This is a genomic window from Nocardia sp. NPDC004860 (genome assembly GCF_040609015.1).
GTDB lineage: Bacteria > Actinomycetota > Actinomycetes > Mycobacteriales > Mycobacteriaceae > Nocardia.
The window spans coordinates 1-42,499 of sequence record NZ_JBEXJI010000048.1 but is presented as its reverse complement, the minus strand read 5'-3'; the positions used below and the strand labels follow the sequence as shown (position 1 = coordinate 42,499).

At 67.4% G+C, this 42,499-nt stretch carries 41 protein-coding genes and 4 tRNA genes; 32 read left to right on the top strand and 13 right to left on the bottom strand.

From position 1 onward, the window contains the following. On the bottom strand, window positions 1-206 hold a 206-nt coding region (locus ABZV44_RS43940; RefSeq protein WP_354850820.1), incomplete at its 3' end, for an enoyl-CoA hydratase-related protein. A gap of 350 nt (window positions 207-556) precedes the next feature. Here ABZV44_RS43940 and ABZV44_RS43935 point away from each other — a divergent pair. Further along, entirely contained in the window at window positions 557-1,003 is a 447-nt protein-coding gene (locus ABZV44_RS43935) for a hypothetical protein (protein ID WP_354850817.1), read from the top strand. A 131-nt stretch (window positions 1,004-1,134) separates the two neighbouring features. Here ABZV44_RS43935 and ABZV44_RS43930 read toward each other — a convergent pair whose 3' ends face one another. Next, window positions 1,135-1,962, bottom strand: coding sequence for a siderophore-interacting protein (locus ABZV44_RS43930; protein ID WP_354850815.1), 828 nt, complete (start codon window positions 1,960-1,962; stop codon window positions 1,135-1,137). 88 nt (window positions 1,963-2,050) lie between these two features. Between ABZV44_RS43930 and menD the strand changes: the two genes are divergently transcribed. Beyond that, window positions 2,051-3,685, top strand: coding sequence for a 2-succinyl-5-enolpyruvyl-6-hydroxy-3-cyclohexene-1-carboxylic-acid synthase (menD, locus tag ABZV44_RS43925; RefSeq protein ID WP_354850813.1), 1,635 nt, complete (start codon window positions 2,051-2,053; stop codon window positions 3,683-3,685). A gap of 21 nt (window positions 3,686-3,706) precedes the next feature. Here the strand turns inward: menD and ABZV44_RS43920 are convergent, their stop codons facing one another. Together ABZV44_RS43920 and ABZV44_RS43915 are read right to left on the bottom strand one after the other, a co-directional pair. Further along, window positions 3,707-3,934 (bottom strand): hypothetical protein, encoded by a 228-nt coding sequence (locus tag ABZV44_RS43920; RefSeq protein ID WP_354850811.1) that lies wholly within the window; start codon window positions 3,932-3,934, stop codon window positions 3,707-3,709. Between the two features lie 114 nt (window positions 3,935-4,048). Next, window positions 4,049-4,282 carry a hypothetical protein gene (locus tag ABZV44_RS43915; protein ID WP_354850808.1) on the bottom strand — a complete coding sequence of 78 codons (234 nt, stop codon included), beginning with the start codon at window positions 4,280-4,282 and terminating at the stop codon, window positions 4,049-4,051. Window positions 4,283-4,477: 195 nt separating this feature from the next. On the opposite strand from ABZV44_RS43915, the gene ABZV44_RS43910 reads away from it, so the two are divergent. After that, window positions 4,478-5,056, top strand: coding sequence for a TIGR03086 family metal-binding protein (locus tag ABZV44_RS43910; RefSeq protein WP_354850806.1), 579 nt, complete (start codon window positions 4,478-4,480; stop codon window positions 5,054-5,056). Between the two features lie 62 nt (window positions 5,057-5,118). Here ABZV44_RS43910 and ABZV44_RS43905 read toward each other — a convergent pair whose 3' ends face one another. Further along, window positions 5,119-5,805 carry a TetR/AcrR family transcriptional regulator gene (locus ABZV44_RS43905; RefSeq protein ID WP_354850804.1) on the bottom strand — a complete coding sequence of 229 codons (687 nt, stop codon included), beginning with the start codon at window positions 5,803-5,805 and terminating at the stop codon, window positions 5,119-5,121. An 85-nt stretch (window positions 5,806-5,890) separates the two neighbouring features. Between ABZV44_RS43905 and ABZV44_RS43900 the strand changes: the two genes are divergently transcribed. Next, window positions 5,891-6,925 (top strand): aldo/keto reductase, encoded by a 1,035-nt coding sequence (locus tag ABZV44_RS43900; RefSeq protein WP_354850801.1) that lies wholly within the window; start codon window positions 5,891-5,893, stop codon window positions 6,923-6,925. Between the two features lie 4 nt (window positions 6,926-6,929). Here ABZV44_RS43900 and ABZV44_RS43895 read toward each other — a convergent pair whose 3' ends face one another. From ABZV44_RS43895 to ABZV44_RS43880, 4 genes are all read right to left on the bottom strand, one after another. Next, the gene (locus ABZV44_RS43895; protein ID WP_354850798.1) at window positions 6,930-7,952 is read right to left on the bottom strand and encodes an alpha/beta hydrolase family protein; all 1,023 of its coding nucleotides are present in this window, start codon (window positions 7,950-7,952) and stop codon (window positions 6,930-6,932) included. A gap of 184 nt (window positions 7,953-8,136) precedes the next feature. Next, window positions 8,137-12,627, bottom strand: a complete 4,491-nt coding sequence (locus tag ABZV44_RS43890; RefSeq protein WP_354850795.1) for a molybdopterin-dependent oxidoreductase — start codon at window positions 12,625-12,627, stop codon at window positions 8,137-8,139. 157 nt (window positions 12,628-12,784) lie between these two features. Beyond that, a complete protein-coding gene (locus ABZV44_RS43885; RefSeq protein WP_354850793.1) occupies window positions 12,785-13,498 on the bottom strand; it encodes a demethylmenaquinone methyltransferase in 714 nt (237 codons plus the stop codon). Between the two features lie 9 nt (window positions 13,499-13,507). Further along, window positions 13,508-13,951: a DUF3592 domain-containing protein gene (locus ABZV44_RS43880; RefSeq protein ID WP_354850790.1), complete on the bottom strand. Its 444-nt coding sequence runs from the start codon at window positions 13,949-13,951 to the stop codon at window positions 13,508-13,510. Between the two features lie 147 nt (window positions 13,952-14,098). Here ABZV44_RS43880 and ABZV44_RS43875 point away from each other — a divergent pair, with 147 nt between their 5' ends. Further along, window positions 14,099-14,602: a DUF2505 domain-containing protein gene (locus ABZV44_RS43875; RefSeq protein ID WP_354850787.1), complete on the top strand. Its 504-nt coding sequence runs from the start codon at window positions 14,099-14,101 to the stop codon at window positions 14,600-14,602. Window positions 14,603-14,654: 52 nt separating this feature from the next. Here the strand turns inward: ABZV44_RS43875 and ABZV44_RS43870 are convergent, their stop codons facing one another. Next, window positions 14,655-15,098: a VOC family protein gene (locus ABZV44_RS43870; RefSeq protein WP_354850830.1), complete on the bottom strand. Its 444-nt coding sequence runs from the start codon at window positions 15,096-15,098 to the stop codon at window positions 14,655-14,657. A gap of 222 nt (window positions 15,099-15,320) precedes the next feature. Between ABZV44_RS43870 and ABZV44_RS43865 the strand changes: the two genes are divergently transcribed. Then, window positions 15,321-16,964 (top strand): hypothetical protein, encoded by a 1,644-nt coding sequence (locus tag ABZV44_RS43865; protein WP_354850785.1) that lies wholly within the window; start codon window positions 15,321-15,323, stop codon window positions 16,962-16,964. Window positions 16,965-16,988: 24 nt separating this feature from the next. Here the strand turns inward: ABZV44_RS43865 and ABZV44_RS43860 are convergent, their stop codons facing one another. Then, window positions 16,989-17,408, bottom strand: coding sequence for an AraC family transcriptional regulator (locus ABZV44_RS43860; RefSeq protein ID WP_354850782.1), 420 nt, complete (start codon window positions 17,406-17,408; stop codon window positions 16,989-16,991). Then, complete coding sequence (locus tag ABZV44_RS43855; protein ID WP_354850779.1) at window positions 17,405-18,805, bottom strand: geranylgeranyl reductase family protein; 1,401 nt, start codon at window positions 18,803-18,805, stop codon at window positions 17,405-17,407. The genes ABZV44_RS43860 and ABZV44_RS43855 overlap by 4 nt, the downstream gene beginning before the upstream one ends. 178 nt (window positions 18,806-18,983) lie before the next feature. Here ABZV44_RS43855 and ABZV44_RS43850 point away from each other — a divergent pair, with 178 nt between their 5' ends. Beyond that, complete coding sequence (locus tag ABZV44_RS43850; RefSeq protein WP_354850777.1) at window positions 18,984-20,006, top strand: polyprenyl synthetase family protein; 1,023 nt, start codon at window positions 18,984-18,986, stop codon at window positions 20,004-20,006. A gap of 107 nt (window positions 20,007-20,113) precedes the next feature. Further along, window positions 20,114-20,995 carry a zinc metalloprotease HtpX gene (gene htpX / locus ABZV44_RS43845; protein WP_354850774.1) on the top strand — a complete coding sequence of 294 codons (882 nt, stop codon included), beginning with the start codon at window positions 20,114-20,116 and terminating at the stop codon, window positions 20,993-20,995. Here htpX and ABZV44_RS43840 read toward each other — a convergent pair. Next, window positions 20,992-21,483, bottom strand: coding sequence for a YajQ family cyclic di-GMP-binding protein (locus ABZV44_RS43840; RefSeq protein ID WP_354850771.1), 492 nt, complete (start codon window positions 21,481-21,483; stop codon window positions 20,992-20,994). The genes htpX and ABZV44_RS43840 overlap by 4 nt on opposite strands. A gap of 138 nt (window positions 21,484-21,621) precedes the next feature. Between ABZV44_RS43840 and ABZV44_RS43835 the strand changes: the two genes are divergently transcribed. From ABZV44_RS43835 to ABZV44_RS43720, 24 genes are all read left to right on the top strand, one after another. Then, window positions 21,622-21,706: transfer RNA gene (locus tag ABZV44_RS43835), tRNA-Tyr, on the top strand. A gap of 225 nt (window positions 21,707-21,931) precedes the next feature. Continuing rightward, window positions 21,932-22,004, top strand: a tRNA-Thr gene (locus ABZV44_RS43830). 81 nt (window positions 22,005-22,085) lie between these two features. Continuing rightward, window positions 22,086-22,158: transfer RNA gene (locus ABZV44_RS43825), tRNA-Met, on the top strand. Between the two features lie 42 nt (window positions 22,159-22,200). Next, window positions 22,201-22,371: a 50S ribosomal protein L33 gene (rpmG, locus tag ABZV44_RS43820; protein WP_029925945.1), complete on the top strand. Its 171-nt coding sequence runs from the start codon at window positions 22,201-22,203 to the stop codon at window positions 22,369-22,371. A gap of 199 nt (window positions 22,372-22,570) precedes the next feature. Then, complete coding sequence (locus tag ABZV44_RS43815) at window positions 22,571-23,623, top strand: fused (3R)-hydroxyacyl-ACP dehydratase subunits HadA/HadB (protein WP_354850828.1); 1,053 nt, start codon at window positions 22,571-22,573, stop codon at window positions 23,621-23,623. Between the two features lie 181 nt (window positions 23,624-23,804). Next, window positions 23,805-23,877 (top strand) — tRNA-Trp (locus ABZV44_RS43810). 29 nt (window positions 23,878-23,906) lie between these two features. After that, window positions 23,907-24,296 carry a preprotein translocase subunit SecE gene (gene secE / locus ABZV44_RS43805; protein ID WP_354850767.1) on the top strand — a complete coding sequence of 130 codons (390 nt, stop codon included), beginning with the start codon at window positions 23,907-23,909 and terminating at the stop codon, window positions 24,294-24,296. A gap of 135 nt (window positions 24,297-24,431) precedes the next feature. After that, on the top strand, window positions 24,432-25,265 hold the full coding sequence (gene nusG / locus ABZV44_RS43800) for a transcription termination/antitermination protein NusG (RefSeq protein WP_354850765.1): 834 nt from the start codon (window positions 24,432-24,434) through the stop codon (window positions 25,263-25,265). Between the two features lie 159 nt (window positions 25,266-25,424). Continuing rightward, entirely contained in the window at window positions 25,425-25,859 is a 435-nt protein-coding gene (rplK, locus tag ABZV44_RS43795) for a 50S ribosomal protein L11 (protein WP_354850762.1), read from the top strand. A 70-nt stretch (window positions 25,860-25,929) separates the two neighbouring features. Further along, window positions 25,930-26,640, top strand: coding sequence for a 50S ribosomal protein L1 (rplA, locus tag ABZV44_RS43790; RefSeq protein ID WP_040862030.1), 711 nt, complete (start codon window positions 25,930-25,932; stop codon window positions 26,638-26,640). Window positions 26,641-27,058: 418 nt separating this feature from the next. Continuing rightward, window positions 27,059-27,613, top strand: coding sequence for a 50S ribosomal protein L10 (gene rplJ / locus ABZV44_RS43785; protein ID WP_354850760.1), 555 nt, complete (start codon window positions 27,059-27,061; stop codon window positions 27,611-27,613). Window positions 27,614-27,677: 64 nt separating this feature from the next. Beyond that, window positions 27,678-28,058, top strand: a complete 381-nt coding sequence (gene rplL, locus ABZV44_RS43780; protein ID WP_354850757.1) for a 50S ribosomal protein L7/L12 — start codon at window positions 27,678-27,680, stop codon at window positions 28,056-28,058. Window positions 28,059-28,330: 272 nt separating this feature from the next. Next, window positions 28,331-29,392, top strand: a complete 1,062-nt coding sequence (locus ABZV44_RS43775) for an ATP-binding cassette domain-containing protein (RefSeq protein ID WP_354850755.1) — start codon at window positions 28,331-28,333, stop codon at window positions 29,390-29,392. A 10-nt stretch (window positions 29,393-29,402) separates the two neighbouring features. Next, window positions 29,403-30,197 (top strand): ABC transporter permease, encoded by a 795-nt coding sequence (locus ABZV44_RS43770; protein WP_354850753.1) that lies wholly within the window; start codon window positions 29,403-29,405, stop codon window positions 30,195-30,197. Window positions 30,198-30,263: 66 nt separating this feature from the next. Then, window positions 30,264-31,067, top strand: a complete 804-nt coding sequence (locus ABZV44_RS43765; RefSeq protein WP_354850825.1) for an ABC transporter permease — start codon at window positions 30,264-30,266, stop codon at window positions 31,065-31,067. Continuing rightward, window positions 31,064-32,416 (top strand): MCE family protein, encoded by a 1,353-nt coding sequence (locus ABZV44_RS43760; RefSeq protein WP_354850751.1) that lies wholly within the window; start codon window positions 31,064-31,066, stop codon window positions 32,414-32,416. Before ABZV44_RS43765 ends, ABZV44_RS43760 begins: the two co-directional genes overlap by 4 nt. Window positions 32,417-32,424: 8 nt before the next feature. Beyond that, on the top strand, window positions 32,425-33,501 hold the full coding sequence (locus ABZV44_RS43755) for an MlaD family protein (RefSeq protein ID WP_354850823.1): 1,077 nt from the start codon (window positions 32,425-32,427) through the stop codon (window positions 33,499-33,501). Continuing rightward, on the top strand, window positions 33,501-34,508 hold the full coding sequence (locus ABZV44_RS43750; protein WP_354850748.1) for an MCE family protein: 1,008 nt from the start codon (window positions 33,501-33,503) through the stop codon (window positions 34,506-34,508). The genes ABZV44_RS43755 and ABZV44_RS43750 overlap by 1 nt, the downstream gene beginning before the upstream one ends. 3 nt (window positions 34,509-34,511) lie before the next feature. After that, window positions 34,512-35,789, top strand: coding sequence for an MCE family protein (locus ABZV44_RS43745; RefSeq protein ID WP_354850745.1), 1,278 nt, complete (start codon window positions 34,512-34,514; stop codon window positions 35,787-35,789). Then, window positions 35,786-37,027 carry an MCE family protein gene (locus ABZV44_RS43740; RefSeq protein WP_354850742.1) on the top strand — a complete coding sequence of 414 codons (1,242 nt, stop codon included), beginning with the start codon at window positions 35,786-35,788 and terminating at the stop codon, window positions 37,025-37,027. The genes ABZV44_RS43745 and ABZV44_RS43740 overlap by 4 nt, the downstream gene beginning before the upstream one ends. After that, window positions 37,024-38,268, top strand: a complete 1,245-nt coding sequence (locus ABZV44_RS43735; RefSeq protein WP_354850740.1) for an MlaD family protein — start codon at window positions 37,024-37,026, stop codon at window positions 38,266-38,268. Before ABZV44_RS43740 ends, ABZV44_RS43735 begins: the two co-directional genes overlap by 4 nt. 82 nt (window positions 38,269-38,350) lie before the next feature. Then, a complete protein-coding gene (locus tag ABZV44_RS43730) occupies window positions 38,351-39,208 on the top strand; it encodes a hypothetical protein (protein ID WP_354850737.1) in 858 nt (285 codons plus the stop codon). A gap of 12 nt (window positions 39,209-39,220) precedes the next feature. Further along, window positions 39,221-39,973 (top strand): hypothetical protein, encoded by a 753-nt coding sequence (locus ABZV44_RS43725; RefSeq protein ID WP_354850734.1) that lies wholly within the window; start codon window positions 39,221-39,223, stop codon window positions 39,971-39,973. A 534-nt stretch (window positions 39,974-40,507) separates the two neighbouring features. Next, window positions 40,508-42,499, top strand: a 1,992-nt coding sequence (locus ABZV44_RS43720) for a DNA-directed RNA polymerase subunit beta (RefSeq protein ID WP_354850731.1), incomplete at its 3' end; no start/stop codon positions are given.

Sequence of the window (42,499 nt, the reverse complement as noted above, 5' to 3'; positions counted from 1 at the left end):
AGGACCGCGCCGACGTCGGGGCTCATGCGGGCGTGGTCGAGGGCACGGTAGAGCTCGTCGACGGTGTGCGGCCGGAACGCATTGCGTACCTCGGGGCGATCGAAGGCGATCCGCACCGTGCCCTGCTCGATGTGCCGGTGGTACGTGATGTCGGTGAGGTTCTCGAATCCCGGGACGGGCCGCCACAGCGTCGCATTGAAGGTCACGGGAGTGAACATACTGTTCCGGTTCCCGGCGGGGTCGGACCCACCGCAGTTCGGCGCCGTGTTCTGTGCGTCACCCCGGACTACCGGCGGCGGAATTCGGCCATCCGACAAGCGCGCTGATTGTTAGCGGGCGGGGTTGTCCGGGGCTCGATCGGACGCTTGCTACTGGCGCGGAGAGAACTCCGACCGATCGGTAACCGAAAGTGAAACGCTGCCAATCGATTGCGGAGGGCTTACAGTGCTGTTGCTGCTGAGGCAGTAGCAGCGCATTGGCATCGTGTGTGCGGGGACACCGATGCGTATAGTTGCGTGCGCTCGTTCATCGAAAAACTATCCGGAGGAACCTGAAAGTGGTTGCAGCACTGTCTGAATCCCTGCTCGATGACGCCAAGCGTCCGGCCTTCATCGCCGACGCGGAGAAGGTTCTGGACGAGGAGGTGTCGGACAAGGGCGGCGCGTCGGGCCTGGTCGTCAAGGGCGGCTACGCCGCGATCAAGAAGGTCAGCCCCTCGATCGTGGGTGACGCGCTGGAGTCCTTCGCGCCCAAGTTCGTCGAGCAGCTGGAGCCGTTCTGGGCGGAGTACAAGAACGGTGGCGCCGGGTCGTTCGCCGATCTGCTGGTCTCCAAGCAGGACGAGGTGGCCGACGCGCTGCTGTCGGTGACCGACGCGCGGGCCGAGGCGTCGTCGCGCCCGGCGCTGACCAAGGTCTACAACTCCATGCGTTCGTCGGCGAAGAAGCATGTCGCCGAGGCCCTTCCGCGCCTGGGTGACCTGGTGCAGAAGCACGCTGGTTAATTAGGCCGACCGGTTCGCGGCCCGGCGAGGGGCCGCGAACAGTCACGGTCCGCGGTGCTGCCGCCGTGGACAGCGAATGCCCGCCGAGGTGGTTCGGGGGCACTCGCCTTTTTCCGGCCCCGTGCGCCGGTTCAGCCCTGGGACTTGCCCACTCGCCAGTAGCCGGTGAAAGTGATGTCCGCCTTGGGGATTTCGCGCTCCTGCGCCAAGTGCCGCCGCACTCCCGCGGCCAGCTTCTGCTCACCCGCGACGAAGGCGTAGACGCCCGCGCCGGGCAGGTCCGCCCCGCGCACGGCCTCCGCCGCCAGTGCGCCGATCTCGCCGTGCGGATCCGTGCGGACCAGCCAGTTCACCTGCACGCCTTCGGGTTCGCCCAGTTCCTGGCGGTCCTCGGCGGACGGAAGCTCGAGATACGCCGCGCCCCTGGCGTCCCGCGGCAGCGACCGCAGCACGCCCGCGATGCCGGGCAACGCGCTCTCGTCACCCACCAGCAGTGTCCAATCACTGTGGCCGGGAGCCTGATAGGTGATGCCCTCGTCCAGCAGCCCGACCTGGCAGCCGGGTGTGGCGCTGTTGGCCCACGTGGAGGCGGGGCTGTCGTCACCGTGTGAGACGAAATCGATGTCGATCTCGGCCGTGCTGCCGAACTCCCCGAAACCGGCCGCTCGGTATTCCCGCACCGTGTAGTTGCGCGCCAGCGGACGGTGTTCCTTGCCCATCATCAGGTACTGCGCGAACCAGCCGAGGTTGCTCGCGGAGGTGGGCAGCCGCAGGTTGCCGTCGCGTCCGGGCATGAACAGCCGGAACCACTGGTCGTAGCCCATGGCGGTGAATCCGGCCAGGCCCGGGCCGCCGAGGGTGACGCGGACGAAATGGGGGCTGATCCGTTTGCTGGCCAGGACCTCCGCGGTGAGAATCTCGCGGTGCTCGGGCTTGACATGCTTGCTGCGCTTCGCCATTGGCTTAGGTTAGCAAACCCTAACTTAATAACACAGGTGTGAGCGGGCCGACGGAGCGGGACGGGCGGCTGTCTGAGAGGCTGGAGGTGTGAATCCTTCGACAGCCCAGGCGCACGTCGTCGTCGACGAGCTCGCGCGCGGCGGAGTGCGGGATGTCGTCCTGTGCCCCGGGTCGCGAAATGCGCCGCTGGCTTTCGCGTTGCAGGCGGCCGACCAGGCCGGGCGGATCCGGCTGCACATGCGCATCGACGAGCGTTCCGCGGGCTTCCTGGCCGTCGGCCTGGCCGCCGCCAGCGGTCGCCCGGTGCCCGTCGTCATGACCTCCGGCACCGCCGTGGCGAATCTGGGCCCGGCCGTCCTCGAAGCGAACTACGCCCGCATCCCGCTGATCGTGCTGAGCGCCAACCGCCCGTACGAGATGCTCGGCACCGGGGCGAACCAGACCGTCGAGCAGTTCGGTCTCTTCGGCAGCCAGGTGCGCGCCGCCATCAGCCTGGGGCTGGCCGAGTCCGAGCCCGGCGACGATCTGTACTCGAAGCAGAACAGCGTGTGGCGCTCCGCGGTCTGCCGCGTGCTGGCCGCCGCCCGCGGCACCCGCTCCGGCAATGCCGGGCCGGTGCAATTCGACATTCCGCTGCGTGAACCGCTGGTGCCGGACCTGGCCGCCGGTGACTCGCTGCCTCCGGGCCGCCAACACGAAGGGCCCTGGACCGCAACGCAATACGCGACCCTCGACGTCCCGCTGGACATCGACCTGACCCCGGACACCCTGGTCATCTCCGGTCACGGCGCGGGCCATCGCCCCGAACTCGCGGCCCTGCCCACGGTCGCCGAACCCACCGCGCCCATGCACGGCCCGGCGCTGCATCCGCTGGCGCTGCCGCTGCTGCAACCCCGGCAGGCGATCATCACCGGCCGGCCCACCCTGCACCGGCAGGTGTCGCGGGTGCTGTCGGACCCGGAGATCACGGTGTACGCGCTGACCACCGGCCCGCGCTGGCCCGATGTGTCCGGCAATGTGGTGGGCACCGGCACCCGCGCGGTCACCCACGGCGCGCCGCGGCCGGAGTGGCTGGAGCTGTGCCGGGATCTGAACGAGAAGGCCGTCACCGTGGTGCGCGCGGAGCTGGCCGGACACCCGAAGCCGACCGGTTTGCATGTTGCGGCCGTGGTGATGGACGCCCTGCGTGACGGCGACCAGCTGCTGCTCGGCGCCTCGAACCCGGTGCGTGACGCCGCGCTGGTCTCCGAGCCGCGGCCCGGCGTGCGGGTGCTGTCCAACCGCGGCGTGGCCGGCATCGACGGTACCGTCTCGGCGGCGGTCGGCGCAGCCCTCACCCATCCGGGCCGCACCGTCGCGCTCATGGGCGACCTGACCTTCCTGCACGACGCGTCCGGCCTGCTCATCGGCCCGGGTGAGCCGCGGCCGGAGGACCTCACCATCGTGGTCGCCAATGACGACGGCGGCGGCATCTTCGAGCTGCTCGAACAGGGCGATCCGCAGTACGCGGGCGTGTTCGAGCGGGTCTTCGGCACCCCCCACGGCATGAATCTGGCCGCGCTGTGTGCCGCCTACCGCATTCCGCACCGCCAGGTCGGCCCCGCGCAGCTGGCGATCGAGCTGACCGGCAACGCGCACGGCATTCGGGTCCTGGAGGTCGCGACCGAGCGGTCGGGCCTGCGGGAGCTGCACGCCACCGTGCGGGCGGGCGTGTCGAATTAGCTTGGGCGCGAACGCCGCCGATCAGTACTCGCTGCCGGCGTCCGATTCGTAGTCGTCGTCGATGGGAACGGGGATCGCCTGCTCGACCAGATCCCCCTCGGAGGCGGTCCAGCCGCTGTCTCCGGCGGGCGGCGATGTGATCTCGGAGTCCGATTCGAGCGCCTCGGTATTCACCTCGTCCAGCGGATTGGCGGGGGTGCTCTGCTCTACATAGTCGGCCTCGGGCACTGCGTCGATGCGATCGATCATCGCTTGCTCCTCTCTGCCGGGGTGGGCGGGCCGCGCAGTCGGGCACTTCGAGAATGCTCCCGTTTCACCAGCTCGGCAACCCGTCTTCATCCCGCTCGGCAACCGGTCCGCCCATCACTCGCCGGGCAGCGCCGCGTCGTCGGCGGGGTACTCGACGAGAGCCAGTACCCGGCCCGCCATGAACCGGGCGGTGCGGACCGACCCGCCGGTCCGAGTCACTTCGCTGACCTCCACGATTCCCCGCGCAATGCGGGTCTCGATGCGGCGGCCCGCTCTGGTCGCCATGATTTCGTAGTTCCGAGACCCGTCGCCGGTGTCGACGACGATCTCCACGCGATCACCTTTCATCTATCAATTCTCCTCCCTACCAGCGTCTTTCGCCGCTGATACCGCCTAACGAACCGGTTGCGGCGCAGCGCTGCAAGCACATTCCGGGCGCTCGCCGGGCCTCGTGCGCGCCGCGGCGATGAATTCCGCCGGGCCGCCCCGTCTCCATCGGTGACCGGGCCGCACCGTTGGTTCGGCATGTCCCCGGGAGGAACCATGACCACGCCGGAATTCGACCTCGAAGCCGCGGCCAGCGCGGTGGAGGCGGTCGTCGCCGCTGTCTCCGAGGCCGACTTCGACCGCCGCACGCCGTCCGAGATCACCGTGCGCGACATGCTCGTTCATGTGCTGGGTTTCACCGAGGGCTTCCGGCAGGGCGCGACCAAGGAGATGATCGGCCGTTCCCAGCCGCCGGCGCCGGGGACCGGATCGCTCCCCGGGGATTGGCGCGACCGCATTCCGGCGCAGTTGAAGGCTCTCGTGGCCGCCTGGCGCGAACCGGCGGCCTGGGTAGGCGACACCGAGGTCGGCGGTGTGCTCGCGCCCGCCCCGCAGATGGCGATCTTCGCTCTGGACGAGTTGGTGATCCATGGCTGGGACCTGGCCCGGGCGGTCGGACAGCCCTATACCCCGGCGGAGTCGGATCTGGCGGTGCTGCTCGGCTTCCTCCGTGACACCCCGCGGGCAGGGGTGCCCGGGCTCTTCGGGCCGGTCGTCGATATCCCGGCCGAGGCGCCGCTCGTCGATCGCGTGGTCGGGCTGACCGGCCGCGATCCGGCCTGGACCGCGGACTGACCGCGCGGGAGGCGACCCGCGGGCACGGCGAGGGGTGGTGCGTGCGGGCGGCCGCGGGATGACTATCGAGGCATCCGGTGCGCGTGCTCTGTTGTGCCGGAAGCGAATACGCCCTGCTCCGCGGCGAGTGCGGCAGCCTCGGCGGCAGCGTCGACAGCCCTCTCGTCGACCGGATCCCCGCTGACCAGCAGCCGGTAGTAGAGCGGGGCCGAGACGGCGGAAAGCACTGCGCGCGGGTCGGTTCCGGGTGGGACCTCGCCGCGCGCGACGGCCGCCTCGAGGCAGGGGGACCATTCGGTCAGCCGGGTGTCGTAGAAGGCGCGCAGGGCCGCGGCGGCGGTGTCGTCGCTGGTGGCGGCCGCGATGACGGCCCGGAAGAGGCGGCCCTGCCGGGCATCGGTGAGCGTCTTGCCGACCAGCCGCGCATTGGCGAGCAGGTCCCCGCGCAGGCTGCCGGTATCGCTGTGGGGGAGTGAGGTTTCGGCCATGTCGGCCAGCAGGTCGGCGACCAGTCCCGCCGGGGTGCGCCAGCGGCGGTAGACGGTGGTCTTGCCGACTTCGGCGAGTGCGGCCACCTCGGCCAGATCGAGGGTGGCGAAGCCGCGTTCGGCGAGCAGGTCGCCGGCGGCGCGCAGCACGGACTCGCGCACGCGGGCGGTGCGCCCGCCCGGCCGGACCGAGCCGGGGATCGGGTCGACAGGGTCCGGTGCGTGCGTCTCGCTGCCCTCTGCGCGTATGTCGCGGCTCATAACGGTTCTCCAGTTCCATTTGCGGCCAGACGAGTGTAGCGTCAGGCACGTTAATGAAACTGTAGTTCCGTTAGGAGTGGTGGTCATGGAATATCGTCGGCTCGGCGCCTCGGGTCTGCTGGTTCCGGCATTGAGCTTCGGCGCGGGCACCTTCGGCGGTCGCGGCGAACTCTTCTCCGCCTGGGGCGACACCGACGCCCGGCAGGCCCGCCGCCTGGTGGATATCAGCCTGGACGCGGGCGTCACCCTGTTCGACACCGCCGACGTCTACTCCGACGGCGCCTCGGAAGAGATACTGGGCGAGGCGATCCGGGGCCGTCGCGAGCAGCTGCTGCTCTCCACCAAGGCCTCGCTGCCCACCGGTCCCGGCCCGTTCGACGCCGGATCCGGTCGCGCCCGGCTGATCTCGGCGGTCGAGGGCTCACTGCGGCGGCTCGGCACCGACCACCTCGACCTGTTCCAGCTGCACGCCTTCGACGCGGGCACGCCGGTCGAGGAGGTGCTGGCGGCGCTCGACGAGCTGGTGCGCGCCGGCAAGATCCGCTATGTCGGCGCCTCCAATTTCGCGGGCTGGCAGCTCATGAAATCCCTTGCCGCCGCGGACCGGTACGGCTTTCCGCGCTATGTCGCGCACCAGGTCTACTACTCCCTGGTCGGCCGCGATTACGAGTGGGAACTGATGCCGCTCGGCCTGGATCAGGGGGTGGGCGCGGTGGTCTGGAGCCCGCTCGGCTGGGGCCGCCTCACCGGCAGAATCCATCGCGGACAACCGCTTCCGGCCGGCAGCCGCCTGCACACCACCGCCGAGGCCGGCCCGCCGGTGCGCGACGAACTGCTCTACGACGTCGTGGACGTCCTCGACGAGATCGCCGCCGAAACCGGCCGCACGGTCCCGCAGATCGCCCTGAACTGGCTGCTGCGCCGGCCGAGCGTGGCCACGGTCATCGTGGGCGCGCGCAATGAGGAACAGCTGCGCCAGAATCTCGGCGCGGTCGGCTGGAGTCTCGAGGCCGACCAGCTCGCCCGGCTGGACAAGGCGAGCGCGGTGACCCCGCCCTACCCCTACTACCCGTACTACCGGCTGCGGGACTTCGCCCGGCTGAATCCGCCTGCGGTGTAAGAGTTCACGGATTCGGGAAGAGTCCCTGCGCGAGCACCGGCCAGGAGGTTTTCAGGTCGTCCTGCCAGTAGCCCCAGATGTGGGTGCCGCTGCCGCGGAATTCGAATGTCGCGGGAATGTTCAGGGATTCCAGGCGTTTCTGCAGAATCGCCGTGGACAGTTCGCAATTGGCCTCGATGAGGGAGCCCAGCGCCACGGTCTTGGGAGTGTCCGCGGGCGCTTCCATCCGGCCGCGTGCGCCGGGCATGTCGAAGGCGCCCGGAATGCCGTTGCCGGTGGAGATGAAAAGGTTGGTGCCGCGCAGTTTCTCGGCATTGAGGGTGGGGTCGTTGGCCACCCACAGTGGGCCGCCCTCGGGACCCCACATGTTCTCGACCTTGCCGCCGCCGTAGAGCTCGGTGACCATCTTGATGGCCTCCCGGGCCATCGGCGTGATGGTCTGGAAGAAACCGCTGTACACGGCCGCGCTACGGAACAGCCCGGGATTGAAGATGACCGAATTCAATACGGGCAGACCGGCCATCGAGATACCGGCGATGGCATTGTTGCCACTGCTGGTCAGTGCGGCCGTCATCAGCGGCGGCAGTTCCTTGCCCAGATAGGTGGACCATTTGTTGACCCCCAGCGCGCGGTCGGGCTGGAGCCAGTCGGTGTACCAGCTGAATCTGCCGCCGATGATCTGCACGACATTGATGTTCTTGTCGCTCAGGAAATCCAGTGCGTCGGTGCGCAATTGCCAGGTGGCGGCGTCCTCGCCGCCGCCGGCGCCATTGAGGAGGTAGAGGGTGGGGCGCGGCTCGGAGGTGTCCGCCGGGCGCAGCACGTCGACCGGGAAGGTCTGGTTCATGGCGGCGGAGTAGACGGTGAAGGTGACGTGGCGGTCGTCGGTGACGCCCACGCTCTGGATGAAGGAGCCGTCGTCGGTCTTCATATCCGGGACCGAGACGCCGGGTGCGGTGGGATCGTCCGCGCCGGCGGGCACGGCGCCCGACAGGCCCAGTGCGGCGACGGTCGCGAGCACCGCCACCGTCGATCGTGCGGTGACTCGACTGATCCGACGGTTCAAGGCACCTGCCCTCAGCGTTCCTGGCAGCCGCCCCGGTGACGGCCCGCCCATCCGTATGAGCCTGGACGGGCGAGTTACAAATACCACAGTTTCACATTTGCGGAGGCCGGAATCGGCGGTCCGGCGCCGCGGGCGGGCGACCGGATCAGTACACGTCGCGCACGTAGCGCTTCTCCGCCACCAGCTGCTTCTTGAACGCCAGCGCGCCGTCCTCGCTCAGCGTGCCGTGAATGCGGGCAATCTTCAGCAGGGTGTCGTCCACATCCTTGGCCATGCGCGCAGCGTCACCGCACACATAGAAATGACCGCCCTCGCGCAACCACGCCCACAATTCCGCGCCGTGCTCGATCATCCGGTGCTGCACATAGATCCGCTCGCGCTGATCCCGGGAGAAGGCCAGATCCAGCCGGGTCAGGAATCCCGAACGGAACATGTCCTCGAGTTCGGCGCGGTAATAGAAATTGTCCTTGGCGTGCTGATCGCCGAAGAACAGCCAGTTGCGGCCCCGGCAGCCGAGAGCGCGGCGCTCCTGGAGGAAACCGCGGAACGGCGCGATGCCGGTACCCGGGCCGACCATGATCATCGGCGCGTTCGGATCCAGCGGCGGCCGGAAATGCGGCGCCCGCTGCAGGAAGATCGGCACCTCCGCGTGGGCGCGATCGGCCAGGAACGTGGAGCTCACTCCGCCGCGCCGGGCCGCCGAACCGATCGCCGCCGGATCGCCGTAGCGCACCACGCCGACTGTCAGCTGCACCTCGCGCGGACTCACCAGCGGACTCGACGAGATCGAATACTGGCGCGGCTGCAGCTTTTTCAGCGTGCCCAGCCACTCCACCAGATCGGCCCGCACCGGGAAATCGCGCAGCACGTCCACCGCCTGCCGATCCCACAGATACCCGTCCAGCTCATTGCGATTGTCCCGGCGCAGCAGCTTGGCCAGCCGCGGGCTGGCATTGCGCTCGGCCACGAACGACAGCAGATCGGCGCTCACCCGCGTGATGTCGTAGTGCGTCCGCAGCGCCTCCGCCAGCGCCAGCTCGCCGTCCTCGACGTCGACGAGCCGCCGCCCCTCCAGCCCGGTCACCGCGAGCCACTCCGCCACCAGCGCTTCACAATTCGCGGGCCGCACCCCGAGTGAATCGCCGACCTCGTAGGTGGCCTCCGGATCACTCAGATCGAACCCGAACTGCCGCACCTCTTTCCCGGAGCCATCGCGTGAAAGCAATTCATTGCGAACCAGTTTCGCCAGTACTGGCGAATTCCGCGTGAAGGGCGCGGCTGTGGTCGTGCGTGTCCGCCGCCCCGGCGCGAGGCGGGTGGCCGCGCCGCGTTGGCCATCACCGCCCAGGGGAGTGGAATTCGGCCCGAAGTCCGGGGAACCCCACCCCGGCGGCACATCGCCGGGCCGGGCGGCCGAGCCGTCCGGACCCTGAGCACCCGCTGCGGGCCCGCCGAATCCGGGGACACCGCGCGACCGGTCGGCATTGCTGCCTCGGCCCGGTGCGGCACCGGCTCCACCGGCGGATCGATCATCCGGTCCCGAACCATCCGGTCCAGCAGCGTTGTCGGACGTGGCGAGACCATCGGCCACGGCGTCGAACCAGGCCGCGGACAGGTCCTCATGATCGGGTTCGCTGTCGACGCGCGGCAAAAGGCGCGTGGCTCCGCGCTTCTCGAACAGTTCGTCCAGCTTGCGGCCGTGGCCACAGAAGTCGTCGTAGGAGGAATCGCCCAGCGCGAAGACCGCGTACCGCATGCCGGCCAGCCGGATCGCACTGTCGTTCAGGCGTTCCCAGAAGTCCGCGCCATTGTCGGGCGGGCCGCCGTCGCCGAAGGTGCTGCTGATGACCAGCACATCACCTGTCAGGTCGGACAGTTCGGCGGAATCCATGTCCAGCAGGCGCGGCGCGAATCCCGAATCGGCCAGATAGGTCGCCAGGGCGGCGGCCAGTTCCTCCGCCGTCCCGGTCTGCGACGCCCACAGCACGGTCACCGTGCGCGTCGCCGCAGCCGTGGCCACACCCGCGGTGTCCGACGGGCCGTGCGACGCGCTGCTGCCCACGCCACTGTCGAGCGCCGATGAGTGGTGCTGCGCCCCGCGCGAATACATTCCGCCCAGCAGCCCGTCGATCCACACCCGGCTGCGCTCCGAGATCGGCGCGGTCGCGGGCAGCACCGGGACGCCACTGACCGGCAGGCTCTGCAGCGCCGCCAGATATCCGCCGAGATAGAGGCGTTCGGTCTCGGTCAGCGTCGGTGCGACACCGGTCTCCAACCCGAGCATGAGCGCCAGGGGATGCGGTCCGCTCGCGGTGCCGGGGGCGACAGCAGCCGACCGGTCGGGTTCCCCGGAGCCCGCGATGAACGGCGGCGCGCCGAAACCCGCCGGCGCCGAACCGGTGCGGCCGGAGCCATTACCGCCTTCGCTGCCGGTGCCATTGGGCGCCGCCGCGGTCAGGGCCGCCACCTTCCGCAGCCGGACCGCGCAGGCCTTGAACTCGGGTTGCAGGGAGATCGGGTCGACCGCGTCATTGGTGACGGCATTGATGGTCAGGTATTCGCCCTGCTCGTCGTTCCAGTGGAACGGGGCGAAGCAGGTGCCGGGGAGGACGCGGTCGCTCACCTGGACGGGCAGCACGGCGCGGCCGCGGCGGGAGGTGATTTCGAGCTGGTCGCCCGCGCGCACCTCGAGGCGGGCGGCGTCCTCGGGGTGGATTTCCAGGAAGGGCTTGCCATTGAGCTTGGTCAGTTTCGCCACCTTCCCGGTCTTGGTCATGGTGTGCCACTGGTGTTGCAGGCGGCCGGTATTGAGCACGAAGGGGTGGTCCTCGTCCGGCATCTCGTCGGGCAGCAGATGCGGGCGCGCCCAGAACACCGCCTTGCGGCTGGGCGTGGCGAACGCCAGTCGCGGGGTGTGCCCGTGCTCGTCGGTGTGCAGGGTCTGGCTGACCCCGTCGTTGCGATAGCGAATCGGGTTGCGGCGCTGGGCCGGATCGGCGCACGGCCACTGCGCGGGCCCGGTCCGCAGCGCGTCGTAGTCGATGCCGCGCAGGTCGTAGCCGGTGGCCGGATTGGCGAATCGCCGGATCTCGTCGAAGATCTCGGCGCTGGAGGCGTACTCGAACCCGGGGAAGCCGAGCGCCGTCGCGACCTGCGCGACGAGCTGCCAGTCCGGGCGCGCGTCGCCGATCGGTTCCACCGACCGCTGCAGCAGGGTCAGGTTGCGTTCCGAGTTCACCTGCACCCCATCGGCCTCGGCCCACAGGGTGGCGGGCAGCAGCAGGTCGGCGTAGGCATTGGTGGCGGTGTCGGTGAAGACGTCCTGGGCGATCACCAGCTCGGCGGCCTCCAGTCCGGCGATGACGGTGCGCCGATTCGCCATGGAGGCAACGGGATTGCTGCACATGATCCAGCAGGCTTTGATCTTTCCGTCGGCCAGTCCGCGGAACATCTCGATGGAGCCGGGCCCGGCCTCGGCGCGAATGGTGCCCGGCGCCAGCCCCCATTCGGCCTCCACGAAGGCCCGGTCGGCGTCGGCGAGCACGCTGCGCTGGCCCGGCAATCCCGGTCCCATGTAACCCATTTCGCGCCCGCCCATGGCATTGGGCTGCCCGGTGAGCGAGAACGGCCCGCTGCCGGTGCGGCAGATGGCGCCGGTGGCCAGGTGCAGGTTGATGATGGCGTTACTGGCCCAGGTGCCGTGCGTGGACTGGTTGATGCCCATGGTCCACAGCGACATCCATTCGCCCGCCGCGCCGATCCAGGCGGCGGCGGTGCGGATGTCGGCCTCGGGGATGCCGGTCTCCTCGGACACCATCGACGGGGTGTAGGCGGCCAGGAACTCGGGCATGCCCGCCCAGTTCTCGGTGTGCTCGGCGATGAATTCGGCGTCGATGTCGCCGTTCTCGACCAGCAGGTGCAGCAGCCCGTTCAGCAGCGCCAGATCCGTGCCCGGCTTGATCTGCAGGAACAGGTCGGCGCGTGCCGCGGTGTCGGTGCGCCGCGGATCCACCACGATCAGCTTGGCGCCCGCCTTGAGCCGGTCGGCCATGCGCAGGAACAGGATGGGGTGGCAGTCGGCCATGTTCGCGCCGATGACGAAGAACAGGTCGGCGTGATCGAGGTCGTCGTAGGACCCGGGCGGCCCGTCCGCGCCCAGCGACAACTTGTACCCGCTGGCCGCGCTGGCCATGCACAGCCGCGAATTGGCCTCCATGTGCACGGTGCGCAGGTGGCCCTTGGCGAGCTTGGTGGCCAGGTACTGGGCCTCGATCGACAGCTGGCCGGACACGTAGAGGGCGATGGCGTCCGGTCCGTCTGTGTCGAGAATCACGCGAAGGCGCTGTGCGGCTTCGTGAATCGCCTCGTCGACGGGCATGGGCACCGGCGGCTGGCCGCGTTCGGGCCGGCGGTAGGCGGTCTCCATGCGGCCGGGCGCGGCCATCAGTTCGGCGTGCGTATTGCCCTTGGTGCACAGCCGCCCGGCATTGACCGGGTGGTCCTTGTCGCCCTTCACCCTGGCGATCACGGGCAGGCCGCGGGCGCCGGGCTTGGTTTCGACGGTGATGCCGCAGCCCACCCCGCAGTACGAGCACGCGGTCCGGGCGCTCGTCGGGGGCGTGGGCTGTTCCGGCATGGTTCCGAGTTAAGCCACCCCGGGTTGCGGTGGATTTACCGAACGTTATCGCCAGATGACAATCCACCTCACAGCCGTTTTCCGTGACTGTGAGGCCCAGGTCGGGGCGCTGCCGTGAGCAACGCCACAGGTCAGCGTTCCGGACTCGGTTTTCCGCTCAGCCCAGCTTGTACGCCCGGTGCAGGGCCACGGCCCCGCCCGAGAGATTGCGCCACTGCACCGAGGACCACCCGGCGTCGGCGATCCGCAGTGCCAGCTGCGGCTGATTCGGCCACTCCCGAATCGACTCGGCCAGATACACATAGGCGTCCGGATTGCTGGAGACCGCGCGTGCCAGCGGCGGCAGCGCCCGCATCAGGTACTCCATGTAGATGGTCCGGAAGGGTTCCCAGGTCGGCGTGGAGAACTCGGCCACCACCAGCCGCCCGCCCGGCTTGGTCACGCGCAGCATCTCGCGCAGCGCCAGATCCGGGTCGGCCACATTGCGCAGGCCGTAGGCGATGGTCACCGCGTCGAAGGAGTCGTCGGCGAAGGGCAGCGCCATGGCGTCGGCGGCGACCATGGGCACATTGCGGTGCCGTCCGGCCGACAGCATGCCCTGGGAGAAGTCCGCGGCCAGCACCCACGCGCCCGATTTGGCCAGGTCCACGGTGGAGACACCGGTCCCCGCCGCCAGATCCAGCACCCGCTCGCCGGGTCGCAGGCCCAGTGCCTTGCGCGTCACCCAGCGCCAATACCTGTCCTGGCCAACGGAGATCACCGAATTGGTCAGGTCGTACCGCTTGGCGACACCGTCGAACATGGACGCGACGTCGCGCGGCTGCTTGTCCAGCTGGGCCCGAAACGACTCCCGCTGCCTGATTTTCGCCACCTTCGCACCCTAACCGGCGACGGCGTCCCGCGACGATCGCGCCCGCGCGGCGCGCAGCCGCGTCCGCGCTCCTCGGAACCACCGGGTCGGGGGTGAGCCGAGGAACCACACCACGGGAATGGCGACGGCCCAGGAGACCACGATGACCGACAGCGCCGGGATGATCGCGACACGCGCATCGCGACCCGCCACGCGTACGAGATCGGGATCACTGCGCCGGTATTCGACATTGATGCGTTCGCCGACGGTCAGTCGGGTGGGGTACAGCACCCCGGTCTTCGGATTGTGCGTCTCGCCGTCGGGCGTCACGAAGATGACCGCGGATCGCAGCGTGCCCGCCGAGAGGACTTCGGCGCTGGTCACGCCCTTGTCGGAGTTGATCAGGTGGTCGTCGCGCCAGGCCGCCAGCACCAGCAGCACGGCCAGGAAGCTGACCGTGACCGCGGCGATCACGACCCCGATCCGAGCCCGCCGCAACCGAACCGCCCGCCGCTGTTCAGCCCGCTGTGTCTGATCGTCGCTCCGCTGCGCTCCGCTATCAGACTGGCTAGTTTCCGACACTTCAGCAGGCTATTCCATCGCTCGGCTACGGTCTTCGCCATGTCCCGAAAATTCAGCTTCACCGTGCAGTACAGCGTTCCGGTCGAAGAGCTTCACCGGGCACTGACCAATGACGAGATGTGGCGGGCCCGCTTCGCCGGGGCGACCACCGCCACACTCGAGCTCACCCACCCGAACGGCCCCGGCACCATCCAGATCCAGATGACCGAGAAGGCGCCCGAGGACCAGATTCCCGGCATCGTCAAGAAGGTACTCAAGAGCGAGCTCATGCTCGAGCGCACCGACACCTGGGGAGCGCTCACCGACGGCGTCGCCACGGGCGGCTTCAGCGGCCGCTCCAGCGGCATCACCACCGAGATGGCGGGCGCGTTCGAATTGCGGCCCACCGCCGAAGGTTCCGAGATCGAGGCCACCGGCACGGTCGACGTGAAGGTCCCGCTGGTCGGCGGGGCCATCGAACCGCTGGTCGAGAACCTGCTCAAGCGGGTCATGAACAGCGAGCGCAAGTCCGTCGAGTCCTGGTTCGCCGCGCAGACCGCCTGATCTCGCTGAACCGTGGATGCGGGGGTGGTCCCGCATCCACGGAGGCCGGCGCTTACTCCGGGCCGAACTGGGCCGTGGCCGGATCGAATTCGCGGGGTTCGACGAGGACCAGCCAGTTGCCGGAGTTGTCGCGGATGATGGCCTCGACGCCGTAAGGGCGTTCCGACGGCGGCTGCACGAACTCCACGTTCTTGGCGGTGAGTTCCTCGAAGGCCTTCTGGCAGTTGTCGGTTCGCAGGCCCAGTGCGCCGTGCGTGCCATTGGCCATGGACCGCCGGATGGCCTCGGCCAGATTATCGTCCAGCGGGGGACCCGGGATCATCAGCGTGACCTCCAGTTCCGGGTGGTTCGGGTGCACCACGGTCACCCAGCGGAAGCCGTTGTCGCCCATGGTCACATCGCTGGCCTCCACGAAACCCAGCTTCTCGATGTACCACTGCTTCGCGGCGGTCTGATCGGTCACGTACACGGTCACGAGCGAGACATTGGTGATGATCGTCATGCCCCGAGCCTATGGACGGCCGGCCCGCACGGGCTTCTCCGAAATTGCGCGTTTCCGCGCCGGGCGGATTCGCGTCCGGATAGCCGAGTTCACACACTCGGAACCTCGGTGAGCCCGCCGTAACGGCCGCGCAATGGAGCGGAAAGCCGAGATCAACATTCGGTGGCCACCCTCGAATCGGAAAAAGCTCGTGACGAGCCCGAACGAGGAGTGCCGGTGGTTCAGGTCGAAACCCCCGCGGCCAATGCGGTCGCCGCGTCCAAGGAGACGCTGGAGGATTACACGCTGCGGTTCGCGCCCCGCAGCTACCGCACATGGAGTCCGGCGGTGGTCGGCGTCTCGGCGCTCGGAGGCATCGCCTACCTGGCCGACTTCTCCATCGGCGCGAACATCGGCATCGCCAACGGCACCGGCAACGCCCTGCTGGGCATCGGGATCTTCGCCATCGTGGTCATGCTCACGGGTTTCCCGCTGGCCTACTACGCGGCGCGCTACAACATCGACCTGGACCTGATCACTCGCGGCAGCGGCTTCGGGTACTACGGGTCGGTGGTGACGAACATCGTGTTCGCCTCCTTCACCTTCATCTTCTTCGCCCTCGAGGGCTCGATCATGGCGCAGGGCCTGAAACTCGGCCTGCACGTGCCGCTGCCGATCGGCTACCTGGTGTCCACGGTGATGATCTTCCCGCTGGTCATCTACGGCATGAACACCCTGGCCAAGCTGCAGGTGTGGACCACCCCGCTGTGGCTGATCCTGATGGTGCTGCCGTTCGGCTTCCTGCTGGTCCGCCACCCGGACTCGGTCGGCACCTTCCTGTCCTACGGCGGCCAGGACGGCAAGGGCGTGAGCCTGTCCGGCGCGCTGCTGGCCGCCGGCGTCTGCCTCTCGCTCATCGCCCAGATCGCCGAGCAGATCGACTACCTGCGCTTCATGCCGCCCCGGACCCCGGAGAACGCCCGCAGGTGGTGGGGCTGGATGCTGCTGGCCGGACCGGGCTGGGTGCTCTTCGGCGCCATCAAGCAGGTGGTCGGCCTGTTCCTGGCGGTCTACCTGATCGCGAATCTGCCCGGCGCGCAGGACATCGCCAACCAGCCGGTGCGCCAGTTCCTCGAGATCTACCGCGACATGATGCCGTCCTGGCTGGCCATGACCCTGGCCGTGGCGCTGGTCGTCATCAGCCAGATCAAGATCAATGTGACCAATGCGTATTCGGGCTCGCTGGCGTGGACCAACTCCTTCACCCGCGTCACCAAGACCTACCCGGGCCGCATCGTCTTCCTCGGCCTGAACCTGGCCATCGCGCTGATCCTGATGGAAGCCAACATGTTCGACTTCCTCAACAACATCCTCGGCTTCTACGCCAACTGCGGCATCGCCTGGATCGTCACCGTCGCAACGGATATCGCGATCAACAAGTACGTGCTGAAGCTCTCGCCCAGGGAGCCGGAGTTCCGGCGCGGCATGCTCTACGACTTCAACCCGGTGGGCCTGGTCGGCTTCGGCCTGTCGGCGGTGCTGTCGATCATGACCTTCTTCGGCGTCTTCGGTGAGACCCTGAAGCCGTACTCGCCCATTGTGGCCGTGGTGGTCTCGTTCCTGGCGACTCCGCTGACCGCGATCCTCACCAAGGGCAGGTACTACCTGCGCCGCGACCACGACGGCATCGAGCTGCCCATGTTCGACGAGCACGGCAACCCATCGGGCGAGACCCTCACCTGCGCTGTCACCGGCATGGAATTCGAGCGCCCGGACATGATCGCCTCGGCGGTCCCGGGACCCGAGGGCGAGATCCAGTACATCAGCTCGCTGGCACTCTCGACGGACAAGACCGGCATTCACGTCCTGCCGTCCCGATGAGGCTGTGGCCCCGACGAATTCGCGTCACCGTGTGCGTTTCCGATCCGAGAGACCGTGCATGAAGACGTAGCAACCCGGGATATGGGGAGCGCCCTCGGCCGCGAACTTCGCTTGATACTCCGAGGGCGACATCCCCACCAGCTCGGTGAATTTGCTGCTGAACGACCCGAGACTGCTGTAGCCGACGAGCATGCAGGCCTCGGTCACCGTCACATTGGTGGCGCGCAACAGATCCTGGGCCCGCTCGATCCGGCGCTCGGCCAGATACACCGCCGGCGTCCTGCCGTACGTCGCCGCGAAACACCGCAGGAAGTGATACTTCGACACCCCCGCGGCCGCCGCCAGACTGTCCAGATCCAAGGGCTCCGCGTAGTGCCGGTCGGCCAGATCCCGTGCTCGCCGCAGATGCGGGAGCAGCTCCTCGGGAACCGGCCGGGCGTTCACGAGAACGGCTGGATCTTGTCGAAACGCAGGGAGGCCCGGCCCGCGCTCCGCCAGAGCCGGGCGGTCAGGTCCACGTCCTCGTCGGTGACCAGATTGCCCATCACCCGGACCGCGGTGCGCTGCAACAGCTTCGACCGCATCATCGGCGGCCCGCCCAGCGGCACCGTGCGCGGGTGGGTGGCCAGCCCCGCGAGCCGCCGCGCCACCGAATAGGTGCGGCCGTAGCGTTCCCGCAGCAGCTCCGGCCAGATCTGGGTCAGGTCGGGCTGGTCCAGGATCCCGGCGAGCATGTGCCCGCCCTCCAGCCCGTAGTCGATGCCCTCGCCGTTGAGCGGGTTCACGCACCCGGCCGCGTCGCCCACCAGCGCCCAGTTGCGCCCGGCCAGATTCGATACCGCGCCGCCCATAGGCAGCAGCGCCGACGCCACCGCCCGCGCCTCGCCCTCGAATCCCCACTCCGCGCGGCGTTCCGAAACATAGTGCTGCAGCAGCGGTTTCAAGGCGATATGCGACGGACGCCGTTCGGTGGCCAGCGAGCCGACGCCGATATTCACCTCTCCATTGCCGAGCGGGAAAACCCAGCCGTATCCGGGAATCAATTCCCCGTTCGCATCCCGCAATTCGAGATGCGAGGTGATCCATTCGTCATCACTGCGCTCGGACCTGATGTACGCCCGCGCCGCGGTCCCGTACGCGTACTGGCGATGCCAGGTGCGGCCCAGCAGCCTTCCGACGGGGGAGCGCACGCCGTCGGCCACGATGAGGATGTCGCACGACACCGCGCGCAGGCCGGCGTCGGTCTTGACGGTCACCCCGGTGACCCGGTCGCCCTCGCGGGCCACCTCCACCACCTTGGACCCGTCCACCATCCGCGCGCCCGACTTGATCGCCGTCTCGCGCAGCTTGTCGTCGAGTTCGGTTCGCGGAACAGCGCTTCCGTAGGTGGGGAACGACCCGTCCGGCCAGGACAGCAGCGCCTCCCGCCCGAACCCGGCCATCCGCAGGCCGCGATTGACCGTGTGCGCCCGCACCCAGTCGCCCAGGCCGAGATGCTCGAGTTCGGCGGTGGCGCGCGGCGTCAGTCCGTCACCGCAGGTCTTGTCGCGCGGGAACACCGCCGAATCGGTCAGCAGCACATCCCGGCCCATGCGCGCGGCCCAGGCGGCCGCCGCGGACCCGGCCGGACCCGCCCCGACTACCAGGACCTCGGCGTGCGCGGGCAGAGCTGTGTCTGATTTGCCCTCCGCTTCGCTCCGGGCGGGGTTCGCGGCCCTGGAGGTCTCGTTCTTCCCTCCCTGCGCTCCTCCGCTTCGCTCCGTCGCTCCGCTCAGTCCAGAACGAGACGGGCCGCGAACCTGCAGGCGCGGCATACTCGGGTCGTCATCCGGCAAGCGCATGGCGTCAATACTTGCAGCACATCACCGGGCGCGCATATTTGCCCTGCGCTTCATAGCGGGCGTTTCGTTTCGCGTGGCGAGTGTTTCGTGCGTCGCACTACGGTGGTGTCCATAGGGGGTGATCGGTCCACACGCTAGGTTCTTTGGCGTGGGGTCGGACGCGGCACTGGGAGATGAAATGAGCGCATCAGCTGTGAGCGAGGAGAGCACCGTGGTCGCGGGGGTGGATCTGGGCGATCCCGAGCTCGCGGCGACCGTGCGCAAGGGCCTGATCGAGGTCGAGGATCTGCTGATCACCGAGCTGTCCGACGGCGAGGAATTCCTGCAGGAGGCGGCGCTGCACCTGGCCAAGGCCGGCGGCAAGCGATTCCGTCCCCTGTTCACCATCCTGACCGGTCAGCTGGGCCCCGACCCGACCAGCCCCGACCTGGTCACCGCCGGCACCGTGGTGGAGCTCGTGCACCTGGCCACCCTGTACCACGACGACGTCATGGACGAGGCCTCCATGCGCCGCGGCGCGCCCAGCGTGAACTCGCGCTGGGGCAACAGCGTCGCCATCCTGGCCGGCGACTATCTGTTCGCCCACGCCTCGCGACTGGTCTCCACCCTCGGCCCGGACGCGGTCCGCATCATTGCCGAGACCTTCGCCGAGCTGGTCACCGGCCAGATGCGCGAGACCATCGGCGCCCGGCAGTCCCAGGACCCGGTCGAGCACTACCTGCGCGTGGTGTGGGAGAAGACCGGTTCGCTGATCGCCGCCGCCGGCCGCTTCGGCGGCACCTTCTCCGGTGCGGATCGCGACCATGTGGAGCGGCTGGCCCGCCTCGGCGACGCCGTGGGCACCGCCTTCCAGATCGCCGACGACATCATCGACATCTCCTCGGTGTCCGAGCAGTCCGGCAAGACCCCGGGCACCGACCTGCGCGAGGGCGTCCACACCCTGCCGGTCCTCTACGCCCTGCGCGACGAGGGCGCCGAGGGCGACCGCCTGCGCAAGCTGCTGGCCCGCCCGCTGGAGACCGACACCGAGGTCGACGAGGCCCTGTACCTGCTGTCCCGCTCCCGGGGCCTGGTGCTGGCCAAGGAGAAGCTGCACGGCTACGCCGACATCGCCCACGCCGAACTCTCCGCCCTGCCCGCCGGCCCGGCCAACGAGGCCCTGGAGCACCTGGTCCGCTACACCATCGAACGCGTCGGCTGATCCGAAACCGATCAGTCGAACAACTGGGAACTTCAACCCGGCTCGAGTTCGTTGACCTGGTGTAAGGCACCCAACTGCCGGCAAAAATCGCGGAGAGGCGGGTAAGCATGCATGGGCACGGGTACGCGAACGGGTTGAAGACGTTCGGGCTGCTGGTAGGGATGTCGGCGCTGATCGTGTTCGCGGGAGCGATGTTCCGCAGTCCCACGATCCTGATCCTGTCGATCGTGCTGGCCGTGGGCATGAACGCCTACGCCTACTTCAACAGCGACAAGCTGGCGTTGCGGGCCATGCACGCGCAGCCGGTGACGGAGCTGGAAGCCCCGGCCATGTACCGCATCGTGCGCGAGTTGGCCACGGCCGCACGGCAACCCATGCCGCGCCTCTACATCAGCCCCACCAATGCGCCGAATGCCTTTGCCACCGGCCGCAATCCGCGCAATGCCGCGGTCTGCTGCACCACCGGCATCCTGCAGATCCTCGACGAGCGGGAACTGCGCGCGGTGCTGGGCCACGAACTCTCGCACGTCTACAACCGCGACATCCTGATCTCCTCGGTGGCCGGCGCGCTCGCCTCGGTCATCTCCGGCCTGGCGAACCTGGCCTTCTTCGCCGGCGCCTTCGGCGGCAGCCGGGACGGCGAGGGCCCGAATATCATTGGCATCCTGCTGGTTTCGCTGCTGGGCCCGATCGCGGCCTCGCTCATCAAACTGGCCGTCTCCCGCTCCCGGGAGTATCAGGCCGACCAGGACGGCGCCGAACTCACCGGCGACCCCCTGGCCCTCGCATCGGCCCTGCGCAAGCTGGAACGCGGCACCCAGGCGGCCCCGCTGCCCCCCGAGCCGCAGCTGACCGCGCAGTCGCACCTGATGATCGCCAACCCGTTCCGCAACGGCGACCGGATGGCCCGCTGGTTCTCCACCCACCCCCCGATGGCGGACCGTATCGCCCGCCTCGAGGAGATGGCTGGTGGAAACCGCGATTACTAGCGGTAGTTCACGAACTGCAGGGCGATATCGAAGTCGCCGCCCTTCAGCAGCGAGATGACCGCCTGCAGGTCGTCGCGGCTCTTGCTGCTGACCCGCAGCTCCTCGCCCTGGATCTGCGCCTTGACGCCCTTGGGACCTTCGTCACGGATCTTCTTGGCGATCTTCTTCGCATTCTCCGTGGTGATGCCCTGCACCAGGGTTCCTGTGATCTTGTACACCTTGCCGGAGGCCTGCGGATCACCCGCGTCGAACGCCTTGAGCGAGATGTCGCGGCGAATCAGCTTCTCCTTGAACACATCCAGGGCGGCCTTGACGCGATCCTCGGACTCGGCGCTGAGGATGATCTTCTCCTCGCCCGACCATTCGATGCTCGCCCCGGTGCCCCGGAAGTCGTAGCGCTGGCTCAGCTCCTTGGCGGCCTGGTTCAGGGCGTTGTCCACCTCCTGGCGATCGATCTTGCTGACGACATCGAACGACGAATCCGCCACACTCTTCTCCTGTCCGAGACTCGGATATTCGGGATGTTCCACGCCGACGCTAGCCCCTTCGGCACGGCTGTATCCAGCCGGTTTGCATTCCGGGCGTGTGTTCGTTGTATTCTGCTGGAGCGCTGCAAGGCGTACCCCGGCGGATTGCCCGAGCGGCCAAAGGGAGCTGACTGTAAATCAGCCGCGTAATGCTTCGGAGGTTCAAATCCTTCATCCGCCACCAGAGAGCCCCGTGGACCCAGTGTCCACGGGGCTCTTGGTATTTCGGGCCAGGCCGGCCGGTCGTCCCGAGCCCTGCTCCGGCCGGCGCGGGCACCGACGTCTCGGTTACCCCGGTCGAGTAGCCGCGAAACCCGCGCTGACCAGCCGGTTTGGATAGTCGGCGAGGATGTGTGTAATCTCGTTCAAGTCGTCAGCGCCCCGGCCGAGACCGGAGCAAGACAGACACGCCCCCTTAGCTCAGTCGGCAGAGCGTTTCCATGGTAAGGAAAAGGTCAACGGTTCGATTCCGTTAGGGGGCTCGCCGGATTGCCGGTGGTGACCGACTCGGCTTCTCGTTGCAGGGCCCGGGGCCTTCCCGCCGTCAAGTACCGACAACAGATGGCGGTGTAGCTCAGTCGGTAGAGCAAACGACTCATAATCGTTGTGTCGCCGGTTCAAGTCCGGCCATCGCTACATACTGATATCCCAATCAGGCTGACCGGAAAGAAGGCAATCGTGGCCGCGAAGTCCACTGATATCCGGCCAAAGATCACCTTGGCCTGCGAGCAGTGCAAGCACCGCAACTACATCACCAAGAAGAACCGGCGCAATGACCCGGACCGCCTCGAGCTGAAGAAATTCTGCCCGAACTGCGGTACCCACCGGGCGCACCGCGAGTCTCGCTAACTTAAACCCGCGCGATCTACCGCGTGGATGACAGTGCCGGATCGGCAAGTCACTCCGTCTCTTAGAAAGAGATAGTGGCGCCGGTCCGGCATTTGGCGTATATAGCGGTGGTTCAGCGCTCTCGCCCGATCCCGTTCCGGGGATCAGATAGGGACTTCCTGCCGTGACGATCAACATCGACATTGACACCGAGGCCGACATGGTCGATTCCAGCGAGGTCTTCGACCCCGCCGCACACGCCGCCGCCATGGTCGGCCACCACTACCGCGTCGACGACTACTACGAGGTCGGCCGCGAGAAGGTGCGCGAGTACGCCCGCGCGGTGCAGGACTATCACCCGGTCCACTGGGACGAGGACATCGCCCAGAGCTACGGTCACAACGGGCTGGTCGCCCCCCTCACCTTCATCTCCCTGGTCGGAATCCTGGCCCAGCGCAGGCTCTTCGAGCAGATCGTCACCGGCTACGACCTGAGCCAGATCATGCAGACCGATCAGATCCTGGAGTTCCACCGGCCCATCCGGGCCGGCGACCAGCTGTCCTGCATCGTCTACCTGCACTCCTTCCGGCAGGCCTTCGGTGGCGACATCATCGTCACCCGCAACGACGTGCTCGACCAGAACGACGAGCTGGTCCTCACCACCTACACCACCCTCATCGGCCGCAGTGGCGGTGACATCGATCCCAACATGGGTGAGGCCGTGCGCAACGTGCTCATGCACGGCGTCGGCCCGGAGGAGCGTCCGGAGCACCACCCGCGCAGCGCCGACGTGCCGACGCCCCCGGCGCCGGTCGAGATCGCGGCCACCGGCACGATCGTCGCGAGCAAGCACGTCCGCCGCTTCGAGGATGTGATCGCCGGCGCCGAACTGCCCCCGCGCGTGGTTCATCTCACCCGCGGTGATCTGGTGAACTACGCCGGCGTGTCCGGCGACGCCAACCCGATCCACTGGAGCGACGATGTCGTGAAGCTGGTCGGCCTGGAAAACGTTGTGGCGCACGGCATGCTGACCATGGGCCTGGGTGGCGGTTTCGTCACCTCCTGGCTCGGCGACCCGGGCGCGGTCAAGGAGTACAACGTCCGCTTCACCAGCCCCGTCTACGTTCCGGTCGACCGTCCCGCGGAAATCGAGTACACCGGCAAGGTCAAGTCCGTGGACCCGGAGACCCGCACCGCCGTCGTCGCCATCGTGGCGAAGTCCGAGGGGCGCAAGATCTTCGGCCGCGCCACCGCAACGGTGCAGCTCTCCTGACCTTCGACCCGAGGTACGCTGCGACACCCCGATTGGCGATCGCCACGCGGGGTAACGTACACTCGGGAATCTGGGGTCACCAGCCGATGCGCGCTGCTCCGAGGAGCGGCGCGCGTGTTGTGTGAAAACCCGTGTACAACTGAATAGAACAGTGGCTGGACTCGTTACCCCGTCCAGCCGAAGGGGCGTAGCTCAACTGGCAGAGCAGCGGTCTCCAAAACCGCAGGTTGCAGGTTCAAGTCCTGTCGCCCCTGCCCTGGATGCCGACGTAGAGAGGATCGACGTGAGCGACGAGCGGGACACTCGCCACGAAGATGGCGATGACACCGCCGCGGTGGCTCGGCCGAGCGGCAAGCGGTCCGCCCGGCGCACGCGCGCCGCGTCGTCCAGCGCCGTCGCGACGATCGATCGACCGTCGGCCTCGGCCAAGGCAACCACCAAGCAGTCCGGCAAGGACAAGAAGGCCGGGCGAGGCGGAACGGGCAATCCGTTCAAGCGCCTGGTGAAGTTCCTCAAGGAAGTCATCGCGGAACTTCGCAAGGTCATCTGGCCCAACCGCAAGCAGATGGTCACCTATACGAGCGTTGTCCTGGTGTTCGTGATTTTCATCGTCGCGTTCATCAGCGGGTTGGATCTGGCGTTCATCAAGGGTGTCAACTGGCTCTTCGGCTAGGCGGCACGATGACCGCGTCTGACCGTCGCGGCCGGTGACCGGCCCCCGGGCAGAGGCGGGGAGCGGGACCATCCGCCGGGCGTTTTGTCCCGGCGCGCAGAGGATTACGTGACGACTAAGGAAGCGAGTGCCCCAGTGAGCACCCCGGAGAACGGCACAACCGAGGAATTCCCGGTGGATGACGCGGTGATCGAAGAGACCACCGCGGACGTCGAAGACGACGCTGAGGGCTTCGCCGACGAGGCCGAGACCTTTGCCGCCGACGCGGAGGCCGGCGAGTTCGCCGCCGACGCCGAGGAGGACGAGCCCGCCCGCCCCGCCGCCGAGCTCTCCGATGAGCCGGCCGACCCGGTCGCCGAGATGACCGCCGCGCTGCGGCGCGCGCCCGGTGACTGGTACGTCGTCCACTCCTACGCCGGCTACGAGAACAAGGTGAAGACCAATCTCGAGACCCGCGTGCAGAACCTCGGTCTCGAGGACTACATCTTCCAGGTCGAGGTGCCGACCGAAGAGGTCACCGAGATCAAGAACGGCCAGAAGAAGAACGTCAACCGCAAGGTGCTGCCGGGCTACATCCTGGTCCGCATGGAGCTGAACGACGAGTCCTGGGGCGCGGTGCGCAACACCCCCGGTGTCACCGGTTTCGTCGGCGCCACCTCGCGGCCCTCGCCGCTCACCATTCCCGAAGTGGTGAAGTTCCTGGTCCCGGCCGCGCAGCAGAAGAAGGCCGCCCCGGCCGCCGCCGCCGCCGCCGCCGCGGCCCCCGGCGAGACCCCGATCGTGAAGCCGGTCATCGAGGTCGACTTCGAGGTCGGCGAGTCGGTGACCGTCATGGACGGCCCCTTCGCCACCCTCCCGGCCAGCATCTCCGAGGTCAATGCCGAGCAGCAGAAGCTCAAGGTGCTGGTCTCGATCTTCGGCCGCGAAACTCCGGTCGAGCTGGCCTTCACGCAGGTCGCCAAGATTTAAGTGCGTCAGGGCGGTGGCCCGGTCCGCTTCCGGGCCGGTGTCACCGCCTTTTTCGCGTTCGCATAGACTTGACGGGTTGTGCCTCGGGCGATCCTGTCCGGGGCACGGTCCGGAGAAGGCTTACGGGAATCCGTAAGGAACCTAACCCAAGGAAGAAAGATGCCCCCGAAGAAGAAGAAGGTCGCTGGGCTCATCAAGCTCCAGATCCAGGCCGGTGCCGCCAACCCGGCTCCGCCGGTCGGTCCGGCGCTGGGTCAGCACGGCGTCAACATCATGGAGTTCTGCAAGGCGTACAACGCGGCGACCGAGTCGCAGCGTGGCAACGTCATCCCGGTCGAGATCACGGTCTACGAAGACCGCTCGTTCGACTTCAAGCTGAAGACGCCGCCCGCCGCGCGTCTGCTGCTGAAGGCCGCCGGGATCCAGAAGGGCTCCGCCGAGCCGCACCGCAACAAGGTCGCGCAGATCACCATGGACCAGGTCCGTGAGATCGCCAAGACCAAGCAGGAAGACCTGAACGCCAACGACATCGACGCCGCGGCGAAGATCATCGCTGGTACCGCCCGCTCGATGGGTATCACCATCGCGGAGTAGGGCTTTCGAGCTCTTGTGGAAGGGACCGCCTGTCCCGCACCACTTCTGACTTAGACAAGGACAGAGAATCATGGCAAAACGAAGCAAGGCTTATCTCGAGGCGGCCGCCAAGGTCGACCGCGCCGCGCTCTACGCTCCGCTGGCCGCCGCGCGCCTGGCGAAGGAGACCGCGACCACCAAGACCGACGCGACCGTCGAGGTCGCCGTCCGTCTGGGCGTCGACCCCCGCAAGGCCGACCAGATGGTCCGTGGCACCGTCAACCTGCCGCACGGCACCGGTAAGACCGCCCGCGTCATCGTGTTCGCGGTCGGCGACAAGGCCGCCGAGGCCGAGGCCGCCGGTGCGGACGCCGTGGGCGCCGAGGACCTGATCGAGCGCATCCAGGGCGGCTGGCTGGACTTCGACGCCGCGATCGCCACCCCGGACCAGATGGCCAAGGTCGGTCGTATCGCTCGCGTGCTGGGCCCGCGTGGCCTGATGCCGAACCCGAAGACCGGCACCGTCACCCCCGACGTGACCAAGGCCGTCAACGACATCAAGGGCGGCAAGATCAACTTCCGCGTCGACAAGCAGGCCAACCTGCACTTCGTGATCGGCAAGGCTTCCTTCGACGAGAAGAAGCTGGCCGAGAACTACGGCGCCGCGCTCGACGAGATCCTGCGTGTCAAGCCCTCCACCGCGAAGGGCCGCTACGTCAAGAAGGTGACGTTCTCGACCAACACCGGACCGGGCATCCCGGTGGATCCGAACCGCACCCGCAACTTCGCCGAGGAAGACTGATTCCTCGACGCGGTAACGCGTAGCAACGCATGAAGCCCGAAGGGCCGGTACGAATCTCGTACCGGCCCTTCGCTTTTGCGAAGCAGAACAACAGCGGACGGGCGGGGGTGTCACCCCTGTTTTGGCGTATCGATACTGGTCCGCTATATTGGACGACGGTCACCGGCCTGTTCGGTGATCACCCCCAAATCGTTCTACCGAAGACCGTTGGTTGCTGCCGTCAGGTGGCTGAAGGTCCGGCGATATTGCCGGCGGCCCACGCAGGGAGAGCCGAGGTCGGGAAACCCGCGAGAAATCGCGACTGTTTCTTGTGCGCCCCGGGACCACCTTGCGTCCGGGGCGTTTGCTTTGTCGCCGGCCCCTGTGGCGGAACTCGGTAGTTCATACGAGATCCGACCATCCAGAGAGGAGGCGAAGTATGGCAAAGGCTGAGAAGGTCACCGCGGTTGCGGAGATCACCGAGCAGTTCAAGTCGTCCACCGCGACTGTCGTCACGGAATACCGTGGCCTGTCCGTCGGCAAGATCACTGAGCTGCGTCGTGCCCTCGGCGCGAACGCTACCTACTCCGTCGCCAAGAACACCCTGGTCAAGCGCGCTGCCGCCGAGGCGGGCGTGGAAGGCCTGGATGACTTGTTCGTCGGTCCGACCGCCATCACCTTCATTACGGGTGAGCCGGTCGACGCCGCGAAGGCGCTGAAGGCGTTCGCCAAGGACAACAAGGCGCTCATCATCAAGGGCGGCTACATGGACGGCGCCGCGCTGTCCGTGTCCGAGGTCGAGCGCATTGCCGACCTGGAGTCGCGCGAGGTGCTGCTGGCCAAGCTGGCCGGCGCGATGAAGGGCAACCTGTCGAAGGCTGCCGGGCTGTTCGCCGCCCCGGCCTCGCAGATCGCCCGCCTGGCCGCGGCCCTGGAGGAGAAGAAGCGCGCCGAGGGTGGCGCCGCCGAAGCTCCGGCCGCAGACGCCGAATAAGTCACTACCCCAAACCTCTTCGTCGCCGTTCGCGCGGTGACGGAACTACCGAAAGGAAATATCAATGGCCAACGTTGATGAGCTGCTCGAGACCTTCGCCGGCATGACCCTGCTGGAGCTGTCCGAGTTCGTGAAGGCGTTCGAGGACAAGTTCGAGGTCACCGCCGCTGCTCCGGTCGCCGTCGCCGCGGTCGCCGGTGGCGCTGCCCCGGCCGAGGCTGCCGAGGAGCAGGACGAGTTCGACGTCATCCTCGAGGGTGCCGGCGACAAGAAGATCCAGGTCATCAAGGTCGTTCGCGAGATCGTCTCCGGCCTGGGCCTGAAGGAAGCCAAGGACCTGGTCGAGGGTGCCCCGAAGCCGATCCTGGAGAAGGTCGCCAAGGACGCCGCCGAGGCCGCCAAGGCGAAGCTGGAAGAGGCCGGCGCCAAGGTTTCCGTCAAGTAAGACGGACCTGTGGCGGGGCACAGCCTCGTGCCGCTTTGATTGTGAAAAGGGTGGTTCCCATTGGGGGACCGCCCTTTTCGCGTATTGTGCCGTCGTGATTGGCGCGTAATCGATAATTCGATACGAATGTTGCTACCGACCAGTCAGGTCCCGGTGTCCGAGACGGTGTATATGCGATACAGTGACCGGACCTACTGTGATGCGCCACACCGCGCGAATTTTGTGGCCCGTAGTCACACGTAGTGCGCTCGTCGGAGAAAGTGGAGGTTGGCGTGGGCGTCGAGGTCAGAACCGAAGGCATCACGAAGTCGTTCGGTTCGCAGCGTATTTGGCAGGACGTCACGCTGACGCTGCCGCCGGGGGAAGTCAGCGCTCTGCTCGGCCCGTCCGGTACCGGTAAGTCGGTCTTCCTGAAGTCGTTGATCGGTCTGCTGCGCCCGGAGAAGGGCTCGATCTACATCGACGGCACCGACATCACGACCTGTTCGAACAAGGAGCTCTACGAGATCCGCAAGCTGTTCGGTGTGCTGTTCCAGGATGGCGCGCTGTTCGGGTCGATGAACCTGTTCGACAACACGGCCTTCCCGTTGCGTGAGCACACCAAGAAGAGCGAATCCGAGATCAAGAAGATCGTCATGGAGAAGCTCGAGCTGACCGGTCTGCTGGGTGCGGAGGGCAAGCTGCCCGGTGAGATCTCCGGTGGTATGCGCAAGCGTGCCGGCCTGGCTCGCGCGCTGGTGCTGGACCCGCAGATCATCCTGGTCGACGAGCCGGACTCGGGTCTGGATCCGGTTCGTACCACGTATCTTTCGCAGTTGTTGATCGATATCAACGCGCAGATCGACGCGACGATCCTGATCGTGACGCACAACATCAACCTGGCTCGTACGGTGCCGGACAACATCGGCATGCTGTTCCGCCGCAATCTGGTCATGTTCGGTCCGCGTGAGGTGCTGCTGACCTCGGAGGAGCCGGTGGTCAAGCAGTTCCTCAACGGCCGTATGCAGGGTCCGATCGGTATGTCGGAGGAGAAGGACGAAGCTCAGATGGCCCGTGAGCAGGCCATGTTCGACTCGGGTCACCACGCCGGTGGCGCGGAGGAGATCGAGGGCATCATCCCGCAGATGCGGGCGCAGCCGGGCATGCCGGTCCGCGGTGCCGTCGGACGTCGTCGCGAGCGGGTCCGCCAGATCATGCACACGCTGCCGCCGGCCGCCCAGGAAGCCATTCGCGAGTCGATGTCGCAGAACGGCGACGAGACCGACACGCAGGTGATGCCCGCATACCAGGGTGGCTACGACGCCACGGTTCGACAGAACCTGACTAACGGGTAACATACGCGGCGTGAATCCCACCCTGACGCGACTGCGCACCCCGGTCGAGTCGGGACTTGCCCAGGCCGGCAACATATTCGCACTCTTCCTGGACGTGTTCCGGAAGACGTTCCGCCGGCCCTTCCAGTGGCGGGAGTTCATCGAACAGTCGTGGTTCATCGCGAGTGTCTCGATCCTTCCCGCCGCTCTGGTGGCAATCCCGTTCGGCGCCGTGGTGGCCCTGCAGACCGGCTCGCTCATCAAGCAGCTGGGGGCGGAGAACTTCACCGGCGCGACCAGTGTTCTGGCCACCGTGCAGCAAGCTGCACCGGTCGTCACCGCGCTGATCATCGCCGGCGCCGCCGGCTCGGCCGTGGCCGCCGATCTCGGCTCGCGCACCATTCGCGAGGAGATCGACGCCATGGAGGTACTCGGCATCGATCCCATCCAGCGCCTCGTGGTTCCGCGCGTGCTGGGCATGATGCTGGTGGCCTTCCTGCTCAACGGCCTGGTCTCGGTCGTCGGCATCTGCGGCGGCTACTTCTTCAACGTCGGGCTGCAGGGCGGCACCCCGGGCGCGTACCTCGCGTCCTTCTCCGCCCTCGCACAGATCCCCGACCTGGTCATCGGCGAGATCAAGGCCCTGATCTTCGGCGTGGTGGCGGGTGTGATCGCCGCCTACAAGGGCCTGCATCCGAAGGGGGGACCGAAAGGAGTGGGTGACGCGGTGAACCAATCCGTGGTGATCACGTTCCTCGTTCTGTTCTTCCTGAATCTGATCCTCACCCTGATCTACCTTCAGGTCGTCCCCGCAAAGGGCGCGTGATCCATGGTTGTTTCGCAGCGCACCACCGTCTTCTCCCGGTCGGCGCGCCGGGTCAGACCCGTGCTCATGGCGCCGGTCGACCTGGTCGACAAGGCCGGCGATCAGATGTCGTTCTACTCCCGGGCGATCGGCGCGATCCCGAAGACGATCGTGCACTTCCGCAAGGAGGTCATGCGGCTGCTGGCCGAGGTGACCTTCGGATCGGGCGCCCTCGCGGTCATCGGCGGCACCATCGGCGTCATCGTGTTCATGTCGGCCTCGGTCGGTGTGGTCGTCGGCCTGCAGGGCTTCAAGGCCCTCGACGCCCTGGGTTCCGGTGTTCTCACCGGCTTCCTGACCGGGTACATCAATACCCGCGAGCTCGCGCCACTGGTCGCGGCACTGGCACTGTCGGCGACGGTCGGCTGTGGTTTCACCGCGCAGCTGGGCGCCATGCGGATCTCCGAGGAGATCGACGCGCTCGAGGTGATGGCGGTGCCGTCGGTGCCCTTCCTGGTGACCACGCGCGCCATCGCCGGCTTCCTCGCCGTGATTCCGCTGTACGTGGTCGGCCTGCTGGGCACCTACCTGGCCTCGCGGATGATCAGCATCTACTTCAACGGGCAGTCCAGTGGTTCCTATGACCACTACTTCAGTCTGTTCCTGCCACCGGAGGACGTGCTCTATTCCTTCGTGAAGGTGCTCGTCTTCGCGTTCGTGATCATCCTGGTGCACTGCTACTACGGCTACAACGCCAGCGGTGGTCCCGCGGGCGTGGGTGTGGCCGTGGGCCGCGCGGTGCGCGCCGCCATCGTGCTGATCAACGTGCTCGATTTCTTCCTGTCCCTGGCGATCTGGGGCACGACCACGACGGTGCGGGTGGCCGGATGACCAACCCGCAGCGTGTGCAGTTCTGGCGATCCACCGAGAAACTGCGCAACCGTACCCTCGGCGTGCTCTTCTTCGTGCTGGTGGCGCTGTTCCTGTGGACCACCATCGCCATCTACAACAAGCAGTTCGTGGACACCGTCCGGGTCAACCTGATCACCGACACCGTCGGAAACGCGCTGACCCGCAACGCGGATGTGAAAGTCCGCGGCGTCACCGTAGGCGAGCTGCGGTCGAGTTCCTACGACGGCAAGAACGTCACACTGGATCTGGCCATCGACCCGGGCAAGGCCGGCAAGATTCCGTCCAATGTGACCGCCCGCCTGCTGCCCAAGACGCTGTTCGGTGAGCGCTACATCGACCTGGTGTGGCCGGAGAGCCCGCAGGGCCATCTCACCGCGGGCGTGACCCTGCACCAGGACACCAGCGGCAACGCCGTCGAGGTGAGCCAGCTGCTGGACCACATCCTGCCGCTGCTGCAGGCGATTCCGCCGCAGTACCTGTCCTCCACGCTGGGCGCGCTGTCCAATGCGCTGCAGGGGCAGGGCGAGGAGCTGGGCAAGACCATCGACCGGCTCGACGACATCGTCACCCAGGTCAACGGTGAAATGCCGACGCTGCAACAGGATCTGAAGAGCCTGGCCGACGTGGCGACCACCTACGCCGATGCCGCGCCCGAGCTGGTGTCCGCGCTGGACAACCTGCGCACCACCAATGCCACCATCGTGCAGAAGCGTTCGCAGGTCGATACCCTGCTGGCGACGCTGACCCCGAGCGCCTCGACCACCGCAGACTTCCTGGTGGCCAACCGCGACAACATCATCGACGTGGCGGCGGACTCGCGGCCCGCGCTGGAGGCGCTGGCCAAGTACTCGCCCAGCTACAGCTGCGCGCTGGCCGGTTTCGCGGAGCTGAAGCCGCGCATCGACCAGATCTTCGGCAAGGGCACCAACCTGCCGGGCTCGCGCGTGACCGTGCAGATCGTGAATCCGCGCGGCCGCTACGTGCCCAACCAGGACGAGCCGCGCTGGTTCGACCCGCGTGGGCCGCTGTGCGTTCCGATGTACCCGCCGGGCACCGACCCGGGCCAGTACACCGACGGCTCCGCCAATGACGGTTCCTACCAGCCGCCGAGCCGTAATCCGGGTGACCAGAACGTCGGCCGCATGCCGGAGCCGCAGTACAAGGTGTACGGCCCGCAGGCGCCGACCACCGCCTACTCGCCGCAGGAGGCCCAGGCCCTGGGCGCGATCTACGGTGCGGCACACGGAGTTTCGCCCGAACAGGTGCCCACCTGGGTGACCAAGATCGCCGCCCCGGCCTTCCGCGGCAGTGAGGTGAGCGTCAAGTGAAGGATCTGCTGCGCGGCCTCGGGCCGACGCTGACCAAACTGATCGCCTTCATTCTCGTCACGGTCTTCCTGACGGGTGTGCTGGCGCTGACCATCGCCAACTACGGTGGCGGCGGTACCAAGTTCAATGCCCGGTTCACCGATGTGACCTCCCTGAACAAGGGCGACGAGGTGCGCGTGGCCGGTGTCCGGGTGGGCAAGGTGACCAATGTGTCCATCGTGGACAAGCGCCTGGCCAATGTGGAATTCGAACTGACCGACCGGGATTGGCTGCCCGCCTCCACCACCGCGACCATCAAGTACCGGAACCTGGTGGGCCAGCGCTACATCGCGCTGGAACAGGGCACCGGGCAGCAGGGCCGCAAGATGAACAAGGGCTCGACCATCCCGCTGGAGCGCACCAAGCCGGCGGTCAATCTGACCGAGCTGTTCAACGGCTTCCGGCCGCTGTTCCAGACGCTCACCCCCGAGGACGTCAACAAGCTGTCGTCCGAGATCATCCAGGTCTTCCAGGGCGAATCCGGCACCATCGCGGACCTGGTGGCCAACACCGCCTCGCTCACCAACAAGGTGGCCGACAAGGACGCGGTCATCGGTGAGCTGATCAAGAACCTGAATGCCGTGCTGGACAGCATCAATTCGCGCGGCGACCAGCTCGACCAGCTGATCGTCAATACCGAGGCGCTGGTCACCGGGCTGAACGCCGATCGCGGCACCATCGGCTCGGCGGTCACCTCGCTCGGCAACCTGGCCTCGGCCACCGCCGACCTGCTGGTCCCGGTCCGGCCGAACCTGCAGGGCGCCATCGCCGGTCTGAACCAGCTCACCGGCACTCTCAACGACCGCAAGGACGAGGTCGACGAGGGCCTGACCAACCTGCCCATCAAGATGGAGAAGCTCGGTCGCGCGGCGTCCTACGGCTCCTGGTTCCAGTTCTATCTGTGCGGCATCGACATCGTCGCCGGACCGGGCACCAAGGACGCGCCGCAGCTGAACTTCCCGCCCGCACTGCAGAACATGCCGACTGTGAACCAGCCGATCTACACGAATCCGGCCCCGCGCTGCCATGGGAAGGGAGGCCGCTGATGGACGACCGCGCTGTATTGGGCAAGCGCAGTCCGGCGTTCATGGGTGGGCTGGGCCTGATCCTGGTGCTGCTGGTGACCCTGTCCGCGTTCAATCTCGACAAACTGCCGATCATCGGGGCCGGCATCAAGTACACCGCCGAGTTCTCCGAGGCCGCGGGCCTGAAGAAGGGCAACGAGGTGCGCATCGCCGGCGTCAAGGTCGGCGCGGTGTCCGATGTCCGCCTCGACGGCGACAAGGTGCTGGTGGACTTCCGCACCCAGGATGCCTGGATCGGGGACGAGTCCACCGCCTCGATCCAGATCAAGACCGTGCTCGGGCAGAAGTACCTGGCGCTGGATCCCAAGGGCACCAAGGTCCTGAACCCCTCGGATCGGATCCCGCTCTCGCGCACCGTGTCTCCCTACGACGTGGTGGACGCGTTCAGCGACGCCGCCAAGAACATCGAGCAGACCGACACCGCGCAGCTGGCGAAGAGCTTCACCGTGCTGTCGGACGCCTTCTCGGCCACCCCGCCGGAACTGCGCAGCTCCATCGACGGCGTCGCCCGGCTCTCGGAGACGCTGGCCAAGCGTGACGATCAGCTCAAGAAGCTGTTCGCGGCCACCAAGACCACCACCAAGGTGCTGGCCGACCGCAACCAGGAGTTCGAGCGGCTCATCTCCAACGGCGGCGAGCTGCTGGCCGAGCTGAACGTGCGCCAGCAGGCCATCCACCAGCTGCTCACCGGCGCGAAAACCGTTGCGGCGGAACTGACAGCGCTGGTCAAGGACAACGAGGCCCAGATCGGCCCGGCACTGACCAACCTCAACAAGACCATCGACCTGCTCAACGACCACCAGGCCGACCTGTCCAAGACCCTCACGCTGGCCGCGCCCTTCTACGGGCTCTACTCCAACGTGCTGGGCAACGGCCGCTGGTTCGACGCGGTCATCACGAACCTGATTCCGCCCGCGCTGCCGGACATCCCGGGTGATCGTCAGCCGATCCGAAAGATGGGAGGTTAACTCGTGGCGAGCAATCCGCTGTCCGCCCTGCGTGGCGCCAGCACCAAGAGCAAGATCATCGCCGGAGTGACCGTCCTGGCGGTGGTGCTCGCGGGCGTCGCGTGGTGGAGCTTCGATCGGCTCAACACCACCACCATCACCGCGTACTTCGACAAGTCCATCGGCATCTACAAGGGTTCCGACGTGCGCGTCCTGGGCGTGCCGGTGGGCCGGGTGGATTCGGTGGACCCGCAGGGCGACGTGGTCAAGGTCGTCATGAAGGTCGACCGCGGCTACGACATCCCCGCCGACGCCAAGGCCGCCCAGATCACCCCCTCGGTGGTGTCGGACCGGTACATCCAGCTCGCGCCCGCCTACAAGGGCGGACCGAAGATGGCCCGCAACGCCACCATTCCGAAGGATCGCACCGCGACCCCGGTCGAGGTGGACCGGCTCTACAACAGCATCACCGAACTGTCGAAGGCACTCGGCCCGGAGGGCGCCAACAAGCCCGACGGCGCCACCGGTGAAGGCGCGCTGAACCAGCTGGTGCGCACCGGCGCGGCGAACCTCGCCGGCAACGGCGACGCGCTGGGCAACAGCTTCACCCAGCTGTCCAAGGCCGCGCACGCGCTCTCCGATTCGCGCACCGACATTTTCGACACGGTCAGGAACCTGCAGACCTTCGTGCAGACCCTGGCCGACAACGACGCGCAGGTGCGGACCTTCAACACCCAGCTGGCCTCGCTGGCCGGGTTCCTGTCCGACGAGCGTCAGACCCTCGGCCAGGCGCTGAACCTGCTGTCGGTCGCGCTCGGCGACGTGGCCCGGTTCATCGACAACAACCGGGACCTGGTGCAGTCCAACGCCGATGCGCTGACCAAGCTCACCCAGACCCTCGCCGACCAGCGCGACGATCTGGCCAAGGCGCTGCCGCTCATCCCGACCGCGCTGAGCAACCTGATCAACGTGCACAACGGTGAGTCCGGCACGCTCGACATGCGTCCCAACTTCACCGACCTGCAGGATCCCTTCGGCGTCATCTGCAAGATGCTGGACCTGGGCAAGCTGCGTCCCGGCGACCCCAAGTTCGACGCCATCTCGCGTCAGCTGCAGCCGATCCTGAACAACTGCAAGGTGATCACCGATCAGCTCACCGCGGGCGTGAAGACACCCTCGCTGGTGTTGCCCTTCGGCATCCTCAGCGGCGAGAACGAGCAGCACAACACGGTCCCCGGCACCGTCCCCGGTAATCCGTCCGACCAGCTGCCGCCGTCGCAGCAGGAAGGTGGGCAGCGATGAGCGCCAACCGGATTCGCGGCGGCCGGGTCCGGCGCACCGCCCTCCTGGCCACCTCGCTGGGCGCGGTGACGCTGATGGCGGCCGGCTGCGGCGCGGACAGCATTCCGCTGCCCGGCGGCCCGAACATCGGCAAGCACCCGCTGCACCTCGACATCCGCTTCGCCGACGTGCTGGACCTGGTCCCGCAGTCGTCGGTGAAAGTGGACGGTGTCGCGGTGGGCCGGGTCGACAAGATCCGCATCGCCCCCGACAACGCCTGGGAAGCCAGCGTGCAGGTGCTCGTCGACGACAGCGTGAACCTGCCCGCCAATGCCCACGCCGAGGTCAAGCAGACCAACCTGCTGGGTGAGAAGTACATCGAACTGTCCGCACCCGCAAAGGATGCCGATTCCGCGCGGCTGAAGGACGGCGCCAAGATCCCGGTCGAGAACACCCGCACCGCCACCGAGGTGGAGCAGGTGCTGGGCGCGCTGTCGCTGCTGCTCAATGGCGGCGGCGTGGCGCAGCTGCAGCCGATCGTGGTGGAGCTCAACAAGACTCTGGGCGGCCGCGAGGGCAAGGTCCGGGACCTGCTGAGCCAGGCCAACACCCTGATCAAGGGCCTCGACGACCAGGTCGACAACATCACCCGCGCGCTGGACAGCCTCGACACGCTGACCAGCCGGGTGGGGCAGCAGACCACCCAGATCTCCAAGATCCTCGACGAGCTGCCGGGCGGCATCAAGATCCTCAACGAGCAACGGCCGCAGCTGATTCAGCTGCTGGGCCAGCTGGATCGGGTGGGGCAGTCCGGATTCGACGTGCTGAACAAGTCCAAGGACAACCTGATCACCGACCTGTCCTCGCTGCGGCCCACGCTGCAGGCGCTGGGCGCGTCGGCGGGTGACCTGGTGACCGCGTTCCCGCTCATCCCGACCTACCCGTTCCCGGACGAGGCCATCAAGTCCGCGTTCGGCGGCCAGGTCAACACCTGGCTCTCGGTGGACCTGCAGATCGGCACTCTGCTGTCGAATCTCGGTGTGGGCAAACAGGATCCGCAGTACCTGCCGCCCGCGGGCCGCCAGGTCAACGTGGATCCGACCAACCCGTACTACAACGGCAACGGGCCGCGCGGCGGCTGGCCGACCGTCTCGCTGCTGCCGCTGCCGCCCACCGTGGCCCGGCCGATCGGGCAGCCGGGACCGACCGATCCGCTGGGATCGATTCTCGAGCAGCTGGGAGTGGGTGGTCCGCGATGACTCGTCTGGTGCGTAATCAGCTGATCGCCTTCGCGGTCATCGCGGTGCTCGGCGTCGTGTTCGTCGGCGCCAAGTACGTGCGGCTGGACAATATGCTCGGCTTCGGGCTGTACAAGGTGAAGGTCGAGGCCGCCGAAACCGGCAACCTGTCCAAGGGCGCGGAGGTCACCTACCGCGGTGTCCCCGTGGGCCGGGTCGGAGACCTCGACGTCACCCCCGACGGCGTGCTCATCACCCTGGAGATGAACTCCGGCAAGCCCAAGGTCCCCGCCAATGCCAAGGCGGTGGTGGCCGACCGCTCCGCCATCGGTGAGCAGTACGTGGACCTGCAGCCCACCAGCGACGGCGGGCCGTACCTGAAGGACGGCTCGGTCATCGTCGGCGCGCAGCTGCCCGTCCACGTCGAGGAGCTGCTCTCCAGCGTGGACCACTTCGCCGGCACCACCGACCTGAAGGCGCTGTCCACCACCATCACCGAGCTGGGCAAGGCGTTCGACGGCAAGGGCGACGACCTCAAGATCCTGATCGACTCGCTCAACAAGTTCAGCGCCACCGCCAGCGGTGACAACCTGCAGCAGACCCTGGCCCTGATCCGCTCGGCTCGCACCGTGCTGGGCACCCAGGCCGAGCAGTCCCCGGCGATCCTGCAGTTCAGCGACGGCCTGGACAAGCTCACCGCGCAGCTGAAGTCCAACGACCCGGATATCCGCCGCCTCATCGGCACCGGCACCGACGCGGGCTCCGCGATCCAGCGCCTGCTGCAGGAGAGCGGCCCGGCCCTGACCACGGACCTCACCAACCTGCGCACCCTGCTGCTGGCCATCTCGCCGAAGTTCTACGCCCTCGGCCCGGTGCTGCAGATGCTGCCGCTGCTGCCGCTGGGTGGCTCGTCCACCGCACCCGGCGACGGCACCACCCACTTCGGCCTGGTGCTGGAGACCAACAACCCGCCCGCCTGCACGGTGGGATACGAAGGCACACAACGGATTCTGGACCAGATGAAGGCCCAGAACCCCAACTTCGACGACACCCGCGACGACTTCCCGCTCAACACCCAGGCCGGGTGCGCGGTGCCGCAGGGCAGCGAGACCGATGTCCGCGGCGCCAGTCGCGCGGAGCTGGCCGACCCCAGCGTCGGGCAGCCCTGGGACGACAAGCCGAAGTACGACCCGGACAAGCTCAACCTGAACCCGGTGGCCACCCAGCTGGCCACGCTCATGGGCGTCACGCCCAAGCACTGACCGAGCTGCCCGGCACGCTCCGGGCAGCGAGATGGCACACAGTCCCAGCCCGGGCGCGAAGAGAGGAAAGTATGGTGGCGGCGTGAGTCAGCACAAGGACAGCGAATCGGGGGCGAACCTCGAGAAGCCGGCAACCCCGCCGGTTCCCGAAACAACCCCGGACGCGTCCTCGGCGGACGTCGCGCCGGAGCCGGCCGCATCCGAGACCGAGTCGGCCGAGTCGGCCGTCGGGCCGGAGTCGGCCGAATCCACCGCGGAGCCGGCCACCGTGCCGGACGAGCCCACCACGTCGGTCGCCGTGCCGGACGAGCCCGCTGAACAGGTCGCCGAGCTGCCGCCGACGTCCGGCGCCGCCGGCTCGGACCCGCGGAAGCTCGTCACCGTCGGCGCGGCCGCGCTGCTGGTGGTGTCGGTGATCGCCGCCGCCGTGGTCGGATTCATCTGGTTCGGTGACGCCAGGGACAGCTCCCGGGCCGATGCCCGCGACGCCGTCCTGACCGACGCCCGCCAGGCCGCCGTCAACCTCATGTCCATCAACCCGGACGACATCGACGGGTCGCTGGCGAACATCCGGTCATCGATGACCGGCGAGCTGCTCCAGCAGCAGGAGAACGGGCAGGATCAGCTCAAGCAGACCGCCCAGGACTCCAAGACCCGCATCCAGGCCGCCGTCGAGGGCATCACGGTCACCGCGCTCAACAGTGAGCTCGACCACGCCTCCGCCTTCGCGGTCCTGAAGATCACCCGCAGCTGGCCCGGTGGCCAGCCCGCGTCCTTCCGTCAGCTGTGGACCCTCGACCTGGTCAAGGTCGGCAGCACCTGGAAGGCCGAGAAGGCGCAGAACCTCGGCGAGCCGGTCCCCCTGGGCTCGGCCGCGCCGCAGCAGGACGCGCCCCAGCAGCCGACTTCGACCCAGCCCACCCCCAAGCCGGGCAACTAGGAGGGAGTGACCATGGCCAACCGGAAACGACCCGTCAACCGCGTCACCCCGCGCCGCCCGGCCGCCCAGCGCGGCACCGCGTCGCGCACCACCGCCGCCGACGTCCAGGCCGGGAGCGCCGAGCGGAAGACCACGAGCGCCCGGTCCACCTCCGAGCGTTCGGATCGGACCGCGTCGCGCACCACCCCGCCGCGCGGTCCGGGTCTGTCCAAAGACAGTGCCCCGCAACAGTATTCCAAGCCGACCGGCCAGGGCGGATTTTGGCGTAACTGGGGTGTCGCCACGGTGTGCGCAGCGCTCTCCGCGCTGCTGCTGGCCTTCGCGATCGCCGGTGGCGTACATCACTGGGTGAGCAAGCCCGATTCGAACTCGGGCAATCTGGCCTACGTCGACAACAAGGCCACCGACGAGGTGAAGGCCGCCGGCGACCACGCGCTGACCACGCTCTACGGCTACAAGGCCGCCGAGATCGACAAGTGGAAGGCCTCGGTCAACTCGGTGCTCACCGACAAGATGCAGAAGGACTTCGCCAAGTACGTCGACACCACGGTCGAGACCATCAAGCAGACCCGGACCGACACCGACGTCAAAACCGATCCGATCGGCGTGACCCTTCTCACCGGCGACCGCGCCGAGCTCCTGGTCAATCTGAACATCTCCGCGGTCAAGGACGGCAAGCCCGAACCCCTCGCCTCGGGTCCGATCGTGCTGCGCATGCAGAAGGTCGGTGGTCACTGGCTGGCCGCCGAGATCACCGACAAGTAAGCGCCTCCCCGCCGCCGCATGCCGGTGTCTTTCCGGCATCGCACGACGTCGGAAGGTGATCTTGTAGGGGGACAGGCGATCTCGCGATTTGTCAACTCGGGCCGCCACTTGACGAGTTTCGTCCGACCCGTCACGCTATTCACAACAGCGGCGGCTGTCACAGGGGACAGAACGCCGGCGAGGGCCTTGCGAACGCAGCCAGCGGACTTGCGGCCCGGCCGGAAAACCGTGTGGAGACCGTCACTCGGCTGTGGTGATATCGGCGTTCTGATCGCCGGGATATCGACACGGACACACCGGGGCGAAGTTGCCGCCCACGGATCGCCACGGGTGGTACTTTGACACCCCCGTAGGTTTGGGTGTAGTTTTGGACGTTGCGCTGGCTGCCTCCTGTCCATACCTCGATCGCATCACGAAAGTTCCACCCTTCCGGTGTTACTTCCGTTGTTTGCTGTTCGGGTTTCGTTCGGGTCGTACCAGCGGAATTCGTAGCAGACAAGCGACGGTCGCGGACCACCACGCGACGCGCGTGAGGTGCTGGAAGGACGCATCTTGGCAGTCTCCACCCAGACCAAGGCCGGTATTCCCGGAGCCCCGAAGCGGGTGTCTTTCGCGAAGATTCGTGAGCCCCTGGAGGTTCCCGGACTTCTCGATCTACAAACCGAATCGTTCGCCTGGCTGGTCGGTTCAGCAGACTGGCGTGAGCGTGCCACCGCGCGCGGCGACGTCACCAATCCCGTCGGGGGCCTCGAGGAGGTGCTCGAGGAGCTGTCTCCGATCGAGGACTTCTCCGGCTCCATGTCGCTGTCCTTCTCCGACCCGCGCTTCGAAGAGGTCAAGGCCTCCATCGAGGAGTGCAAGGACAAGGACATGACCTACGCGGCGCCGCTGTTCGTGACCGCGGAGTTCATCAACAACAACACCGGTGAGATCAAGTCTCAGACGGTCTTCATGGGTGACTTCCCGATGATGACCGACAAGGGCACGTTCATCATCAACGGCACCGAGCGCGTCGTCGTGTCGCAGCTGGTCCGTTCCCCGGGTGTGTACTTCGACGAGTCGATCGACAAGTCCACCGAGAAGACGCTGCACTCCGTGCGTGTCATCCCGTCGCGCGGCGCGTGGCTGGAGTTCGACGTGGACAAGCGCGACACCGTCGGCGTCCGCATCGACCGCAAGCGCCGGCAGCCGGTCACCGTGCTGCTCAAGGCGCTGGGTATGACCACCGAGGAGATCACCGAGCGCTTCGGCTTCTCGGAGATCATGATGTCCACCCTCGAGAAGGACTCCACCCCGGGTCAGGACGAGGCGCTGCTCGACATCTACCGCAAGCTGCGTCCGGGCGAGCCGCCGACCAAGGAGTCCGCGCAGACCCTGCTGGAGAACCTGTTCTTCAAGGAGAAGCGCTACGACCTGGCTCGCGTCGGTCGCTACAAGATCAACAAGAAGCTCGGCCTGAACCTGGACAAGCCGGTCACGGGTTCGACGCTGACCAAGGAAGACATCGTCGCGACGATCGAGTACCTGGTCCGCCTGCACCAGGGCGATCGCCTGATGACCGCCCCCGGCGGCTCCGAGGTCCCGGTCGACGTCGATGACATCGACCACTTCGGCAACCGTCGTCTGCGGACGGTTGGCGAGCTGATCCAGAACCAGATCCGCGTCGGTCTGTCCCGCATGGAGCGCGTCGTGCGTGAGCGCATGACCACCCAGGACGTCGAGGCGATCACCCCGCAGACCCTGATCAACATCCGCCCGGTCGTGGCGGCGATCAAGGAGTTCTTCGGCACCTCGCAGCTGTCGCAGTTCATGGACCAGAACAACCCGCTGTCGGGTCTGACCCACAAGCGTCGCCTGTCGGCGCTGGGCCCGGGTGGTCTGTCCCGTGAGCGCGCCGGCCTGGAAGTTCGTGACGTCCACCCGTCGCACTACGGCCGCATGTGCCCGATCGAGACCCCGGAAGGCCCGAACATCGGCCTGATCGGCTCGCTGTCGGTGTACGCGCGGGTCAACCCGTTCGGTTTCATCGAGACCCCGTACCGCAAGGTCGTGAACGGCCGCGTCACCGATGAGGTCAAGTACCTGACCGCCGACGAGGAGGACCGCCACGTTCGTGCGCAGGCCAACTCCCCGGTCGACGCCGACGGCAACTTCCTCGAGGACAAGGTGCTCGCGCGCCGCGGCAACGAGGAGATGGAGTTCGTCGCGCCGACCGAGGTGACCTTCATGGATGTCTCGCCGCGCCAGATGGTGTCGGTCGCGACCGCCATGATTCCGTTCCTCGAGCACGACGACGCCAACCGTGCCCTCATGGGCGCGAACATGCAGCGTCAGGCCGTGCCGCTGATCCGTTCCGAGTCGCCGCTGGTCGGCACCGGCATGGAGCTGCGCGCCGCCGTCGACGCCGGTGACGTGGTCGTGAACCAGAAGGCCGGTGTGGTGGAAGAGGTGTCGGCCGACTTCATCACCGTGATGCACGACGATGGCACTCGCCGCAGCTACCGGCTGCGTAAGTTCGAGCGTTCG

What these genes read in the sequence shown, in the direction of transcription:
- ABZV44_RS43930 (WP_354850815.1), bottom strand. Translation starts at nt 1,962, where the DNA reads ATGGCGAAGCGCAGCAAGCATGTCAAGCCCGAGCACCGCGAGATTCTC.
- ABZV44_RS43920 (WP_354850811.1), bottom strand. Translation starts at nt 3,934, where the DNA reads ATGATCGATCGCATCGACGCAGTGCCCGAGGCCGACTATGTAGAGCAG.
- ABZV44_RS43915 (WP_354850808.1), bottom strand. Translation starts at nt 4,282, where the DNA reads ATGAAAGGTGATCGCGTGGAGATCGTCGTCGACACCGGCGACGGGTCT.
- ABZV44_RS43910 (WP_354850806.1), top strand. Translation starts at nt 4,478, where the DNA reads ATGACCACGCCGGAATTCGACCTCGAAGCCGCGGCCAGCGCGGTGGAG.
- ABZV44_RS43905 (WP_354850804.1), bottom strand. Translation starts at nt 5,805, where the DNA reads ATGAGCCGCGACATACGCGCAGAGGGCAGCGAGACGCACGCACCGGAC.
- ABZV44_RS43900 (WP_354850801.1), top strand. Translation starts at nt 5,891, where the DNA reads ATGGAATATCGTCGGCTCGGCGCCTCGGGTCTGCTGGTTCCGGCATTG.
- ABZV44_RS43890 (WP_354850795.1), bottom strand. Translation starts at nt 12,627, where the DNA reads ATGCCGGAACAGCCCACGCCCCCGACGAGCGCCCGGACCGCGTGCTCG.
- ABZV44_RS43875 (WP_354850787.1), top strand. Translation starts at nt 14,099, where the DNA reads ATGTCCCGAAAATTCAGCTTCACCGTGCAGTACAGCGTTCCGGTCGAA.
- ABZV44_RS43855 (WP_354850779.1), bottom strand. Translation starts at nt 18,805, where the DNA reads ATGCGCTTGCCGGATGACGACCCGAGTATGCCGCGCCTGCAGGTTCGC.
- ABZV44_RS43850 (WP_354850777.1), top strand. Translation starts at nt 18,984, where the DNA reads ATGAGCGCATCAGCTGTGAGCGAGGAGAGCACCGTGGTCGCGGGGGTG.
- htpX (WP_354850774.1), top strand. Translation starts at nt 20,114, where the DNA reads ATGCATGGGCACGGGTACGCGAACGGGTTGAAGACGTTCGGGCTGCTG.
- ABZV44_RS43815 (WP_354850828.1), top strand. Translation starts at nt 22,571, where the DNA reads ATGGTCGATTCCAGCGAGGTCTTCGACCCCGCCGCACACGCCGCCGCC.
- rplK (WP_354850762.1), top strand. Translation starts at nt 25,425, where the DNA reads ATGCCCCCGAAGAAGAAGAAGGTCGCTGGGCTCATCAAGCTCCAGATC.
- rplA (WP_040862030.1), top strand. Translation starts at nt 25,930, where the DNA reads ATGGCAAAACGAAGCAAGGCTTATCTCGAGGCGGCCGCCAAGGTCGAC.
- rplJ (WP_354850760.1), top strand. Translation starts at nt 27,059, where the DNA reads ATGGCAAAGGCTGAGAAGGTCACCGCGGTTGCGGAGATCACCGAGCAG.
- rplL (WP_354850757.1), top strand. Translation starts at nt 27,678, where the DNA reads ATGGCCAACGTTGATGAGCTGCTCGAGACCTTCGCCGGCATGACCCTG.
- ABZV44_RS43765 (WP_354850825.1), top strand. Translation starts at nt 30,264, where the DNA reads ATGGCGCCGGTCGACCTGGTCGACAAGGCCGGCGATCAGATGTCGTTC.
- ABZV44_RS43760 (WP_354850751.1), top strand. Translation starts at nt 31,064, where the DNA reads ATGACCAACCCGCAGCGTGTGCAGTTCTGGCGATCCACCGAGAAACTG.
- ABZV44_RS43750 (WP_354850748.1), top strand. Translation starts at nt 33,501, where the DNA reads ATGGACGACCGCGCTGTATTGGGCAAGCGCAGTCCGGCGTTCATGGGT.
- ABZV44_RS43740 (WP_354850742.1), top strand. Translation starts at nt 35,786, where the DNA reads ATGAGCGCCAACCGGATTCGCGGCGGCCGGGTCCGGCGCACCGCCCTC.
- ABZV44_RS43735 (WP_354850740.1), top strand. Translation starts at nt 37,024, where the DNA reads ATGACTCGTCTGGTGCGTAATCAGCTGATCGCCTTCGCGGTCATCGCG.
- ABZV44_RS43725 (WP_354850734.1), top strand. Translation starts at nt 39,221, where the DNA reads ATGGCCAACCGGAAACGACCCGTCAACCGCGTCACCCCGCGCCGCCCG.